This window comes from Sporomusa aerivorans (assembly GCF_041428895.1).
GTDB lineage: Bacteria > Bacillota > Negativicutes > Sporomusales > Sporomusaceae > Sporomusa > Sporomusa aerivorans.
Genome location: NZ_CP156926.1, coordinates 5,161,883 through 5,219,553, shown reverse-complemented (window position 1 = coordinate 5,219,553; position 57,671 = coordinate 5,161,883). Strand labels below are relative to the sequence as shown.

The 57,671-nt window shown below is 48.1% G+C and carries 53 protein-coding genes, 1 pseudogene and 1 riboswitch (2 of these 55 running past the window's edge); of the genes and pseudogenes, 42 read left to right on the top strand and 12 right to left on the bottom strand.

Annotated features, from left to right (window positions below):
• The 4 genes from SATMO3_RS24995 to SATMO3_RS24980 all read left to right on the top strand — a co-directional run.
• Positions 1-82 carry the 3' portion of a condensation domain-containing protein gene (locus SATMO3_RS24995; protein ID WP_371372781.1) on the top strand. 1,196 nt of this gene lie to the left of the window's left edge, so only the last 82 of its 1,278 coding nucleotides appear in the window; its start codon lies beyond the left edge, outside the window; its stop codon occupies positions 80-82.
• 253 nt (positions 83-335) lie between these two features.
• Positions 336-1,490, top strand: a complete 1,155-nt coding sequence (locus SATMO3_RS24990) for a metallophosphoesterase (protein ID WP_371372779.1) — start codon at positions 336-338, stop codon at positions 1,488-1,490.
• Between the two features lie 464 nt (positions 1,491-1,954).
• A riboswitch (cyclic di-GMP riboswitch) is annotated at positions 1,955-2,040 on the top strand.
• 137 nt (positions 2,041-2,177) lie between these two features.
• A complete protein-coding gene (locus SATMO3_RS24985) occupies positions 2,178-4,211 on the top strand; it encodes a methyl-accepting chemotaxis protein (RefSeq protein ID WP_371372777.1) in 2,034 nt (677 codons plus the stop codon).
• Between the two features lie 287 nt (positions 4,212-4,498).
• Positions 4,499-4,993: a hypothetical protein gene (locus SATMO3_RS24980; protein ID WP_371372775.1), complete on the top strand. Its 495-nt coding sequence runs from the start codon at positions 4,499-4,501 to the stop codon at positions 4,991-4,993.
• Positions 4,994-5,297: 304 nt separating this feature from the next.
• On the opposite strand, the gene mutT is transcribed toward SATMO3_RS24980, so the two are convergent.
• The 7 genes from mutT to SATMO3_RS24945 all read right to left on the bottom strand — a co-directional run bounded on the left by mutT (position 5,298) and on the right by SATMO3_RS24945 (position 9,417).
• The gene (gene mutT, locus SATMO3_RS24975) at positions 5,298-5,684 is read right to left on the bottom strand and encodes an 8-oxo-dGTP diphosphatase MutT (RefSeq protein WP_371372773.1); all 387 of its coding nucleotides are present in this window, start codon (positions 5,682-5,684) and stop codon (positions 5,298-5,300) included.
• A 174-nt stretch (positions 5,685-5,858) separates the two neighbouring features.
• Entirely contained in the window at positions 5,859-6,011 is a 153-nt protein-coding gene (locus SATMO3_RS24970) for a hypothetical protein (RefSeq protein ID WP_371372771.1), read from the bottom strand.
• 98 nt (positions 6,012-6,109) lie between these two features.
• Positions 6,110-6,376: a hypothetical protein gene (locus SATMO3_RS24965; protein ID WP_371372769.1), complete on the bottom strand. Its 267-nt coding sequence runs from the start codon at positions 6,374-6,376 to the stop codon at positions 6,110-6,112.
• Positions 6,377-6,505: 129 nt separating this feature from the next.
• A complete protein-coding gene (locus SATMO3_RS24960) occupies positions 6,506-6,688 on the bottom strand; it encodes a hypothetical protein (protein WP_371372767.1) in 183 nt (60 codons plus the stop codon).
• 40 nt (positions 6,689-6,728) lie between these two features.
• On the bottom strand, positions 6,729-7,361 hold the full coding sequence (locus SATMO3_RS24955) for a class I SAM-dependent methyltransferase (protein ID WP_371372765.1): 633 nt from the start codon (positions 7,359-7,361) through the stop codon (positions 6,729-6,731).
• Between the two features lie 61 nt (positions 7,362-7,422).
• A complete protein-coding gene (locus SATMO3_RS24950) occupies positions 7,423-7,893 on the bottom strand; it encodes a GNAT family N-acetyltransferase (protein ID WP_371372763.1) in 471 nt (156 codons plus the stop codon).
• A gap of 213 nt (positions 7,894-8,106) precedes the next feature.
• Positions 8,107-9,417, bottom strand: a complete 1,311-nt coding sequence (locus SATMO3_RS24945) for a Na+/H+ antiporter NhaC family protein (protein WP_371372761.1) — start codon at positions 9,415-9,417, stop codon at positions 8,107-8,109.
• Positions 9,418-9,889: 472 nt separating this feature from the next.
• Here SATMO3_RS24945 and SATMO3_RS24940 point away from each other — a divergent pair, with 472 nt between their 5' ends.
• The 19 genes and pseudogenes from SATMO3_RS24940 (at position 9,890) to SATMO3_RS24850 (ending at position 29,728) form a co-directional block, all read left to right on the top strand.
• Positions 9,890-10,783: a LysR family transcriptional regulator gene (locus tag SATMO3_RS24940; RefSeq protein ID WP_371372759.1), complete on the top strand. Its 894-nt coding sequence runs from the start codon at positions 9,890-9,892 to the stop codon at positions 10,781-10,783.
• 17 nt (positions 10,784-10,800) lie between these two features.
• Entirely contained in the window at positions 10,801-11,985 is a 1,185-nt protein-coding gene (locus SATMO3_RS24935) for an MFS transporter (protein ID WP_371372757.1), read from the top strand.
• 325 nt (positions 11,986-12,310) lie between these two features.
• Positions 12,311-12,895 (top strand): nitroreductase family protein, encoded by a 585-nt coding sequence (locus SATMO3_RS24930; protein ID WP_371372755.1) that lies wholly within the window; start codon positions 12,311-12,313, stop codon positions 12,893-12,895.
• Positions 12,896-13,007: 112 nt separating this feature from the next.
• Entirely contained in the window at positions 13,008-13,547 is a 540-nt protein-coding gene (locus tag SATMO3_RS24925; RefSeq protein ID WP_371372753.1) for a nitroreductase family protein, read from the top strand.
• 108 nt (positions 13,548-13,655) lie between these two features.
• Positions 13,656-13,793: a hypothetical protein gene (locus SATMO3_RS24920; protein WP_371372751.1), complete on the top strand. Its 138-nt coding sequence runs from the start codon at positions 13,656-13,658 to the stop codon at positions 13,791-13,793.
• A 601-nt stretch (positions 13,794-14,394) separates the two neighbouring features.
• On the top strand, positions 14,395-14,787 hold the full coding sequence (locus SATMO3_RS24915; RefSeq protein WP_371372749.1) for a hypothetical protein: 393 nt from the start codon (positions 14,395-14,397) through the stop codon (positions 14,785-14,787).
• Positions 14,788-14,861: 74 nt separating this feature from the next.
• The gene (locus SATMO3_RS24910; protein WP_371372747.1) at positions 14,862-15,233 is read left to right on the top strand and encodes a hypothetical protein; all 372 of its coding nucleotides are present in this window, start codon (positions 14,862-14,864) and stop codon (positions 15,231-15,233) included.
• Positions 15,234-15,376: 143 nt separating this feature from the next.
• Positions 15,377-16,501, top strand: a complete 1,125-nt coding sequence (locus SATMO3_RS24905; RefSeq protein ID WP_371372745.1) for a DUF362 domain-containing protein — start codon at positions 15,377-15,379, stop codon at positions 16,499-16,501.
• Between the two features lie 601 nt (positions 16,502-17,102).
• Positions 17,103-18,791 (top strand): methyl-accepting chemotaxis protein, encoded by a 1,689-nt coding sequence (locus SATMO3_RS24900; RefSeq protein ID WP_371372743.1) that lies wholly within the window; start codon positions 17,103-17,105, stop codon positions 18,789-18,791.
• A gap of 201 nt (positions 18,792-18,992) precedes the next feature.
• Complete coding sequence (locus tag SATMO3_RS24895) at positions 18,993-19,289, top strand: ArsR/SmtB family transcription factor (RefSeq protein ID WP_371381793.1); 297 nt, start codon at positions 18,993-18,995, stop codon at positions 19,287-19,289.
• Positions 19,290-19,321: 32 nt separating this feature from the next.
• A pseudogene (locus tag SATMO3_RS24890) lies at positions 19,322-21,727 on the top strand (heavy metal translocating P-type ATPase); the annotation flags it as partial.
• 285 nt (positions 21,728-22,012) lie between these two features.
• Positions 22,013-22,960, top strand: coding sequence for a nickel ABC transporter permease (gene nikB / locus SATMO3_RS24885; protein WP_371372741.1), 948 nt, complete (start codon positions 22,013-22,015; stop codon positions 22,958-22,960).
• Positions 22,957-23,811: a nickel transporter permease gene (gene nikC, locus SATMO3_RS24880; RefSeq protein WP_371372739.1), complete on the top strand. Its 855-nt coding sequence runs from the start codon at positions 22,957-22,959 to the stop codon at positions 23,809-23,811. Before nikB (SATMO3_RS24885) ends, nikC (SATMO3_RS24880) begins: the two co-directional genes overlap by 4 nt.
• A 20-nt stretch (positions 23,812-23,831) precedes the next feature.
• On the top strand, positions 23,832-24,602 hold the full coding sequence (locus tag SATMO3_RS24875; RefSeq protein WP_371372737.1) for an ABC transporter ATP-binding protein: 771 nt from the start codon (positions 23,832-23,834) through the stop codon (positions 24,600-24,602).
• A 30-nt stretch (positions 24,603-24,632) separates the two neighbouring features.
• The gene (locus tag SATMO3_RS24870; RefSeq protein ID WP_371372735.1) at positions 24,633-25,604 is read left to right on the top strand and encodes an ABC transporter ATP-binding protein; all 972 of its coding nucleotides are present in this window, start codon (positions 24,633-24,635) and stop codon (positions 25,602-25,604) included.
• Between the two features lie 23 nt (positions 25,605-25,627).
• Positions 25,628-27,151, top strand: a complete 1,524-nt coding sequence (locus SATMO3_RS24865; RefSeq protein WP_371372733.1) for an ABC transporter substrate-binding protein — start codon at positions 25,628-25,630, stop codon at positions 27,149-27,151.
• 33 nt (positions 27,152-27,184) lie between these two features.
• Entirely contained in the window at positions 27,185-27,877 is a 693-nt protein-coding gene (locus tag SATMO3_RS24860) for a class I SAM-dependent methyltransferase (protein WP_371372731.1), read from the top strand.
• A 2-nt stretch (positions 27,878-27,879) separates the two neighbouring features.
• Positions 27,880-28,839: a hypothetical protein gene (locus tag SATMO3_RS24855; RefSeq protein ID WP_371372729.1), complete on the top strand. Its 960-nt coding sequence runs from the start codon at positions 27,880-27,882 to the stop codon at positions 28,837-28,839.
• A gap of 151 nt (positions 28,840-28,990) precedes the next feature.
• Positions 28,991-29,728: a class I SAM-dependent methyltransferase gene (locus tag SATMO3_RS24850; protein ID WP_371372727.1), complete on the top strand. Its 738-nt coding sequence runs from the start codon at positions 28,991-28,993 to the stop codon at positions 29,726-29,728.
• A 357-nt stretch (positions 29,729-30,085) separates the two neighbouring features.
• On the opposite strand, the gene SATMO3_RS24845 is transcribed toward SATMO3_RS24850, so the two are convergent.
• The 3 genes from SATMO3_RS24845 to SATMO3_RS24835 all read right to left on the bottom strand — a co-directional run bounded on the left by SATMO3_RS24845 (position 30,086) and on the right by SATMO3_RS24835 (position 34,563).
• Entirely contained in the window at positions 30,086-31,660 is a 1,575-nt protein-coding gene (locus SATMO3_RS24845; RefSeq protein ID WP_371372725.1) for an AbgT family transporter, read from the bottom strand.
• A 37-nt stretch (positions 31,661-31,697) separates the two neighbouring features.
• Positions 31,698-32,909, bottom strand: a complete 1,212-nt coding sequence (locus SATMO3_RS24840; RefSeq protein ID WP_371372723.1) for a M20 family metallopeptidase — start codon at positions 32,907-32,909, stop codon at positions 31,698-31,700.
• Between the two features lie 331 nt (positions 32,910-33,240).
• Complete coding sequence (locus SATMO3_RS24835; protein ID WP_371372721.1) at positions 33,241-34,563, bottom strand: GTP cyclohydrolase; 1,323 nt, start codon at positions 34,561-34,563, stop codon at positions 33,241-33,243.
• 650 nt (positions 34,564-35,213) lie between these two features.
• Between SATMO3_RS24835 and nikA the strand changes: the two genes are divergently transcribed.
• The 16 genes from nikA to SATMO3_RS24755 all read left to right on the top strand — a co-directional run bounded on the left by nikA (position 35,214) and on the right by SATMO3_RS24755 (position 51,850).
• On the top strand, positions 35,214-36,827 hold the full coding sequence (gene nikA / locus SATMO3_RS24830; RefSeq protein ID WP_371381792.1) for a nickel ABC transporter substrate-binding protein: 1,614 nt from the start codon (positions 35,214-35,216) through the stop codon (positions 36,825-36,827).
• A 26-nt stretch (positions 36,828-36,853) separates the two neighbouring features.
• A complete protein-coding gene (nikB, locus tag SATMO3_RS24825) occupies positions 36,854-37,795 on the top strand; it encodes a nickel ABC transporter permease subunit NikB (RefSeq protein WP_371372719.1) in 942 nt (313 codons plus the stop codon).
• Positions 37,792-38,637: a nickel ABC transporter permease subunit NikC gene (gene nikC / locus SATMO3_RS24820; RefSeq protein WP_371372717.1), complete on the top strand. Its 846-nt coding sequence runs from the start codon at positions 37,792-37,794 to the stop codon at positions 38,635-38,637. Before nikB (SATMO3_RS24825) ends, nikC (SATMO3_RS24820) begins: the two co-directional genes overlap by 4 nt.
• A gap of 21 nt (positions 38,638-38,658) precedes the next feature.
• Positions 38,659-39,498 (top strand): ABC transporter ATP-binding protein, encoded by an 840-nt coding sequence (locus tag SATMO3_RS24815; RefSeq protein ID WP_371372715.1) that lies wholly within the window; start codon positions 38,659-38,661, stop codon positions 39,496-39,498.
• Complete coding sequence (locus SATMO3_RS24810; protein WP_371372713.1) at positions 39,473-40,330, top strand: ATP-binding cassette domain-containing protein; 858 nt, start codon at positions 39,473-39,475, stop codon at positions 40,328-40,330. The genes SATMO3_RS24815 and SATMO3_RS24810 overlap by 26 nt, the downstream gene beginning before the upstream one ends.
• A gap of 72 nt (positions 40,331-40,402) precedes the next feature.
• A complete protein-coding gene (locus SATMO3_RS24805) occupies positions 40,403-40,957 on the top strand; it encodes a GNAT family N-acetyltransferase (protein WP_371372711.1) in 555 nt (184 codons plus the stop codon).
• A 103-nt stretch (positions 40,958-41,060) separates the two neighbouring features.
• Entirely contained in the window at positions 41,061-42,212 is a 1,152-nt protein-coding gene (gene nagA / locus SATMO3_RS24800; RefSeq protein WP_371381791.1) for an N-acetylglucosamine-6-phosphate deacetylase, read from the top strand.
• A gap of 131 nt (positions 42,213-42,343) precedes the next feature.
• Positions 42,344-43,408: an HD-GYP domain-containing protein gene (locus SATMO3_RS24795; protein ID WP_371372709.1), complete on the top strand. Its 1,065-nt coding sequence runs from the start codon at positions 42,344-42,346 to the stop codon at positions 43,406-43,408.
• A gap of 548 nt (positions 43,409-43,956) precedes the next feature.
• Positions 43,957-45,318: an MATE family efflux transporter gene (locus SATMO3_RS24790; protein WP_371372707.1), complete on the top strand. Its 1,362-nt coding sequence runs from the start codon at positions 43,957-43,959 to the stop codon at positions 45,316-45,318.
• Positions 45,315-46,232, top strand: a complete 918-nt coding sequence (locus SATMO3_RS24785; RefSeq protein ID WP_371372705.1) for a DMT family transporter — start codon at positions 45,315-45,317, stop codon at positions 46,230-46,232. Before SATMO3_RS24790 ends, SATMO3_RS24785 begins: the two co-directional genes overlap by 4 nt.
• 39 nt (positions 46,233-46,271) lie before the next feature.
• Complete coding sequence (locus tag SATMO3_RS24780; RefSeq protein WP_371372703.1) at positions 46,272-47,057, top strand: AraC family transcriptional regulator; 786 nt, start codon at positions 46,272-46,274, stop codon at positions 47,055-47,057.
• 76 nt (positions 47,058-47,133) lie between these two features.
• Positions 47,134-48,066, top strand: a complete 933-nt coding sequence (locus SATMO3_RS24775; protein WP_371372701.1) for a DMT family transporter — start codon at positions 47,134-47,136, stop codon at positions 48,064-48,066.
• 203 nt (positions 48,067-48,269) lie between these two features.
• A complete protein-coding gene (locus SATMO3_RS24770) occupies positions 48,270-49,514 on the top strand; it encodes a Zn-dependent hydrolase (RefSeq protein WP_371372699.1) in 1,245 nt (414 codons plus the stop codon).
• 156 nt (positions 49,515-49,670) lie between these two features.
• Positions 49,671-50,537, top strand: a complete 867-nt coding sequence (locus SATMO3_RS24765) for a pyridoxamine kinase (protein WP_371372697.1) — start codon at positions 49,671-49,673, stop codon at positions 50,535-50,537.
• Positions 50,538-50,557: 20 nt separating this feature from the next.
• Positions 50,558-51,088: an ECF transporter S component gene (locus SATMO3_RS24760; protein WP_371372695.1), complete on the top strand. Its 531-nt coding sequence runs from the start codon at positions 50,558-50,560 to the stop codon at positions 51,086-51,088.
• A 270-nt stretch (positions 51,089-51,358) separates the two neighbouring features.
• Positions 51,359-51,850 (top strand): DUF134 domain-containing protein, encoded by a 492-nt coding sequence (locus tag SATMO3_RS24755; protein WP_371372692.1) that lies wholly within the window; start codon positions 51,359-51,361, stop codon positions 51,848-51,850.
• 120 nt (positions 51,851-51,970) lie between these two features.
• Here the strand turns inward: SATMO3_RS24755 and SATMO3_RS24750 are convergent, their stop codons facing one another.
• Positions 51,971-52,855, bottom strand: a complete 885-nt coding sequence (locus SATMO3_RS24750; RefSeq protein WP_371372690.1) for a helix-turn-helix domain-containing protein — start codon at positions 52,853-52,855, stop codon at positions 51,971-51,973.
• Between the two features lie 170 nt (positions 52,856-53,025).
• On the opposite strand from SATMO3_RS24750, the gene SATMO3_RS24745 reads away from it, so the two are divergent.
• The 3 genes from SATMO3_RS24745 (at position 53,026) to SATMO3_RS24735 (ending at position 56,404) form a co-directional block, all read left to right on the top strand.
• On the top strand, positions 53,026-53,346 hold the full coding sequence (locus SATMO3_RS24745) for a cupin domain-containing protein (protein ID WP_371372688.1): 321 nt from the start codon (positions 53,026-53,028) through the stop codon (positions 53,344-53,346).
• A gap of 321 nt (positions 53,347-53,667) precedes the next feature.
• Positions 53,668-54,972 (top strand): amidohydrolase, encoded by a 1,305-nt coding sequence (locus SATMO3_RS24740; protein WP_371372686.1) that lies wholly within the window; start codon positions 53,668-53,670, stop codon positions 54,970-54,972.
• Between the two features lie 199 nt (positions 54,973-55,171).
• Complete coding sequence (locus tag SATMO3_RS24735; RefSeq protein ID WP_371372684.1) at positions 55,172-56,404, top strand: aminopeptidase; 1,233 nt, start codon at positions 55,172-55,174, stop codon at positions 56,402-56,404.
• A gap of 99 nt (positions 56,405-56,503) precedes the next feature.
• Here SATMO3_RS24735 and SATMO3_RS24730 read toward each other — a convergent pair whose 3' ends face one another.
• On the bottom strand, positions 56,504-57,671 hold the 3' portion of the coding sequence (locus SATMO3_RS24730; RefSeq protein ID WP_371372682.1) for a DEAD/DEAH box helicase. The gene runs 257 nt beyond the window's last position; 1,168 of the gene's 1,425 nt are visible here — the last part of the coding sequence; the start codon falls outside the window, past its right edge; its stop codon occupies positions 56,504-56,506.

Genomic DNA, 57,671 nt, shown 5'->3' with positions numbered 1-57,671 from the left:
TATGGCCTTTTACGAGCCGGCGATACCCAGACGGCAGGCGCGAGACTTTTTGCAGCTGATGATTGAGGAAATACCGGTATAGTATGAGGTCTGAACCCGCGTGCGGGTTCAGACCTTCGTTTCTGCGACATGCTTCATGCAGATGCCTGCTTTTACTTCCCGGCCTTAGCGGGAGTTAGTCTCCCTTATCCAGGGACTTAGCCACTCGCCTGTGCCCGTAAGGATATATCTCCACTTGTAGGAGTGGGAGTCTTAGCGCGGGTTAGTCGGCGGATAAAGGGAAATAATACAGGTATAGAGAAGTTTGATAAAAAGACACTGACAGGGAGCTATTTATGAGTTCATTTTTCATTGGTATTTTGAGCCTGTTCTTTTTGCTGTATTCGGCCGCCAATTACTATGTGGGCCTGCGGTTTTTCCAGTCCTTCCGCGGTGTTATGGACCACCATGCCTTATTATACTGGTCTTTTTATGTACTGGTGGCTGTTTCCCCATTTGTCGCGAGACTGGGCAGAACCTACTTCCCCGGTTTTTTCAATGAATGGATTACCGTGCTTGGCAACTATTGGCTGGCGGCACTGTATTACCTGCTGCTTTGCTGGGCCGTTGTTGATATCCTGCGGTTAATGCTGCAGGTGTTCCTGGTTATGCCTGTTTCTTTAAAACAGCCTCCCGCCATTATGGGCTTCGGGGTGCTGTTCGCCGTAATCGGTTTGCTGGCCTATGGGGTCTGGAATGCGAATAATCCCCGCGTTCATCACTATGATGTAGCTATCAGCAAAGCCGTACCGGGTATGTCAGGTCTGCATGCCGTAATGGTATCCGACATCCACCTGGGTGTGATTGTCGATAACAAGCGCCTCGAAGATCTGGTAAACCGGATCAATGCGCTGGAGCCTGATATCGTGTTTTTGGCCGGCGATACCATTGACGAAGATGTCAGCCTGTTTGTGGAGCAAAAGATGCCGGAAGTCCTGGGCAAGCTGCGGACAAAGTACGGTGTATATGCTGTTATGGGAAATCATGAATATCTTGGCGGCAACGGCCAGCTGGCTGTGGAATACCTGCAGCAGGCCGGCGTCAAGGTGCTGCGGGACAGGTATGAAAAAGTAAATGACCAGTTCTATGTGGTGGGGCGGGATGACCGCATGCTGGAAAGGCTGGACGGCAAAGGCCGGCTGGCGCTGGCAGAGGTTATGAACGGGGTGGAGCGGAATAGCCCCGTAATTTTACTGGACCATCAGCCGTTTAACCTGGGTGAGGGGCAGCAGAACGGGGTTGACTTGCAATTGTCAGGCCATACGCACCATGGCCAGTTTTTTCCCAACAATCTAGTCACCGAGCGGCTGTTTGAAGTCGACTGGGGCTATTTGCAAAAAGGCAGCTACCAGGCCATCGTTTCCTGCGGTTACGGCACCTGGGGACCACCCATCCGGATAGGAAACTACCCGGAGCTTGTGGATATAGCTATTACTTTTGAAGCTAAATAACTTTACTGCTGCGTCTAAGCTTTAGCGTAGACCGCAGCAGCGGATTATGCCGCTAAACCGCTGTCATGCCGAAGGCGGATAGCGGTTTACTTATTCTTACAAGTAAAAGTTATATTCCGCAAATAACATATCTGATTATTACTAAGATCCATTATAAAGGGGATTTGTATTAAAACGGAGAAATAATTAATAGATAAAAAATATTTTTTCGCTGGCAGCATGAGCAACAGTCAGACAGCTGGGAGAAGCAGGCTAATGATAAGAATAGCAAAGCATAGCCGGCAATAATTATTATAGAGAGGAGGAGCAATGGCAGCTTGGGACGTGTTTCGCAGTGAGGGAAAATGAGTATTCAAAAGCAAATGGATGTTAGCGGTAACAACAGCTATTGGGAGTGTGGCTAAGGGCTGTTACTATCGGTAATACACTATTTGGATGCAAGTGGTCCGGGAGATTTTAGCCCTGCCAATATTGGGCAAACTTACCGAAAGATAAGGACGCAAAGCCATGGGTCTAAAGAGACAGTATCTATGATTGCCAGGCTGCTGATCGGGAATAAACTAAATTTGTCAGCCGTAGGTGGCAGTCATCAGGCTGGCACTTTTTTATTGGGTTAATCACATTTTTTGAACGTAAACAACTAAAATCGTAGCAACAATCGTAACAACATATGAAGGAGTCAACGTGATGAAAATCAAAAGAATTCAAACCAGGTTACTTATTGTGTTATTACCGCTTATAATAGCCATTTTGGGAACCTTGTCAGGGGTAAGTTACTATTTGGCGACAGAAGCTTTGAGTAAGAGTGTGGATGAAAATGCCAGGTCCGTAGGTACCGACTATGCAAACCGTGTTCAGGCCGATATGGAAAATATGCTGGGACAGCTGGCTGACCTGGCTAGTACGCCGGCAGTCCGAACCGGTGCGGACAAGGGGCAAATTGTTCAAGCCTTGGCCGAAACACAAAATCGGCTGAATACGTTTGATGTTATGATTTTTGTTTCACTAGATGGCGCCGGCATTTCTCATAAAGGTGCTGCCGCCAGTTATGCTGAGCGGGATTATTTTAAAAAAGTTATAGCAACCAAGAAGCCGTTAGTTTCCGATCCGCTGGTTTCGAAAGCTACCGGTAAACTGGCGGTGGTTTTGGCAGTGCCGGTCATGGACCAGGGGCAGCTAAACGGAGTGCTGGTCGGGACTTTTTCCATGGAACGACTGACAGAAAAAATGAAAGAACTAAAATTCCTGGAGACCGGTTACGGTCAGTTGGCTGATAACGGTGGTTTAATCATTGCCCATCCCAAACGACCGGAATTTGCCGGGAAGCTGAACTTATTGGAAAAAACCATCAATCCCGAACTTAATTTGCCGCAGCCGGAAATGGACAGCCGGCTTATTGGTATTTTTAAAAAGGCGGCACAGGATGGACAGCAGGCCAGAGGCCTCTATACGTTTGTGGATGGTGTGACCAGAATCGCCGTAACTACGCCGCTTGAACTGCCAGGCGATAAGCGCTGGGTCATGACGGTGGCCGCGCCGGAGCAAGAAGCCACCCGGGCAACCGATACCCTTGCGCATACCATGCTTATTCTGGCGGTCGTCTGCTTAATCCTGGCGGTTGTGGCCATCGTGTTCGTTGCCCGCCATATCGCCAAACCGATTGGCGTTATTCTCGACGAGTGCCAGTTGCTGGCGCAAGGTGATTTGCGAGAGCGGGCGGCCAAAGTTGCGTCAGAGGATGAAATTGGACAGTTAGCCCAAGGATTCCGGCAAATGCGGACACAACTTAGAGAATTGATCGGTAAAGTACATAACCAAGCTGAACAATTGGCGGCCTCCAGTGAAGAACTGACTGCCAGCGCCGAACAGTCAGCCCAGGCGGCAACCCAGGTGGCGGTTGCCATTACCGAAGTGGCCACAGGCGCCGGTGGTCAAATGGCGAATGCACATGAAGCTACCGGCGTGGTCGAAGAGATGTCGGCCGGTATTCAGCAGGTGGCGGCTACAACCAATGCAGTGGCCGGCCAGTCAGCGCAGGCTGCTGCCAAAGCACAAGAGGGCAGTGAAGCGGTGCATAAAGCGGTATCGCAGATGGCGAATATTGAAAGCACGGTCAACAGCTCAGCCAAGGTAGTCGCGGAATTAGGCGAACGTTCCCAAGAAATCGGTCAAATAGTGGGTACTATTGCCGGTATAGCCGGCCAGACCAACCTGCTGGCTCTTAACGCAGCCATTGAAGCAGCCCGGGCGGGCGAGCAGGGACGCGGTTTTGCCGTAGTGGCCGAGGAAGTTCGCAAGCTGGCTGAGCAGTCGCAGGCAGCGACAGAGCAGATTGCCGCGCTGATTAGCGGTATCCAGGGCGATACCGAAAAAGCCGTACAGGCCATGGATGCCGGCACGCGTGAAGTGAAGGTCGGAGCCGAAGTGGTTACGACTGCCGGCCAGGCTTTTCAGGAAATCGTGGGATTGGTCTCGCAGGTATCTGAGCAGGTTCAGGAGATTTCTAAGGCGATTGACCGTATGGCTGTCGGCAGCCAGCAAATTGTCGGCTCGGTCAACCGGATTGATGAGCTGAGCAAACAGGCAGCCGGCGAAGCTGAGACTGTATCGGCAGCAACTGAAGAGCAGTCGGCTTCCATGGAAGAAATCGCGGCGTCCAGCCAGGGACTGGCTAAGCTGGCAGCCGAATTGCAAGCAGTAGTAGGCAGATTCCGGTTATAGAAATCCCTTAAAATATAGAGCTTTTTTCAGGAAGAAATAGACGAGTATAAAGGTATTCGCTCAACAAAAAGATGATGCTTATGAACGCCGATGAAGCAAGTTTCCATAAATTAGATTTGTAGGTTCGATCAAGCATTTGTTATAATAAAGTTGATTCTAAGAAAAATCTAAAGAAAATCATGTAAACTAATTTAAAATTAGTTTACATGGGTAAAGTACTTACCTAAAAGCTTCATCAAGTTGAAGAAGGTTATGGTGGAGCTGTTACAATTTGAGGAGGGTTTTCAATGAAAAAGAGTTTACTTATTTTGGGGGCTTTTATTACTATGAGCACGGCCACATGTTTTGCCGCTCCGCTCAACAATCTGGATAACGAGCAAACGGCAGTAGGCTTAAGCGGTGACACCTTTTATATTGAACATAAATTTGGTGATCGCTTTACGCTTGGCTATCAATCCATTGATCGTGATTATTATGGTGATATGAAAGACATTTACGGGCAGTATCAGTTTACTAATAATCTAAGAGGGATAGTTGGTAACCGGGATTTTGATTATAGTGATTCATCCGTGTACCTTGGTCTTGGTTTGAATGGGTCATTGGCGCCGCAGCTTGATGGCTATGCATCGTTCCTTGCCGGCGATGAATTCAAAGAATTGCAAGTGGGGGCCGGCTATAAATTAGCCAGAAATTTAGATCTCAATGTTACATATAGCAATTTTATGCCTGATCACGGCAAAGACAAAGATGAATTTGCCGTCGGCGCAACCTTTAAGTTTTAAACTATTGTAATCAAGCTTTGCCAATATATATAAAATCCGCCTTATTCCACATTCGCCGGAATTAAGGCGGATTTTTATCTTTCTATTACACTTGCAGTCGAGTTGAACGTGTTCAGGCTTACTCTTCTATCCTGTGATTAACCCGCTCTAAGACTCCCCCTTCTGTAAGTGGGAGTAAGAGTGGATAAGTCCCGGGATAAGGGCAACTAACCTTCAGATGGGGTTGGGTTAAAACCCCACCTGAAGCTAGGTTTACTTTATCGAGTTTATTTATTCTTTTAAGCTGAAGGATAAGCAACTATTGCTAATAGCTATTACCTTGCAGTTTATTAATGAACGGAATATCTGCCGGGGCAAAATCGAATTTCTTAAGATCCTCAATATTAACCCATTCAACAGTATCGTGGGAGCGAAGCTCGATTTCGCCGGATAGCCAGGCAGACCAGAAGGCGTATAGGCGTATAGTTTTAGCGGGGTAATTATAGATGCTTTCCGCAAAGAAATCACCAACTACTATGCCGATACTCAGCTCTTCTTTTATTTCGCGGCGCAGGCATTCCTCGGGTGTTTCTCCCGGTTCAATTTTACCGCCGGGAAATTCCCATTTGCCGGCCAAGGGATCTCCCGGCGGACGGCGGGCAATGAGAATATTCTCTTTATGCTGGATTATGGCAGCTGTAACTTCTATCATGATATTCACCTGGCTTTGATAATAGTTTGCTGTAAATCTCAATGCTTCTAGCTATTCGCAGGGTACCGAAGCTCCATAAACTTTTGATCATAGATTTTAAATGCGGCATCGCAATAAACCTCCGGAGTTCGGGTAAATAGCGTTATTCTCCTTAACTTTACTAGCTCGGGATGGCTAACTACGACCTGAATTATCAATCGCCCGCTGCGTTGCTTCCCGGCTGCGGCCTATACCCCAGTAGGATTCACCGGTTATGAATTTGTGAATTGTATCGAGATCAAGTAAAGTTTTGTCTGTTGATATTATATAGTCATCTTTCTGCCACATAAGATGTTTCCCCCTAAGTCTAAGTTTGCCGCAACTCAATATCCTCCATACTTCCCGGCGCCTGTAAACTCTAAAGAGGGCAGTAGGATAAGGAGCAGCTAATCTTTGAATTTAACAAACACCACATAGTAAGCAATGGAACAAGCGATGATAGTTGTGACTAAAGCGGGCAACCAAGTGACCAGATTAACCGCTAAACTGATAATGCTTATAATAGCAAAGGAAATAACTATTCCCCAACGTGATGAATTCCGCCGGGAGGCGATAATTTCATGACGCCTTTGGACATAAAGCGGTAGATAAAGAAGCAGACTGGCAATAATCAGACCATAATAAATATACTCGTAAAAAGATAAATGGTACATATATAATCCCCCTTAGGTTATGTCTGGCATTGTAATAAATAGTATGTGTATTGGTAAAAAACGGTTTCATCAGTTTGCCGGGATTTACTGCCCTATGACTGAATATTTGCAATGAAAGTAGCTTTTGGCTTATCTGCCACCCATAACTATGTAAAGCATAAGTACAAAACCTATGACAATAATCACATCTTTAACCCAAGTAAGTTTAGGCTGACGTTTACGGTTACGTTCAGCCTCAATTCGTTCTCTGGCTCGAATACGTTCTCGTTCTTCTTCATAAATTCTTCTTTTTTGTTCTTTCGTTAATGCCATAGGATCACCTCCAGGGCAAAATATTGGCAGGATAACATGGTTATAGACCACGTTTTACGAAATCTATCCGTAAAAAATCTTTACCGTTAGGGAGATGATAAATTTGCTGCTTGCTGCATACAAATCCATGGTTGCTAAATAAGGCTGTCAAGCTGTTGCTATCAATATCTCTATGTAAAGAGGCTATGGGCTCAAAATGGGATGCAAGTGTAGATTGGCTCACAAAAGCCGTACTATTATTCTTCTGGATAACGCAGGAGACAGTCTCTGTTTTATTTTTGTTTCTAGCGATGGTTGTGACAAATTCACGCTCACCGGTATATTCAATAATTAAATTGCAAATTAACAAGCTTGTATAGGGCAGCTCTGTTTTTGCGGCAGCCAGATCGCAGTTGAGAAGTTCTAGAGAATCTCCTAGATATCCATATCTTTGTCTACATTTTTCCAAGTATGTTTTATTTATATCGATAGCATAGACTCGCTTTGTTTTGGCAGGGTCTATTTTGTCAAGCCCGTTGCCGCCGGCGACTCCCAGGATGCCAACGATTTCACAGTTGTTTTCTGATAGCTGCTCTTGTGTGATTAAATTTAAGGTTTGCAATTGGTAAACTTCATCAGAAGACATATGCTTCTCGTATATCTCTAAATCTATTAATTCCCAGGGGTTATCCATTGCTATCACTCCAATCTGTCATAAGGCATTAAGGCGGTTAAAATTCTTAATTCCTGTATAATTATTTTAGTGTCCTAATCATGGGCGTAAAACGTAAGCCATTAAGTACTTGTTCGGGCTCACTGCAACTAAAGCCCAGTTTCTCGTAGATAGGAACGGCATAAGGGGAAGCCTTAACTGTAATACTTTTGAGTTCTTTATTTTTCTGAAGACATTTATCAATTGCTGTTCTTATAAGAGTCCTTGCAACCCCGTTGCCATGATAAGCCTCTGCCGTAAATAACAAGGATATATGGGAATAGTCGCGGATTTCGGCTACGCCAATTATTTCATTTTCCGTACGTGCAGCCAACATAAATGATTTAGTGATTAAACGGCTAATTATTGCTTCCAAGGTTATAAATTCATAAAAATGCCGTATTCCCTCAGGAGAGTAACCGGGTGCAATATACTTGTCAAAAACGGATTTAATAAGTGTTTGGGCTTTATCAATTTCGTTAAGTTTGATGTTGCCTACTACAAACCCGGCCATAAGAACCTCTTTTTTTATATTTATAGTATTTGCCAGAAGTGATGCAAAAGGGCTCTAACTATAATTCTATAGCTTTACAAGCGAATAGCGGCTAAAGGCTATAAAGCGATAATATATATTACTGTTTCTAGAAATTAACATATATTCCTTCAAATACTAAATATGACATGGTGTACTCCTTTAAATTTATGTGAGTTGTGATTTTTGAAATATTCAAGAGAGCTTATTATTATGGGTGAATAGATTAGTTAGGGGAACGAGATAAAGATAAAATGCATAGAGTATGAAGCCTGCATCCGCCGATAATGCCGCCGCCGGAAAAGCTCCCGCAATATTCCACGGAATTAAAGCGGAGATTAAAATTACAGTATTCGCCAGGTCAACCGCCAGCCTATGGCTGCTTAAGTGTCTTATTTCATAGCTCTGATTAGCAAATTGGTGGGTAAGCATAACTGCTAAGGTTTGATTGCAGCTAAAGGCTGCTGCTGCTATACTAGACAGAATTAGAGTAGGGTATACATTTATTTTTCTGCTAAGCTTATCAAAAAGCTCTTCAATATCATTCAATAAACCCGTACCCTTAAAAATGCCTGAATAGGAGGAGGAAATCAACACAATAAGAGAAACTTTCAACATGGAGATTAGTCCGCCGCCTTGTATTATATCGGCAAAGAAGCTGCTTTTATCCATACTGTAGCCTATGATTATATATTTCAGCATTTGCAAAAAAGAAATACCCTGAACAAAGTATCCAATTAAAATACCGGATATAATGCTTGTGGCCATTGATAATTTAACATCAACTCGGAAAAGGGCTAAAAGAAGTATAATGATGGCGGGAAACAATACAATAATGTCCAAACTAAAATAGGTCAATATTTCTTTTGCAATTTCATTATCGTAAAAGGTGAGGGAATTAAAACGAGACAGGAAAATATAGCCGATCACTGATAGTACAAAGGGTAATAATGTTGTTTTTATCATATTTTTTACATTTACGTACAGATCGGTAGTAGTTAAGGCGGCAATAAGGTTGGCGCTTGAGGACATAGGAGAACATCTATCGCCGAAATAAGCGCCTGCAATGATTGCTCCTGCAGTCATATTGACGTCAACATTGCCGCTTTTCGCCAGGACTATAAGCACAATACCTATAGTTCCCACTGTACCGAAGGCTGTTCCCAGCAGGAATGAAATTAGGCAGCACAACAGAAAAGCAGATAGTATAAAGTACTTTGCACTCATAAAGGCTACTCCATAATAAACTATGAATGAAATTGTTCCACAGGCCCTCCAGACGGCGGTAATTGCACCAATCAGTACAAAAATTTTGATTACAATTAAGGATTTTATTGAGCCGTCCAGCATCATGCGTAGCAAATTGGTTATCGTATAGTCTCTGCGTAGAGATATCAGAATGAAGCAGATAAGCCCCAAGAGAAGAGGATAAAGTATAGATATTCCTTTATAAACGCTAAAGAGCAGGGAAGTAAAGAAAAGTATAAATACTGCTATTATGTCCACAATAATCAGCTCTTTCCTGATAGATATCATTTCCTAAGTTAGTCAGCATATCGCCTCATACTTGTAGGCCTCAGGCAGCAGTCAGAGTTAGTGCCTATAAACTATGATAGCACTGAAAGCAGATCGCTGTACATTAAGAGATGAAGACATTGGTCAAATAATTGACTAATGTCTTAGTATTGTTTATTGGCCTGTTACGAAGTAAACTTACGAGGCAGCAATACTGAAATAAAAAATTGGTTTTAAAGGATACACAGTGACATGTTCTAGAGCTAACTGCTTAAACAGTAAGCAACAAAAATGCAAGGTTGCTAATAAAAAAATATTATTAAGTCAATCAGAATATTTAATTTCATTTTTCATAGCAAGAAAGGTAGAATGAAAGCAAAAATGGGATGTGAGATCTATTCGATTGTCAGGCAGAAAATAATATCCTACAATTAAGAAAAGTAATTGTAGGATGTGTTACAATATGGATTTGCGTTTAGTAAAAACATTTCTTTCCGTTGCAAAAACAGAAAACATTACACAAGCTGCAGAAGAAATGAAATTCAGCCAGCCGGCTATAACAGCTCAAATCAAAGCTTTGGAAGAACATTTTGGAGTATTGCTTTTTGAACGGGTAGGCAAAAAATTGTATATAACAGAAGCGGGCAAGGGTTTGATTGGCTATGCAGAAAGATTGCTAATAATTCATCGCGAAGCCCAAGCGACATTGCAAGAACATTCATATGATAAAACTATCAAAATCGGTCTTGGTACGGCGGTGGCAGCACATACACTTTCGCCTATTCTTCAGGAGTTTCAGAAAGCAATGCCTAATGTTGTTATAAGTATTGAACATTGTTTCAATCTGCCGATCACAGTTAAAGGCATATTGGATAATGGCTTTGATTTTGCAATGGTTCATGATGAAATTTCACACAATAGAATCCTGCAGTTTAATGTTGCGGTGCAAAAGCTGGTATGGGTAGCGCGGCCATGCCTTGTTGAAAAATATGGAAACGATGTTTGGCAGCACCCGTTCATTGTATTAAAGCAAGGCAGTATCTATCGAAAAATATATGATGGAGTACTTCGGGAAAAGAATATAAGGCCAGTTTTGGAATACAGTGATTCAGAAGCAATCAGGCAAGCTGCGCTAAATGGATTGGGAGTCGGCATATTGCCGGAAATATTAGTTAGAGACAGCCTGAATGACGGTATGCTGATCGAGTTTACGCAGGTGCCAAAACTTGAAAGTATATTTTCGGTTATTTTCCATAAAGAAAAAATATTCACAAAGCCGACACATGCACTGTTAACAATGCTTGCGACGCGTGCAAATCTGAAAAGTTCGTTTTTAGATTATTTACAGTCGCTATAAGACAGGGGATAGGTCTGATGGATAAGCTTTTCGCCGGCACCAGGAAAATATATAGTAAAACTCTATTAATTGGAGGCTTGGCTCATTTTATTCATGATGGCTTTACTGATATGCTATACGTCTTTTTTCCAATCTGGCAAGCGCAGTTTTCGTTGACGTTCACGGAAATTGGTTTTTTGAAAACCTTGTTTTCAGGCACTATGGCAGGTCTTCAAGTACCGTCAAGTTATCTTGCCTATCGAATAGGCGAAATTCGACTGCTATTACTCGGAACAGTACTTACCAGCCTTACCGTATGCCTGTATGGGTGGGCGACAGCGCCGCTAGTTCTAGGCTGTTTGCTTATTGCCGGAGGCGTAGGCTCAAGTGTACAGCATCCGTTATCTTCGTCGCTGATTGCCAACGTTTATACTGACACCGGTACGCGACGTGCTGCGCTGAGTATGTTTAATGTAGCCGGTGATATAGGTAAACTGTTTTTGCCGGCTGGAGCTTCCTTGCTAATAAGTCAGTATAGCTGGCAGGCTGCTAGTCAGGCAGTTGGTATCATAGGTATTGGGATAGCAATTATTCTCTTTAAAAACAGTAAGAAAATAAGCAGGAATGTTCAGCAAGAACACGCAAAATGCGCAAGTAAGCTAGTGGAATGGAAAGCTGGCAAAGGATTCTGGGCTTTGTTAATGATAGGCGTTATTGACAGCAGCACGAGAATGGGTTTCTTGACTTTTTTCCCTTTTATACTGCAGGAAAACGGGGCAGGGGTGACGACAATCGGTTTAGTGCTTTCGCTTGTATTTGCGGGGGGCGCTATGGGGAAATTTATTTGCGGGACACTAGCTGCAAAAGTTGGTATACTTCGATCAGTAATTATTACGGAAGTATTCACAGCTCTTTGTATTTTGGGTATGCTTGCTTTTTCATTACATATTGAAATAATGTTGTCTCTGCTGCTTGGAGTGGCTCTGAACGGTACCTCATCCATACTTTATGGGAGCGTTCCTGACTTAGTGACTGAGGAAAACAGAAAACAGGCTTTTGCAATATTTTATACAGCAACGATTGCTGCCGGAGCAGTTTCACCGTGGGTGTACGGAGCCGCAAGCGATGTTATTGGCATCAAAACTTCTGTAATTCTGGTAGCTTTAGTTGTATTGTTGGTTATTCCATTAACAATACCCATTAGGGGAAAACTTACCTGTTGATTATTCGTTTAGACCAAGAGATTTTGCGGACATCAAAATAATATGATCAGAAGCATTTTGATCATCATTATCACTCTATGATAATTCGGTTTTTTGGAAAGTAATTATTCAGGGGCCGTTACTTTTCTCGCCTGGGTATCTTATGACCTAAGATTAAAGGGAGGATAAGCTATGACCTATTATGATTCCTGCTATATTTTGAAATATGGCAGGAATTTTATGTTTCAACAGGCAAATTTAGTTATTAAGTTATAAATATTAGGGGAAACAATGTAGAGACAACTCTATTGAGAGTCAAAAAATAACAGATGGGAGTGCATTCATAATGAATGAAACAATCAAAACAATTCTAACACGAAAAAGTATACGTTCTTACAAGGAAGATCAGATTTTGGATTCAGACCTGGAATTGCTTATTGATGCGGCGATTCATGCACCTACTGGAGGAAATTCGCAGAGTTGGAATTTTGCAGTTATACAAAACAGGGAAAAGCTTTTGGAACTTAATAGCCTGGTAAAAGAGTCATTTGCGAATTTATGCGTGGATGAGAATACCTATCGATCCAAGCGAAAAGGTAAAATCTCAGCTCAGCAAGAGACGTACAACTTTTATTTTAATGCCCCTACATTAATCATTGTGTCCAATACGAGAGAGTACCCAAATGCCATGGCGGATTGTTCGGCTGCAATTGAAAACATACTGCTGGCTGCTAAGTCATTAGGGCTGGCTTCCTGCTGGATCAACCAGTTAACTTGGTTTTGTGATGAAGAGAAAATGAGGAAAACACTAACCGATTATGGCATTCCTGAAACTTATATAGTCTGCGGTGCGGTTGCTCTTGGCTATAGTGCGTCCAATGATGATAAACTAGTGCCACGAAAGAAAGCGGATGTAAATATTATACGGTGAGGCGAGCGTAACGGAAATTCCTCAATCGTGACGGGGTTTAGATGTTTTGTCTATAACAAAATTGCCCGCCTGCTTAGGCGGGTAAAAATGCCTACATGAAGGGAGAATGGGTATGCTAAAATCAATTGAAATGCGGAGAAGTATTAGAAAATATAAAGATGAAGCCGTATCGGATGAAGATATTCTTCGGCTGATTGAGAGTGCAAGGCTGGCACCATCGGGGAGCAATACCCAGCCTTGGCACTTTATTGTTGTAAAAGATAAGTTTATAAAACAAAGAATATCGGAAGTATCTCATAATCAAAAATGGATGGTAACTGCTCCGGTTTTTATTGTATGCATTGCAGACATTCGTTCAAGAATAAAAGAAGAAATTAAGTTTATCTTGGATGAAAATAGCTCGGAAGAAGAGGTTAAGCAAATTATAAGAGACACTTCGATTGCGACAGAACATATTCTACTCACTGCTAATAGTTTAGGATTAGGTTCTTGTTGGGTTGCTTGGTTTACGCAAAATGCAATTAGGCCAGTCCTAAACATTCCTTCAGATAAATACGTAGTTGGTATCATTACACTTGGCTATGCGGATGAGCAACCAAAGCCCCGCCTTCGTAAAAGGATGGAAGAGATATTACATTATGAACAGTGGTAAACGATAGCCAAGAGGGTTAAGCGTTGGTGATAAATGAGGTGACCCTGTCATGACAAAAGTAGCAGCCAGCAAAGCGGATTCTATGATCTACAAATAGTCGAGCAAGCCATGACAGAACTGCTTGACGAGTCGGGCGGCATATCCCGGTTTACTCAGCCTGGCGATAGAGTATTGGTGAAGCCCAATATGCTCGAAGGGGTGGACAAAGGTAAAGCGGTAACCACCCAGCGGCTGGTAGTTCTTTAGATACCTTTCCAGATGCTTGGAATGCTTATTCTAGCTGGCTTTTCGGATGAAACTTAACTACATGATACTGGTGCCAAATTCGCAAATGCAAGTAGACGTCAGCAAGTAAACGGGACGTCTATTCTTCTTTTAGAAAGGAGGAAATAGTTATGGTCTTTCCTAATTCTCATAATAACAAATACCTTGATAAAACATGATTTCCGGCTTAAAGGGCATCATTCGATTACTATAAGTAAGTGACCTTGGTCAGTAAATGTTGCATATTGAGCAATATTTATTGTCAATAGTGATAATTTTTTTCCAATGATGAAAAGTTGAAAGGTTGATTGTTGAATCTATTGCTGAGAATTGTATGTTATACTAGTAATGATTTTGTTCTAAAATTTAACAGTTTTCAAAAGAAGAGGTGTCAGGTTATGAATTGCCCTAATTGCGGACAAAAGTTAAATAGAAATTATAAGTTTTGCCATAATTGTGGTATTGAAAATAGCCAGATAAATGATTCAGAGCAAAATATTTCCCCCAATATAAATCCCTTATTATATAAATTAGGGAATGCTTTTTTGTCATTGGGTGAAACCAAAGGAGCAATTTTATTAGTATGCACTGCACTCTTGATCATTTTTTTACATTATACGCCCTTTTAAATTATTACTATCCTTCCAATGTTGCCTATACTATGAAGGCGTCAGAGTTAGCCTATGAATGTCAAATTGATAGTGAAGCTGCGGACACAAAATTTAGGAATAAGATAATAAAGCTAAATGGTAATGTTAGAGGAACGGGGCAATACCCAGGATCAAATAGAATATGTGTTTTTTTTCAACCTGAAGAAGCTATTTCTATCCTAGTTACCTTTCCAGAGGAGAAATGGAGTAAACTTAGAAAGATAAAAGAAGGTGACTTTATTGAACTACAAGCCAGGTATAGAGGAATGCCTAGACCAGATAAGGAAAATATCTTAATCATTCAATTAGATGCTATTAATGAATAAACAATCTCTTTATATAGGAATTTATATGTACTTCATCAGCTTGGAAATAGTCACATAGCTTGGAGGGAATCATAATGAAAGAATTAACTCCTAAGGAAATAAAAATATTGCGATTAGCACTAAAGTTCGCTGGCTGTACCTTTATTTTGGGGTTGGTTGTTCTCATTTCTTTTAATGGAGCCACTAGTGCTTACATCGCTTTATCGTTGGGAGCTTGTAGTCTCATTGTGTTTATACTTGCGTTATGCTATGGAGTGGTAGCAGATTATTTTAATGACTCCAGGAAAAAAACTTTTCTTATAGGTTGTGCGGCGGTCGCTACTGTATTTTACCAAATTTTTCTTAGCATGTCCCCAAACGATTTTGTTGCAATTATCCTTACCGTTTGTTTTATAAGTTTGCTTGTTTATGTATTTAAATATAAAGACAAAGAAGAAGAGGAATGATAATTGATAAGCGATTTTGGATAGTTTATCCCTGCCTGGGCTGCAAAGGTATTTGAGCGAACCTTGTATATGCTGTACCAAGTCTCAAGTAAGAGCGGCTTTGGGTCAGGCAGCCCACAGCATTGGAAAAGAGGATATTCCCTGTGACAAAAGTAGCAGTAGTAAAAACCGATTCCTATGATACACATATAGTCGAACAAGCCATGACAGAACTGCTTGACGAGTTGGGCGGCATATCCCGGTTTATTCAGCCTGGCGATAGGGTATTGTTGAAGCCCAATATGCTTGAAGGGGTGGACAAAGATAAAGCGGTAACCACACATCCTGAAGTGCTCAGAGCCGTAATTAGACAAGTGAAAGCCGCCGGCGGTGCAGCGTTTGTCGGTGATTCACCGGCGCTGGGCAATATCAGGAAGGTAGCTGAAATAACAGGTATTGCAGAAGTATGCTTACAGGAGAAAGCAGAGCTATTGGCTTTTGAAAAATCAGCTGTCACGTATCATTCGGACGGGCTGTTTATTAAAAAATTTGAGTTAGCTCAGGAATTGCAGCAAGTCGACAAAGTGATTTCGCTGGCAAAAATGAAGACCCACTCCCTGATGGGCATAACCGGCGGGGTAAAGAATCTTTTCGGGTTTATTGTCGGGCCTTATAAAGCCCAATTCCATCTGCGCATGCAAAAGCAGCGCGACTTTGCCGCAATGCTGGCAGACCTGAATGAAGCGGTAAAACCCGTACTTCATATTATAGACGGCATAGTCGGCATGGAAGGAAACGGCCCGCGCAACGGAACGCCAATCAAAACCGGGGTTCTCCTTGCCGGGACCAACGGTTTTGCCGTTGATATGGTTATGGCCAACATTATGGGGTTCAATGCAGAAAAACTGCCGGTATCAGCCTGGGCATTGAGTCAAAAGCTAGCCCCCAAACTGACGGCAATTGACATTGCCGGTTCTGCCCAAGCAACCGTCGTACCCTATGCTCCCGCGAAAAATCTTGTTGCTTTACGGGCCGCAATACCGTATTGGCTGGCTGATCTTGGGCAGAATCAGCTAACGGCCAAGCCTGTTATCAATGATAAATGTGTCGGCTGCGGCCGCTGTGCTGCACATTGCCCGCCCAAAACCATAGTCATAGCCAAGGGGCGGGCTCAACTGGATCTGAAAAACTGCATTCGCTGTTACTGTTGTCAGGAGCTTTGTCCTCATGATGCCGTAGATCTTAAAGAAGGGATATGGCTAAAATTCGTCCAACGCCTGACGAAGTGATATTGGTACGAACACTTTCCGATCTCTTCACAGCGAAAAAAAGGAATCGAGAATCCGCCTGCTAGCTCTATTGGCAACGGCGGATTTTTGCATTTTCAAAATGCTAAATAATATTAACGAGTTACTCTTGCCAATAAAGTAATTGACGAAAATGTAAAAGTTAGTGAGAAAAGTTACATATATGTCAAATTTATTGATCTCAGCTAATACAGCCGGATAGTTAGCTACAGAAGTTCACAACAAATAATGAAGGGAGATTTTTATAGTATTTTAGTCTTTTATGCTGAATTTTCAGTAAAATTGTCGAAATTCTCTGCTTTGGTATGATTCATGCGTAATTATCCAATGACTAGTACGCGCGGTAGTCAATGGGGAAAATATAGATAGGAAAGTGGTGAGCAAGAGGTTGAGTATAAACACACTGATCCCTATTGGCGTACCGAAAAAAGATTACGGATTTTTTGTTTGCTGCGCTTGCAGGCCTAAAAGGAGGAATCAGGTTATTTGAAACAGCAAGTTGTCGCTTCAGAGCTGTAACTGTTAATAACTATTTTAATCGCATGGTCTATTTCTAGTTAGTAAAGATGTAGAGGTGGAAAAAATGAAGCTAACAGTCGGTAGGAAGATTACGGGGGGGTTTTTGCTCGTTATTGTTATGGTGGCAATAATGAGTATATTTACATATTTGGAGATTGGGGAACTAAACGCAGCTTACGAAAGTTTACTGGCGACAAGTTTGCGAAAAATGGAATTGACGCAAAGTTTTGCCACCGACTTGGCCAATGAGGCTGTTGCCATGCGCCGCTTTAATTTTACCGGCGATCCGGCGGATATAGTTGCATTTAATGATTACCGAAAAAAATCAGACCAAGAAATGATCCAGCTTAACGATATAATGCAAACCGAGAAAGGTAAAAACCTGCTGCAAGTAATGCGCAAAGAGAAAGCCGAATATGAGGCTATCGCGGAAAAGTCTATCGAAGCTAAAAAAGCAAATAATCTGGAGAAGGTCAGTTTGTATATGCAAGAGGCGGGAAGGCCCTATAAGGCGGCTATTGCAGCCTCTGACGAATTGGTACAAACCGTGAAGGCGGTAGTTCAGGATGAACAAAAGAGTCAAAAGGAAAGAGCGGCAGAGGTCAAATTAATGCTGCTGGTTGTGAATGTTCTTGTGACTTTCGTGGCGATTGGTATTGGCTTATTTATCAGCCGGAGCATTTCCAGGCCCATAGGCCAGATTACCTGTAGTGCCAATGAGCTTGCTAAAGGTAATCTGCTAGAGGAAGATATTATCCAGAAATCATCAGATGAAATCGGACAGTTAGCTGCCGCTTTCAATATCATGAAGCATAATTTGCATCAATTAATCAAGCAGGTGATCGTCACAACCGAGCAAGTGGCTGCATCATCGGAAGAATTAACGGCAAGTGCGGAACAATCCGCCCGTGTTACTGTACAAGTTGCCGAAACAATTGGCGATGTTGCGCAAGGTGCGGAAAACCAAGCCAACGAGATTAATGCCACCTCGGAAATTCTTGAAAAGTTGTCAACGGGAATACAGCAAGTTGCTGTAAATATTGACACCGTTTCCGGTATGGCTGACAAGACGGCTGGCACTGCAAGTCAAGGAAACAAAGCAGTAGACGCTGCTATGGATCAGATGCAGAGTATTGAGAAATCCGTATCCGATTCGGCGCGGGTAGTTATGAACCTGGGCGAACGTTCAAAAGAGATTGGCCAAATCGTCGACACAATATCGGGGATCGCCGGGCAGACCAATTTACTGGCGCTGAATGCGGCTATTGAAGCGGCACGGGCAGGTGAACAAGGCAGAGGTTTTGCGGTAGTTGCCGAGGAGGTACGCAAACTGGCTGAGCAATCCCAACACGCCGCGAAAGAAATTGCCGGCCTGATTGCCCAGATCCAGGCCGAGACTGACAGCGCAGTTGTTGCTATGACTAGCGGCACAGAGGAGGTAAAGGTAGGATCTGAAGTTGTAAATACTGCGGGACTGGCATTTAAGGAAATTGTCTCGCTTATTGCCGAGGTTTCCACTGAAATCAAGGAGGTATCAGAAACCATTAAAGAGATGGCTGCCGGAAGTCAGCAAATCGTGACAGCAGTGCGTGATATTGATCAAATCAGCAAGGAAGCCGCAGGGCAAACGCAGACGGTTGCCGCTGCAACCGAGGAACAGTCTGCGTCTATGGAAGAAATAGCCGCCTCCAGTCAGGCTTTGGCTAAGATTGCTGAAGAATTGCAAGACGCTGTCAGTATATTCAAGGTGTAGAAGCTGAGCCTTAGCTAAGTAAAGTTAAAATCACTGCGCGAAGCAGTGATTTTTTTATTGACACAAAACGAAAATGAGAATAGAATAACATATGAACATATAATCACATGATGTGAGGTGGATGCCATGAAGGCGTTAGATAAAGATCTTTGTGAAGAGCGCTGTTTTCATCCCCAGACAATTTGTCTGGCCAAAGCCGCCATGCTGGATGACCGCAGGGTACGGGAGCTGGCGGAGATGTTTAAAATATTGGGCGATCCAACCAGGATAAAGATTCTGCACGCGTTGTCCAGACAGGAAATGTGTGTATGCGATATTGCCGAGACACTGGGAATGAACCAGTCGGCTGTGTCGCATCAATTACGCACACTCCGGGCTGCCAGGCTGGTAAAGTTCCGCAAGGACGGTAAAGAAGCCTGGTATTCGCTGGATGATGATCATGTAATTTCCTTAATGTGTCAGGGGTTGGAACATATTTCTCATACAGACGGGAGGTAACTATTATGCATAAACTGGAGCATAACGGCTGCAGCTGTTCCTGCTGTGGCGGCGAAGTGGCGATGGCGGTCCATGAGTGTGGCGCCGTAGTTGAGGCTGCCCGGCTAGAGAGTGCTTCTTTTGAGGTCGGCGGACTGGATTGCGCCGATTGTGCCGCCAAAGTGGAGAAGGCTGTCCGGCGGCTTAACGGGGTGGCTGAGGCGCGGCTGAATTTTGCCGTCGCCAAGCTGAAAGTGAATTATGACAGCGCCGTTCTTAGCACAGAGGATATTCTCAGGGTTATTACCGGTTTTGGCTATAGTGCGGCGCTTGTTACTAAAGTAAGCGAGAATCCGGGATTACGGAAAACGGTATTTCGTTTGTCTGGCCTCGACTGCGCCGACTGTGCGGCTAAACTGGAAAAGCGAATTGCCGCCCTGGCAGGCGTCCAGGCAGTAACACTGAATTTCGGCGCCGGAAAAATGACGGTGGAACACAGTATTAAGGATGAGGATATTATCGCCGCAGTTGAGCAGGCCGGCTATCAGGCGGTTACTGACAGCGAGGCCGGTAAGGCAACTCTGCAGGCAGTTGTTTGGTGGCGCAAGCCGCGGATGCTGGCGACAATTGTATCCGGCCTGCTGGTCACGCTGGCGATGGTATTGGAGTGGACCGGAACGGGGCAACTGAGTGTTCCCTGTTATGTCCTGGCTATGCTTACCGGCGGTTACCATGTGGCTAAAAGCGGCTTATACAGTCTTAGAAGCCTGACGCTGGACACCAATTTTCTCATGGTAATCGCCGTTATCGGCGCGGCTGCCATCGGTGAGTGGAGCGAAGGCGCCACCGTTGTCTTTCTCTTTTCCTTAGGCAACGCTTTGCAGGCTTATACACTGGATAAAACCCGCACTTCCATCCGGGCATTGATGGAACTGGCGCCGCGCGAAGCGTTGGTTCGGCGTAATGGTGAGGAACTGCGGCTGCCGGTTGAGGAAATCGTCGTCGGTGATGTCATACTGGTCAAACCCGGGGAACGGATTGCCATGGACGGCACTGTGCAAAGCGGCAGCTCGACAGTCAATCAGGCCGCCATTACCGGAGAGTCCATGCCGGTGGAAAAACAGACGGGAGACTTGGTATATGCCGGCACCGTCAACGAGCAAGGCGCTTTAACCATTGTTGTTACCAAGCTGGCTGCCGATTCGACCTTGGCTAAGATCATGCACATGGTGGAAGAGGCCCAGGCCGAAAAAGCGCCTTTGCAACAGGTGGTTGACGTTTTTGCCAAATACTATACCCCGGCGGTTATTCTGGCCGCTGTGGGACTGACAATCATACCGCCATTCTTTTTCCAGCAACCCTTTGAACTTTGGTTTTACCGGGCCTTGGTGCTCTTAGTCATCTCCTGCCCGTGCGCGCTGGTTATTTCCACGCCGGTCTCCATTGTTTCAGCTATTGGGAATGCTTCACGCCGCGGTGTGCTCATTAAGGGCGGGGCGTATCTTGAGCAGATGGGGAAAATTCGCGCCATGGCTTTCGACAAGACCGGTACGCTGACGGTTGGCAAACCCAGGGTTACTGAGATTATCAGATGGGTGGACACTATGCAGGACGAGGATGTACTGACCATGGCCGCCGCAGTGGAAAAATGGTCTGAACACCCGCTGGCCGAGGCTGTAGTAGCGCAGGCAGGCGATAGAAAGCTGCCGCCGGTAGCCAATTTTAAAGCGCTTGTCGGCAGAGGGGCGCAAGCCGATCTGGCGGGCCAGACTATCTATGTGGGAAATGTACGGCTGTTTGAGGAATTAGGCTTTGCGCTTGCTGCCAGGGAAAGCCATTTGTCGCAACTCGAACAGCAGGGGAAAACTGTCATGCTGGTAGGCTCCGGGCAAGAAATCTACGGAGTCATTGCCGTAGCCGACACGGTGCGGGCTGACAGCGCTGCGGCAGTGGCTGCACTTAAGGCGACAGGAATAGAGCAGATTGTTATGCTGACCGGGGATAACAACCGGGTAGCTGCAGCCATTGCGCAAAAAACCGGTGTAGACGCCTTCTATGCTGAACTCTTGCCAGCCGACAAAGTTGCGACTTTGCAGCAGATGATTGGCCAGTACGGCATGGTGGCCATGGTTGGGGACGGCGTCAATGACGCGCCGGCGCTGGCGACGGCGAGTGTGGGTGTTGCCATGGGCGTAGCCGGTTCGGATACCGCCCTGGAAACGGCGGATATTGCCCTTATGGCGGATGATCTGGGCAAGCTTGCCTATGTGATGCGGCTCAGCCGCAAAACAGTGGCCGTCATCAAACAAAATATAACGTTTTCCCTGTTGCTGAAATTGCTGTTTGTAATTGGTACTTTTGTCGGTTTTGTCAATCTCTGGCTGGCAGTACTGGCCGATACAGGAGCAGCTTTGCTGGTAACGCTGAACGGCATGCGGCTGGTGCGTGAACTCAAATAGAGAATTCTGTTTGAACTGAAAAAACAGGGATTTTTTGCAAGATAGCTTGCATAGCTGAACGGAATACGTTATAATTTTAACAAACACTGGCCTGAAGGCTGGTACAGTAAACTCCGAAGTTATAGCGAAATCTGAATAATAGAAGAATTATCCACGAAGGGTAACAGGACTCTAAGAGTTCTGCCTTCGTGGTTTTTTTTATTTCTCAGGGGGGGCCGATATATAACCCGGAATCAGGAGTTGCCTCTGCCGCTTTTTCAAGGCAGTAAGGAAGGGGACGGGCTTGTGCCGGTAAATTTTTTTATCCATCGCGGTATTTCGTTTATCATTTTATTGTTTGGCATTTCATTAGTAGCCTTTGGTCTCATGTCTCTGGTACCGGGGGATACCCCGGAAATGATACTGGCGTCAACCGGCGTCGAAGCGCCGCCGGAGGCGGTGGAAGCGCTCAGACAGCAGCTACAGCTACACGAGCCGGCTTATATCCAGTATGGACGCTGGTTGACGCGGGTCGTCCAGCTTGATTTAGGCATTTCCTACCGGACAGGTTTGCCGGTGGTATATGAGCTTAGCCACAGACTGGCGGCCACGGTCGAGCTGACGTTGGCTTCCCTGGGCTTTGCGATCTTATTTGCTGGGCCTCTGGGCATTCTTACGGCCCTTTATCCCCGGACCTGGCTTGATTTTTTTGGGAGAATGGCCGTACTGGCAGGCTCATCCATTCCTAACTTTTGGCTGGGTCTGATCCTTGCCTATCTATTTAGTGTAAGGCTGCAATGGCTGCCGATTGCCAGCGCCGGGAGGCTTGAGGGGCTTATTCTGCCGGCGGCCACTCTCGGCTTTGGGATGGCCGCCGCTTATACCCGGCTCTTGCGCGGCAGCATGCTGGATGCCTTATCCCAGGGCTTTATCCGGGTAGCAAGAGCAAAAGGACTGAAAGAACGGTGGCTGCTTGGCCGGCACGCTCTCCGCTACGCCTTACTGCCGGTACTGACCTGGTTTGGTATCAGTATCGGGCATCTGTTAGGCGGCAGTGTCGTTGTGGAAACCATCTTTTCCTGGCCGGGACTGGGAAGGTTTGCCGTGGAGAGCATTCAGGGACGCGATTACCCGGTCATTCAGGGCTATGTTCTCTTCTCGGCCCTGGTGGTTGTGACGATAAACCTGGCAGTTGACTGCCTGTATTCATATCTTGACCCGCGCATCCGTTTAGGAGGTGGCTTGAAAGAGTGAAGCAAAACGTCTGGAGTTTGTACTGGCAGCGGCTAAAGCGCGATAAGGCCGGTATGTGCGGTCTCTCTATGCTGCTGATATTTGCCTGTATTGCCTTGGCAGCCCCCTATCTGGCCCTGCATGATCCGCAAGCCGTACAACTTGCGGCAAAATTGCAGGGACCCGGCAGAGAGTATCCCTTTGGCACCGATCATCTTGGACGCTGTATTTTTAGCCGGGTACTTTATGGTGCGCAGGTTTCGCTGGCGGCCGCTGGTCTGGTGCTTGTCAGCGTACTGGCCGTCAGTCTGCCGCTGGGGATGCTGGCCGGCTATACCGGGGGAATGGTGGATCAAATTTTCATGCGGCTGGTAGACACCATCCTGGCTTTCCCCATGCTGATTTTAGCGTTAGCCATTGCCGGCTTTCTCGGATCCGGTCTGGGGAACGTCATGCTGGCGCTGGCAGCGGTGTGGTGGGTCAGCTACGCCCGGATCGTGCGCGGCCTGACGCTGGCAGCAAGAGAAAAAGAGTTCGTAATGGCGGCCAGAGCAGCGGGTACCCGAACACTGCCGATTCTATACCAGCATATTTTGCCGCAGGTCTTAGGCGCTGTCATAGTGCTGGCAACGCTGGACATGGGAAAACTCATTATGGCGATGGCCGGACTGTCTTTTCTGGGACTGGGGGCTCAGCCGCCAACACCGGAATGGGGCAGCATGCTGAATGACGGCCGGCCGTATTTTCAGTCGGCGCCGCATGTCATGTTGTTCCCGGGGCTGGCCATTGCCAACGTGGTCTTAGCCTGCAATCTTTTTGGCGATGCGTTAAGAGATGCGCTTAATCCGCAGGGTATGTCGCTGTCAGAATAAAGTAAGAAAGGGATCAGCTTATGGCACTGGTTGTTGAGGATTTACGCACCTATTATTTTCAGCCGTCAAAAACTGTTCAGGCCGTCGATGGGGTCAGCTTTTCCCTACTGCCGGAAAAGACCTTATGTCTGGTGGGTGAAAGCGGCTGCGGCAAATCGGCAGTTGCTTTGTCCCTGCTCGGTCTGATTGAACCGCCGGGAAAAATCATAACAGGCCGGGTCAGTCTGGACGGGCGCGAACTGCTGGCCATGCCGCCGCCAGAATTGCGGCAATTGCGCGGACAAGACCTGGCGATTATTTTTCAAAATTCGCGGTACTCGTTACATCCGTCCCTGACCATCGGTATTCAGCTTGTGGAAACCGTGTTGTCCCATAGCGGGGTAACTGTTTCAGCCGCCAGGGAAATGGCGGTGGATGCGCTGCGGCGTGTTCGCCTGCCGGACCCGGTAAAGATTTTTAACCGGTATCCCTTTGAACTCAGTGGCGGTATGCGACAGAGGGTCATGATCGCCATGGCCCTCCTGTTAAAGCCACGCTTCCTGATAGCCGATGAGCCCACCTCTTCGCTGGATATCACTACCCAAACCCATATTCTTGATGAATTAATGGAACTAAAAGAGCAATTCGGCGCCGGTATGCTGTTCATAACCCATGACCTGGCGGTAGTGGCTGAGATTGCCGACGAAGTGGCTGTTATGCGGCAGGGCAAAATTGTCGAGCATGGCCCGGTCCGTGAAGTTTTTCAAAATCCCGTACATCCCTATACCGAACAGTTATTACAGTCCCTGTAACGTATCGGGGCGATTGCAGGAGGGTGAGTTATGAAGCAGCCGTTATTGTCGGTAGCTAATCTAAAGAAACATTATATAGACAGGGACACTTTTTTTGCCAGGAAAAAAGTCCTGCCGGCGATAGAAAACGTTTCCCTGCATGTTGACCGCCAGGAAACGCTGGGGATTGTTGGCGAGAGCGGCTGCGGCAAAAGTACCCTGGCGCGTTGCCTCATGGGTCTGGAACAACCGACGAGCGGGCAAGTTCAGTTTGACGGGATAGAGATAACTGCTGCGGGACCGGAACTGCTGCGTCAGTTGCGGCGGAAGCTGCAAATTGTCTTTCAGGACCCGTATGCGGCCCTGAACCCGTTTAAAACAGTGGGTGACAGTATTGCCGAGCCGCTCATCAATTACAACTTGGGCAACTATCATGAACGGCAGGGAAAGATTGATCAACTGCTTATCGCGGTAGGGCTTAAGTCCGAATACAAGACCCGCTATCCTCATCAGTTTAGCGGTGGCCAGCTGCAGCGCATTAACATTGCCCGCGCTCTGGCGCTAAATCCGGCTCTGGTGGTGTGCGACGAGGCGGTTTCCAATCTGGACGGCATTGTCAAAGCACAAATTGTGGATTTGCTAAGGCGGCTTCAGGCCGAACACCACATTTCCTATATATTTATTTCCCATGACTTAAACGTGGTTAAGCGGATAGCCGACCGCGTTGCTGTCATGCTGGGCGGAAAAATAGTCGAAATATTACCGGCCCAGGACTTAGAGAATGCCAGACACCCTTATACCCGCTATTTGCTGTCTGCCGCTCTTACCGGTGATCCTGCCAGACGGCGGCAGCGAAACAAAAGCGCCGCTCTCAATGAGGCGGAACATGGTTACCCGGATATTCTGACAGGGTGTGCTCTGAAACACCGTTGTCCTGAGTTTTGTGAGCAATGCCGGGTTGAGGAGCCGCTACTAAAGACCATTGGTTCGATACATCAGGTTGCTTGTCATTTGATTGGGTAAAGAGAGGAGTGATTTTGTCCACTATGACATGGAAGAAGTTTTGGATATTGCTACTGCTGATATTGGCAGTAGCCGCTCTGGCAGGCTGTGGCGGCAAGCCGGCCACTGCGCCGGCCAATACCACCCTGAAGGTAGGCTGGGATTTTGAGATGCCCATAGCCGATCCGGTCAAATCCGGTTACTTTCTTGCCCGGAGCGGTATTATGGAAACGCTGGTTGATGTTGATTTCGACGGCAAGCTTGTGCCGGGACTGGCGCTGGAGTGGCAGGCGGTTGACCCTACGGCCTGGAAGTTCAAACTGCGGCCCAATGTGAAATTTCATGACGGTACGCCGCTGACAGCCCAGAGTGTAAAACTGGCTGTGGAACGGTTTGCCGAAACGGCAAGAACAATTCCGCTCGACACCATTGAGGTTGTATCCGACCAGGAACTTATTATCAAAACCAGGATGCCGGCTGTGGCGTTGCCCGCTTATCTGGCTACACCGGAATCGGCAATCTATGGCGAAAAGTCCATGGTAGACGGTAAATTTGCCAATCTGATCGGCACCGGCCCGTATAAGTTTGTGCAGGTAGCCCAGGACAAGAGCGTTATTACCGAGGGGTTTGCCGACTACTGGCAAGGAGCGCCGAAGATCAAGCAGGTTATTAACCGTCAGTATCCGGATGCACAGACCCGGTTTATGGCTCTACAATCCGGTGAAGTTGATTTAATTCGCAATGTCATGCCGTCTAATGCCAAATTACTCCAGGGAAATGCCGGCTATAAGGTGGATGTCAATCCTGTAGGCCGGGTACGGGTAATCTATTTTAACACCGAACGGGACGGCCTGGCCGACCGTTCGGTTCGCCAGGCGATAAACTATGCGCTGGATAAGGACGCTATTGTCAAGGATGTCCTGGAAGGCTACAGCAAACCGGCAGTAGGCATGTTTCCCGCCAATCTGCCCTGGGGCAATCCGGCCATCAAAGCCAGTGAGCATTCGGTAGCCAAAGCGAAGGAACTTTTGGATAAGGCCGGCTGGATGGACGATGGCAGCGGTGTGCGGGAAAAGCAGGGCAAGAAGCTGGAATATACCCTGCTTACCTATAGCACCCGTGCCGAGCTGCCTAATGTGGCGCAGGTCATCCAGGCAGAACTGGCGGCTGTTGGTATCAAGCTTAATATTCAGGTAGCCGATACCGGCGTTTTGGAAAAAGGCATGGTATCCAAAAATTTTGATATGACACTGGTGGCCCGCGGACTGGCCTTTACGGCCGATCCTGCCATTGCCTTTGAAGACTTCCGTTCTACCAGCAAGTCGAAATACCGGCCGAATTATGAGAATAAAGAAATGGATACCTTGCTGACAGGCGCTATGACAGAGCCTGATCAGACAAAACGCCAGCAAGCTTATTACCGGGTACAGGAAATTATCGACCAGGAAATTCCTGCTGTTTTCTTGAACTATTATGTACAGGTGGATGCTTACAAGCAGAACCTGCAGAACTTCCGTATCCATCCTACCGAACTCCATGTACTGACAAGCGATTTGCAATGGCAATAAATAAATGATGATACATAAATGGGGGAGAAAAACATGGTACAAACAGACAAGCTTTATGATGTATGGTGGCAAAACCGCGCCGAAGGCGAGCAGCAAATGGAAAATAGTCACTTAAGCGGCTGGCAGGAGGTGATTGGCTTAATTCAGGAACAGGATCTTACCAACATGGCTGTACTGGACTTTGGCTGCAATCAGGGAGGGTTTTTACGGCACTTATATAAAGTGAAGCCGTTTAAAGAAGGTATGGGTATTGACCTGGCGCAGGAATCCATTGCGGTTGCCAATGCCCGCAAAGGGGACCTGCCGCTGACTTATCTGGCAACCACAACGCCGGAGCAGTTTGCCAGCCGGTTTGACCTGGTTATCAGCCAGGCCGTCATTTATTTGATTAAAGACCTGCAAACCCACGCCTGGAAAGTAAAACAACTGTTAAAACCGGGCGGCGTGTATTATGCCACTTACACGGACATGAACGGCAATCCCAGCCTGGCGCATTTTACCGAGTGGATTAACCGGAACAGTCTGGTAGAGTCCAATGCCCATACGCTGGACTTCATTGCTGAAACGTTTGCGGCCGAAGGCTTCAAGGTTGAGATTCAGCGCCGCCGCCGCCAGGGGTTTATTGATCTGTCCCGCGAGGAGGACGGCTTCTTGTGCATTGCCGACAGGCTGAAGGCAACCTATGAAGAGGCTTATATCTTCCGGTTTGTGCTGACGGAGAGATAAGTGTGAACCTGTCATTAGCCTTAAACGATGTTTTGACCATGTGGAAGATAGCCTTGCCGGCCATGTTTATCGGCTGCTACTGCGGGGTTGTGCTGCGAACCGGCAAATTTTTCACCTTTTTCAGCAAAGTCACGCGGCCCTTTACCGCGTTAGGCAAATTGCCGGACTCATTAGGGCCCTTTTTTATCCTGTGCCTGTTAAACCGGTTTGCGGCCAATGCCATGCTGGCCGAATTCGGCAAAAGCGGCGCTGTCGGCAAAAATACACTGCTGGCTGTATATCTGATGGGATCGCTGCCGACAGGTATTTACTTTACTGCTTTTTACTTCAGTCCGATTTTAATTTCCTCGCTGGGATGGTGGCTGGGGGCGGCGTTTATTGCCATTAATGTCGGCTTAAGCACTCTGGTTACCGTCATCGGCTTTGTCTTAAACCGGCTGCTTGCGCCGCAGGCGGACAGCAGTTGGGAGGAGGATTCAGTAAAAATATGCAAAACAACGGCCGAGAAAACAGACCTAGTGGCGGCAGGAAAGAAAGCCTGTAAACAGTTCTGGGACATTGCCGTCGTTTTTATACCGGTTACGCTGGTCTTCGCCGTCCTGCTGCGTACCGATCTTATGAAGGAAATCATCGCCGGTCTTGATCCTTTCCTGCGCTGGTTTAATCTTACGGCCGCCGGGGTGCTGGTCATCGTTGCCGGTATTCCTACACTGATTGCCGCCATTGGCGTTGCCGGCACGCTCTTACATAGCGGTGCGCTGGCGCAGCAGGAGGTCATCTTTGTTTTGTTGTTAGCTTCGTTTTTTCATAACATTTACTACGGTTTTTCTCAGGTCATGCCTGCCAATCTGTCTATTTTCGGCGCTAAGACGGGTTTTGCCGTTACCGCTGCGGGGACCGGCATTTATCTGGCCATGGTGGCCGCAGGGGCCGGTATTGCGCTCTATCTGCGTGGCAGCTGACAAATGAGAAGACAGAATGTTTGTTTATACATAATTTAGAAAAATATCAGGCCAGGCAAACCGGAGGCTTCCCTGGCAGCGGTGCAGAGAGCGGCTAAGGCGGCCTATATCTACGAATTATTGCCGGGCTGCCGGGAGGCTAGGAGAAATTTTGCAAAAACTAGAAGCAATTAGAGATTACTGGACTTTGCGGGCTGACGGATTTTCGGCCGGCAACCAGGATGAATTAAATGGTGAGGCAAGAATTGCCTGGCGGGATGTTCTGCGAAAAAATGTTCCGGCCGGTGAAAACTTAAAATGTCTGGATATAGGCTGCGGTCCTGGTTTTCTGTCCATTCTTCTGGCAGAGTGCGGGTATGAGGTAACCGCAGTGGATTACACCGAAAAAATGCTGGAACGTGCCCGGGAGAATGCGGCGGCGGAAGGGGCTGCTATCCGCTTTCTGCGTATGGATGCCCAAAGTATGGACTTTCCCGATAACAGTTTTGATTTTATCGTCTCCAGAAATCTGGTATGGAATTTAGAAGAGCCGGAGAGAGCATATCTGGAATGGCTGCGGATTCTAAAACCTGAAGGAAGACTGGTAATCTTTGACGGGAACCATTATTTATATCAGTTTAATCAGGATTACCTGGAAGAAAGACGGGCAGAAGGTTATCAAGACGGTCATAAGGCGGAGTATATACAAGGAGTCAGTACGGCTATCATGGGTGAGATAGCGAGAGAACTGCCCCTGAGCAGGCTGGAGCGGCCACAGTGGGATTTGAATTTTTTAATCGGAGCAGGCGTTAAAAGGGTGTGCGCCGATCTCGTTCGCAAAGAATTTCTTACCTCAGAAAAAGTAAAGAAATCCATTGTCAAGTCCTTTACCATATGTGCTGATAAATAATCGGTGAAATAATAAAAAAACTGACAGCAATGACTGAAGTTGACCGGCAGGAGATTCAGGTGACTTTACCGTTACCGGCGAATAGGTAGAAAACAATCATGACAAATTGCCGTCAGGCGCTCAAAAACATGGCTACTGGGGCCGGGTGCAATGGACAGGCATCACCCGGGCACCTTGATAATCTCCGGCGGTAATGGCTCTGGCGACTACAAGCCATTCTATCATTTGGTTACCAACATTAGATTTTAGCAGAAAACAGAGACCGTTCCGGTGGCGATCCCGGAACTATATCATTACGCGGAATGCCCTGTCAGTAAAAGTAACTGTCAGGGCATTCCGCGTAATTCAAGTGTCAGCCTATTTGATAAAAATGCTTGCGCCAGGACCCAGCGGCAAATCAAGGAACATAAACACCAACAGCCAGAGAGTCCAAACGACCAGGAACGAGAATGCATAAGGAATTTGTGTCGCCATGAGCGTTCCCATACCCGCGTCGGCATTTTTTGTATACTTGGCCATAATCCCCAAAATCACCGGCATATAATAGTTCAACGGTGAAATGCCATTAAGACAGCTTTCGCCAACGCGATACGCCGCCTGCGTCAAAGCCGGCTGGAAACCCAGTAGTCCAAACATCGGTACAAAGATGGGCGCCATAAACAGCCATTTGGCCGAACCGCTCATCATAAACAAGTCGACGAAGGCACATACGGCAATGAAAGCAATAATTAGCGGAATACCGGTGAAATGAATATCCTGCAGCAGGCCGGCTCCTTTTACGGCAATTACGGTAGCCAGATTGGTTTTGTTAAACCAGGCGATAAACTGTGCGGCGGCAAAGGCGGTAACAATAAAGCTCATAGCGCCGTTCAGGCCCTGCAGTAAGTATTTGGGAATATCATCGCTGGTACGGATAAGTCCTTTGCCGATCCCAAACGCGGTGCCGGTGGAAACGAAAAAGAAGAAGAGCAGGGGAATCATCCCGGACAGCAACGGCGAATTCGGTACGAGCGCCCGCGTAGTCGGATTGCGCAGCAAGCCGGTTTCCGGTACAGTCAGCGCCAGTACCAGCCCAAAATAAACAAGCGCCGTACAGCCGGCATATTTCAAACCTTTTAGCTCTGCCGGCGTCAAAGCGTTTTCATCGTCCGATTTGCTTGCCGACAAGTCAATGCTCATATCAGCTAAGCGCGGCGCTATTACTTTTTCGGCGACAATGGTACCGACGATCGTCAGAATGACAGCTGAGGAACTCATGAAATAATAATTAATCAATAAATGGGTGGGGGAAGACGCGGTTTGCGGTATATTGCCGATGGCGGTGGCTGTAATACCGGAGAGCAGGGCATCTGTGCCTGTCGGTACAAAATTGGCGCTGAAGCCCGCGGCTGTAGCCGCAAAAGCAACGGACATTCCCAAAATGGGATTTCGGCCCATGCTGGCAAAAATAGCGGCGGCCGTCGCCGGCATAATAACCATGGCCGCGTCTGAAGCAAGGTGGGCCATAATCGACATGAAGAAAACCGCTGCCGTAACCGCCCAGGAAGGAACCCCCAGCAGAACCTTGCGAACTACAGCGCCAATTAAGCCGGTGGCTTCCGCCAGACCCATCGCCAGCATCATGGTGACAACCAGACCTAAAGGGGGAAAGTTAACAAAGTTTTTTACAATATTTTCGAGTATATACCGAAATCCTTCGGCATTCACCAGGCTGATCACTGTGACCGGTACAGATTTACCGGTTTTGTCGATAATCGATACGGCAGTGCCCTCAAGAACTACGGAAAAGATGAGAACGAGTACCGACAGCATTGCAAACAGAATAAACGGGGCCGGGAATTTGTTACCAACGATTTCAACCATATCCAGAAACCGCTGGAAATAACTGCGTTTTTCTTTAATTGGTAAGCTTGGTTGCGTTCCGGCTGACATGCAAATACCTCCTGCTTAATATTTTTATAATAGCGAATTACTTCGCATTATTTTCCTCACGCCGCCGGCTTACCATCGTCAAAGCCGACAAGGCCGTTTCCTCCAGGATTTGCGCCCCGATAAGCAACGCCCGCTCATCCATATCAAAGCTGCCATTGTGCAGATACTTTAACTCGCTGTCTTTAATGCCACAACCCAACATAAAATACGCGCCGGGGATCTGCTGCGTATAATAGGCGAAATCTTCCGCCCCCAGATTGGGTTTGATGTCCAGCAGAATGTGCTCACTTTTAAGCAGGCGGCTGGCGGTCATAATGACCACACTTGCTTCATCCGCACTATTGTGCAGGCACGGATAGCCGAATTGGTAATCGAGCTGGAAGGTACCGCCATAGCCCGAGCAAACGCCGGTAATCATCTGCCGCATTTTTTCGGGAATTGTTCGCCTTATTTCTTCATTCAGCGTGCGAACAGTGCCCTCCAGCGTCACCTCCTTTGCAATGACGTTGTAGCGCTCGCCGCCGTGAACAGTACCGACAGATATGGTGGCCGTCTCCCGGGGATCCAGCTGACGGTGGATAATCCGGCTCAGCGCATTTAAAATGTCGGCGGTCATTGCGATGGCGTCATTGCCTTCATGCGGCGACGCCGCATGGGCTCCTGCGCCGAAAATCCGAAGGGTAAACCGGTCGGAGGAGGCCATGATCGCGCCCCGGCGGATACCGATAACACCGCAGGGAAGCTCCGGCCACATGTGAAGGCCGAAAATGGCGTCAACTGCCGGAGTTTCCAGCACACCATCCTTAATCATAGAAGGCGCGCCGCCGTGCGGAGCTGCTTCTTCCGCCGGCTGGAAAAAAAGTTTAATTGTCCCGGACCATTTGTCGCGGCCTTGCTGCAAAGCCTCAGCCGTTCCCAGCAACACGGCCATGTGTCCGTCATGCCCGCAGGCATGCATGACGCCTGGCTTGGTGGATTTATAAGCGACGTCATTTATTTCCTGGATTGGCAAAGCATCCATGTCCGCTCTCAGAGCGATGACACCGCCCTGAGAGCGCCCCTCAATCGTGCCTAAGACACCGGCATGAGAGGAGAATGTACGGGTATGGATTCCCATTTCCCGGAGTTGCTTCACCACAAACTCCCTGGTTTGATATTCGTCGCCGCTCAGTTCCGGATAGGCATGAAAGTGGCGGCGCCATTCAATCATCCTGGTTAATGGATAGGGCAATAAAGATTGATTTACCACAGGGTCACCTCGCCCGGATTTTTAAATATAATGCAAACTTTAGCACTTGAATTAACATAACTTTTTCCCGGAGGAATTTCTGACAACATCGTAACATATTTAATTTCGGTCCTAAATTTGAAAAATGAGATAAACACGAGATGGGATTTTATGCACTGTAATAATCATTATCATTAAGCTTTTGTGGGTTTTGCTCCCCAAAAGAAATAACCGTCGTCACTGCTGCTCAGAACTATGAGCAGCGGTGGCGGCGGTTATTAACATTCGTATATCACGTATAAATATTTAAGGCTACCCGGTATTAATATGTTACGGACATAAAAAATTCCTTTTATTTCAAGATGCGGTCACCGACAAAACAATAAATTTTGCGTGGCCGCCCCCGTTCAGAAGCTTCTTCGCCGCAGTATTGAACCAATCCCGCACTTTGCATTGTATTTATAATCCGGCGGGCACTGCGGGAAGTAATGTCCAAATAAGCGGCAAGTTCGTCCACTCTGATCGCCGAAGATGCCACTTTTTCCATAAAGTCCGCCAAACGGTCAAGCGTTATAGGGCTGATCTGCAGCAACTTAGTCCAGGTTTTGCGCTTGGCTTTGCCTTCACCCACCGGATACCTCAGATAGGCAACTGTATTGAGCGGTCCAATTGCCACGTGTTCGTCGGTGATGATCATCCATTGGCCGGCTCCTTGCCGGCGTGCCAGACCGTGCGCCAAATGCGCATTCTCTTCCGCTTGATAGGCAGTGGCGCCAAACCCGATACCGCCACTGACGTGCACACGTAATTTTTGCATTATTACATCCAAAACAGGCAATACCGTAAAATCTCTCGTTAATTCGGCGATTCGTCCCCTGGTGGTAAATACGATGTATTGCCCGCCGCCTTGCGAAATTATCGAGCCGCCGATCTGTTGGGCGAAATCGATAAGAATTTCATACAGTCGGACCTCTATACGATTTACGTCATAGCTGGAGTTAGCCCCCCGCACCAAATTCCCGTAGCCGTCAATGGCAACATGGGCAACTGCAATCTGAGCTTCCAGAAAACGTATGCTTTCCGCTACCCGTGCCGCCGCATCCAATGAGGCCCGAATGCTGTCCCTTGTCGGCCAGATGCGAAAAGCGGGAATGCCCAGGGCGTTCAATTCTTCACTAGTTTGATGAAAGCAGGTTACGGCAGCCTGTATTTGTCCTTTATTCCATAGATCACAGTGAAACGAGGTCAATTCAGAGGCGGAAATGACGCCCTCGTAGTGTTTAATATAAACGGGCGGCATAGGCTGACCGATATCACGGAAAGTCTCCTCAATTTCCCAAAGGCTGAACGTGTCGAAACTGATATGTTCCAAAGATTTGCCGGTCTGATGAGTAATTTGCACAAAAATACGGTAAAGGCTTGAGCCTGTGTGGGGAATATGCAGCAGCGGCTTTGTCCAGCGGGGAACGCTCAAGGCATAGTTATAAGGAACTATCCCGGAAAAAAGAAAAATATCGGCGTCTTTGGCCCTTTGGCTCAAAATGATTGGTACTTCCGCCGCCTCCCGATAGATAATCGGCACTAAAACAAATATTTCTTCTTTTTGCCGTGCCACAGACAGAATCAACTCTACGGAGTCAGCCGGTCCAATAATAGCTAACCGTTGTCGCGTCATAATCGCTCCTATAGCATATTGAGAGTAGCCAATAAAGATTTACACGCCGATAGCGAGGTAAGCCCATAGTTGAGTGTCGGCGTCGGAGCGTTACTCACTGCCTCAGATAAAATCTTTATTGAATTTCATAGTTCTATTTCGCATCCTACTTTAAAATTCCTTTCGCATTTTACATGAATTGTCACATGTTGTAAATGTTTGTGAAATGTATATGGAGTAATATCTGTACTGGGAGTACTTGGTGCTTATTAATTTGCCAGGCAAAGATAGATAAATTTTTCACTATTTACAAAACGAGGATAACATTGTACAATTATTCTGAAATGGAGTTAAGAAAACTCCTTGTGAGCGTAATTTAAAATATTATTAGAATAAAAGAACGATAAACAGGCATGAAGCCGCTCAGGACGTGAAGTCCCCGTGGTTTTTCATGCCTTTTTTTGTTGTAAAAATAGAAAAGGCAGGCTGGCTGTAGTAGTCAATGCCTTGGCCGGATTGGATATCAGGTTAGATGGCGTAGATTTTTTTCAATGCAAGGCGATGACAACGACGCAGTGCGGAAAAATGCGCTAGCTAGGCCAAAAGGTTAGTCCGGTCAAGACACTGGGTTTGGCATAAATAAAAATAATAAGGAGTGGTAGCAGTTGGCAGTGGCAGCAAAACAGTTTCATAAGTTTAAAAAGTATGCAGTATTATTCATTTCTCTGGTTCTCATAGTTAGTATGGCAGCTGGCTGTGGTTCGCAGTCAAGTCAGTCGCCGGCTAAAGAAAAGATCCTGAATTTTTCCTGGGCCAAAGACATTGGCCCTTTAAATCCGCATCTGTATAATCCCAACCAAATGTTTGCGCAGGCCTTGGTTTACGAAGCGCTGGTACAGTACAGCGCCGACGGCAAGATTATCCCCTGGCTGGCCGAGAGCTGGACAATCTCGCCTGACGGCAAGGAATATATATTTAAGCTGCGCAAGGATGTAAAGTTTTCCGACGGCACTCCCTTCAACGCCGCCGCCGTCAAAAAGAATTTTGACGCCGTGCTGGCCAACAGCAAGCGCCATGACTGGCTGGCGTTTATCAGGCAAATCAAAGAAACCCAGGTTATTGACGACACCACCTTCAAACTGGTGCTAAAAGAAGCCTACTATCCTGTACTCCAGGAATTGGCCCTCATCCGGCCTATCCGTTTCCTGGCGCCTTCCCAGTTTCCGGATAGCGGCAATACCGGCGAAGGCATCAAAAAGCCAGTGGGTACCGGCCCCTGGGTATTAAGCGAGTATAAGCAGGGCGAAGTGGCTGTATTTGTCCGCAATGAGCATTACTGGGGGCCCAAGCCCAAGGTCGACAAGCTGATCGTAAAAATCATTCCTGACAGCGAATCCCGGGTAGTCGCCTTTGAAAAGAAAGAACTTAATCTGATCTACGGCAACGGCAGCATCAGCCTGGATGCCTTCAAACAACTGCAGCAATCCGGTAAATATGAAACCAAATTATCTGAGCCGCTGGCAACCCGGGTGATGGCTATCAATTCCAATAAAGGCGCGACTAAGGATCTTAAAGTCCGCCAGGCAATTCAGCATGCCTTTAACAAAGACGCCTTTGTTAAAGGGATACTCTTCGGTACCGAGTTAAAGGCCGATACCTTGCTGGCCCCGAACTTCCCGTATTGCAATCTGGGCTTAAAACCTTACGAGTATAGCGAAACCCAGGCCAAAGCCCTGCTGGAAGAGGCCGGCTGGAAAGAAGTGCCGGGTAAGGAGTTTAGGGAAAAAGACGGTCAGGTGCTTGAACTGGAAGCCTGTTTTGTAAGCACCGACGCTATCCAGAAATCGGTTGGTGAAGTCCTGCAGGGAGACTTAAAGAAGATCGGTATCAAAGTTAAACTCACCGGCGAGGAAGAGGGAGCCATTGGCGAACGCCAGAAGAGCGGCAATTTTAATCTGATTTACAGCGATACCTGGGGGGCTCCCTATGATCCGCATTCGCTGGTTGGGTCGATGCGCGAACCGGCCCATGCCGATTACCAGGCTCAGGTGGGCCTTCCCATGAAAGCAGACATCGACCGGCTGGCTTCCGAAGTTCTCGTAAGCACCGACGAAGCCAAACGGCAGGAAATGTACCGGCAAATCTTTACGACGCTGCACGAACAGGCCGTATATCTGCCGCTGTCCTACCTGACAACCATTGCCGTATATCCGAAGAATGTTACCGGTGTTACCTTTATGGGCAGTCAGTATGAGATTCCGTTTGCCGGTATGGATGTCCAGTAATTTTTAGAATAGAAGAGGTAGGCTGTATGGTTAGTTATGTTGTCAAACGCCTGCTTAGCCTGATACCTGTACTTGTCGGCATATCGTTTATTACCTTTCTCATTTTACGCCTTACGCCGGGTGACCCGGCGGAGGCGTATTTGAGATTATCACAGATCCCGCCGACGGAAAGCGCAGTGACGGCAGTCCGGGCCGAACTCGGCCTGGACCGCCCTCTGCCGGTTCAGTACTGGGATTGGCTGGTAAAGGCGCTAACGCTCGATTTCGGCAAATCTTATGCGACCCATAGGCCGGTGTGGGATGAAATGCTGCTGTTATTGCCGGCCACGGTGGAACTGGCAGGTGCTTCACTGGTAATTACCCTGGCGCTCAGTATTCCCATGGGTATCTTTTCCGCCCTCTATAAAGACGGCTGGTTTGATAATTTCTGCCGCCTGCTGGCCTTTACCAGTGCGGCTACGCCTAACTTCTGGCTGGGATTTATGCTGATGTATTTTTTTGCGTTGAAACTGGACCTGTTACCCACCTTGGGGCGGGGTTCCTGGGAACACTTTATCTTGCCGGCGCTCACCTTGTCCTTCAGCTATATTGCCACTTATATACGCTTGCTAAGAACCAGTATGCTGGAGAATCTCGACCAGCCGTTTGTGCTGTATGCCAGAGCAAGAGGCCTGGCCGAAAGCCGGATTATCGGCCGGCATGTCCTCAAAAATGCCCTGCTGCCGGTGGTGACGGCATTGGGTATGAGTATCGGGCATTTGTTGTCCGGGTCGGTGATTGTGGAGAGTGTGTTTTCCTGGCCGGGGATTGGCCGGTTTTGCGTATCGGCTATTTTGAACCGGGATTATCCGGTAGTACAGTGTTTTGTGCTCTTAATGGCAGTAGTGTTTGTTGTCGCCAATTTGCTGGTGGATATTGCCTATGCGTGGCTTGATCCGCGGATTCGCCTGAAAGGGGAATCTTCATGAGGAGTATGGCCATAGCTTTTTTTCGGAAGTTTGCGATCAGACGTACTCTGGTGGCGGTTGGTCTAACAATTATAATGTTTAATATTGTATTGGCCGTTTTTGCACCGGTTTTGGCGCCGCATGATCCCAACGAGGTTTCTTTGGTACGAAAATTAATGCCGCCTGATAGCAGCTACCCTTTGGGAACAGATCATCTTGGCCGCTGTATTTTGTCCCGGCTCATGTACGGGGCGAGAGTTTCCCTGGGAGCAGCCTTCGCCGTTATGTCGGTAACGCTGGCCATCAGTACCGTGGTCGGCGCTGTTGCCGGCTTTGCCGGCGGCAGGGTGGATGCGCTTATTATGCGGATCTGTGATATATTTCTAGCTTTCCCGAGTCTCATTCTGGCGTTGGCTTTAGTGGGATTTATGGGTCCGGGCCTGCCGAATGTGGTCCTGGCTATGGCTTTGTCCCAGTGGGCCTGGTATGCCCGGATGATCCGGGGCATGGTGCTCAGTCTGAAGGAAAGAAATTATGTTCTGGCGGCCAAAGTGGCCGGAACCGGGCCAGCCGCCATTATTGCCAGACACATTTTACCTAACATTCTGCCGCAGATTGCCGTGCTGGCAACACTGGATGTCGGCTGGGTTATCCTCCATATTGCCGGGATGTCCTTCTTAGGGCTTGGAATTCAGCCGCCTACGCCCGAGTGGGGCGCCATGATTAATGACGGCCGGCAGTTTCTGCGGGGTTATCCGTCGCTGATGGCTTACCCGGGAATGATGATTCTGAGTGTTGTGATGGCCTTTAATTTACTGGGTGATGCCTTGCGGGACATGGTTGACCCCAAGCGAAACGGCTAGTGAGAAAGGGTGGAGGTTATAATGAAGCAGCCGCTGCTTGCGGTGGAGAATCTGGAGGTTGCTGTGAGAAAGCAGGATCGGTTGCTGCCTATCGTACGCAAGCTTACCTTTCAGATAGCTAAAGGCGAAATATTTGGACTGGTCGGCGAGAGTGGCTGCGGCAAAACCATGACCTGTATGGCCATCCTCAATCTTTTGCCGGCCGGTATGATAAGGACAGGCGGACAGATCCACTTAGCCGGTAAAAGTCTTGACAACCTTACATCCGGCCAGTGGCGGGAGCTGCGGGGGGACAGGATGGCGCTCATTATGCAGAATCCCATGAGCGCCCTGGATGCCATCCGGACGATTGGCGACCATTTTGTGGAGACTTTACTGGCTCACGGCAAAACAGACATCCGGGCAGCCAGAATTATGGCTGAGGAGTACCTGACAAGAGTAGGCCTGCCGGATGCCGGGTTACTGCTCTCTCAATATCCGTTTGAATTAAGCGGCGGCATGTTGCAGCGGATTACGGTGGCCATTGCCCTGGCCCAACAACCCGATCTGATTATTGCCGATGAGCCGACTACGGCCCTGGATGCCACATCGCAGGTTCAGATTCTTGATTTACTGGCTGAGGTGCGGCGGGAATTTGGCACCAGTATTCTGCTTATCTCCCATGATCTTGGGGTAATTGCCCGTTTGGCGGATTCGGTGGCTGTCATGCAGGGCGGTCAAATTGTGGAACAGGCGCCGGCTGCCGAACTGTTTGCCCGGCCGCGGCATGCGTATACTGAGCTCTTGCTGAATGCGCGCCGCAGTATCAATTTACCACACAAACGGAGGGGCGCCGATGGCAGCAGCACAAATGCTTCTTGAACTACGGGGCGTAAATAAGCATTTTCATGGCGGCGGTATTTTCAAGCAGGGCAGGAAAGTACAGGCCACCCGGGACGTATCCCTGTCGCTGGCGGCCGGGGAGTGCCTTGGCCTTGTCGGCGAAAGCGGTTCAGGCAAGAGTACTCTGGGCCGGATTATTCTTGGCATTGAAAAGCCGGAAGCCGGCGAGGTTCTTTTTCAGGGCGTCAATTTGTACGGTAAGGATAAAGCGGCTGTCCGGAACGTCCGGCGTGATTTGCAGGTGGTGTTTCAGGACTGCTTCAGCTCGGTGAATCCCCGTCTGACAGCCGGCGAGAGCATTGCCGAGCCGCTAAAAAATTTTACCGGCTTAAGCTACCGGAAACAGCTGCGGTCAGTTGGCGAACTTCTGGAGCTTGTGGGGCTTAGCGCCGAAGATGCCGCCAAGTATCCGCATCAGTTCAGCGGCGGCCAGTTGCAGCGGGTATGTATCGCCCGGGCTATTGCCTTGAGACCCAAGCTGATTGTGCTGGACGAAGCGGTCAGCAGTCTGGACGTACTGGTACAGTCTCAGATCTTGGCATTGCTGTCCGGTTTACGGCAAGAGCTTAACATGTCCTATGTTTTTATCTCCCACGATCTGGCAGCCGTGGCCCATCTGGCTGACCGCCTGGCCGTTATGCACGCCGGCGGAATTGTGGAAAGACTGGATACTATGGCAGATATTCATAGCCTTAGCCATCCGGTGTCCAGGGCTCTGCTAGCCGCGGTGCTGCCGCCTGAGCCGGCAGGCTGTACCCGGAAGCAGGAGTTGGCGGCGGAAAACCTGGCGGCGGCCGCGCAGACCAAATAATTTCAGCCAGCGGTCAGAAATTTTCTGAAGTTGCCATGGCATGTAAGTTAGCGAGCCGCGAAGGTATGTTAAATGAAGCTAAGCAATATGCAGAAGGAGCGGTTGTCAATGGAACTTATCCATAAAAGCTGGACCATTCGCAAGCTAACGGCCGATGATGTTTCCCAGGCGCTTGCTTTCATAATTCCGATGCTACATGAAGTCTATCCGAATATCCCCGATGTTGCCGTCCGCTGGGATCTGTCCCATATGGCGGAGGCGTATACCCAGGAGGCCAGGTCGACCATGTTTGCCGCCTTTGACCAGGACGGAAGCGTTGTCGGGACAATAGCCATCCGGCCATATGATGATAGAATTGAACATGTCAAAGGCTGCTATGATGTAGACAGGACGGCAGAGCTGTCCCGCTGCTATGTCGCTGGCTCTTTGCGCCGGCAGGGTATCGCCGGCACGCTCGTTGCGGCCATTGAGGATTATAGCCGGCAGGTGGGCTATACCGCCATTTGCCTGCACACCCACCGGTTTTTACCGGGAGGATATCCTTTCTGGTTAAGCCGGCAGTATAATAACAGAGTAATCGGCCAGGACGACTTAGACACTGTATATATGGACAAAGCACTGGGGTAGTACTCTATGAAGGCCAATCATACCGCCTGACTGCGAAAATTGTGAATCCTGCCGGAGTAGCTTGGCAGGGCTTCTTTTTTCCGGGGCGAATGTTATACAAGAGGTGCTGCTGTTGAAAGCCATATATAATGCAAAAATCGTTACAGCATCAGGTGTGCTCGAAAAACATGCTGTTGTCTATGAAGATAAAATAATTGACATTGTACCGGAAGCCAGACTGGCGGCCTATGCGCCGGCCGAAAAAATGGATGCCGGCGGCCATTACCTGGCCCCGGGATTTATTGACCTGCACATTCACGGCTGTGCCGGCGCCGATACCATGGATGAAGAGGAAGATGCGCTGGCGGTGATGAGTAAGGCTTTGCCGGCAACCGGAGTGACCGCGTTCTTGCCGACTACTATGACTATGCCGTTTGTATCGGTTGCCGCCGCTTTAAGCCGAATCAGGGCCAGCATGGGCTCAGGTCAGGGGGCCAAGATTCTGGGATGCCATCTTGAAGGCCCGTTCATCAGTGCAGAGTACCGCGGTGCACAGGATGCCCGCCATATTTTAAAGCCGTCTTACCGTAAGATTGCCGATTTTGCCGATGTAATAAAAATTGTCACGATAGCTCCCGAACTGCCTGCCAGTCTGAGTTTTATCCGGCAGGCGGCAAAAGCAAATATTGTTGTTGCCATTGGCCACAGTGCGGCCGGTTATGAGGAGTTGCTGGCCGCCATTGAAGCCGGTGCATCCCATATTACCCACACCTTTAATGCGCTGGCAGTCCCCAACCACCGCCAGCCGGGAATTTTAGGAGCGGTTACCGACAGTCTGGCTACCTGTGAGCTGATTGCAGACAACATCCACGTGCATCCGGCCATGCAGCGCCTGCTGGTCAAGCTGGCAGGCGGTGAACGGCTGGTTCTAATTACCGACGCGATGCGGGCCGCGCTCATGCCTGACGGCAATTACGATTTAGGCGGGCAACAAGTCAGGGTGGCAAACGGGACAGCCCGGCTGGAGAGTGGTGTTATTGCCGGCAGCGTGTTAACCCTTAACCGGGCGGTAGCTAACTTCTGGCAAACATCGGGCCTGCCGCTGCATGAAGTACTTGCCATGGCAACGCGTAATCCGGCCCGGAAACTTGGGCTGGAAAGGGAAAGAGGCAGTATTGCCCCCGGGCTGGCGGCGGATATGGTGGTGTTTGACAACGACATTACTCCTATTGAGACTGTTATAAAGGGAAAAACGGTGTACCGGCGGCTGCTTTAATCTAAGATTAGTCAGAATTATACTGAAAAACCGGCAAAAAGGTAAAGCAACGAGGAATATGAACTGTTTTGTAGAATGTAAATAGTAGGAAAAGACTTTTTCTTTATTAACCAAGTTAGGGGCTGGATTTTGTGAGCCGACGTCGGGTGCAAACCAAGGAACTTCATGCAGGCATGGTTGTTGCCCAGCCAATCATATCCGATTCTGGACAAATTCTGCTTGATCAGGGTTTGCCGCTTACGGAGAACCTTGTGAAAAAGCTCCGGGAGCTGCCAGTTGCTGGTGTTGAAGTAGTATTTCCTGATGAAAAATACAGTCAGAAGCCTTCGTTTTTTAGTAGCTATAGAGAAACACTGGACATGGTAGAGACAACCTTTGAACGGGTCAGGCTGTTTAAAGAGGTGCCGATTGCTGAATGCCGGGAAATTGTCGATAACTACATCGAACTGATGATTAATGTCGTTGATGTGATGGATAGCATTTTTCGCATGAAAAGTCACAACGAGAATGCATTCCGCCATTCGCTCAATGTAGCCATTATCGCCGGTATCCTCGGCAAATGGCTGGGCTTTGCCGGACAACAGCTAAAAGACATAATTCTGGCAGGACTCCTGCACGATATTGGCAAAAGTTTAATCCCCCGGCGTATCCTTGATAAACCGGGCAGTCTTACTAATGAGGAAATGGAAATTGTCAAGAAGCACCCGCAGCAGGGGTACCGGTTTGTACTCGATTGCCAAGAACTTTCCCGGAATGTTAAGCTGGGAATTATGCAGCACCATGAACGGGAAGACGGCACTGGCTATCCTTTTGGCTTACATTCCGGCGAGATCCATGTTGCCGCCAAAATTGTCGCCATTGCCGATATGTACGAGGCGATGACCACGTCAAGTGTATATCATGAAAAAATGTCGCCCTTCGCTGCGCTGGGAGTTATTCTTGAACAAATGTATGAGAAGCTGGATACTAAAATCTGCTATACCTTTATAACCAACCTGAGTAGAACTATGATCGGCAATACTGTATTGCTAAGCGATGGCAAGCGGGCTAAAATAGTATTATTTCATGATCCGCTGAGTCTGAGACCGCTTGTGCAGCTTGAACACGGCGCTATGCTGGACCTGGAGCAAAACGGGGAGTTGACTATAGCCGCTGTCCTGGAAGATACTAAGGCGGAAGGGCGGGCTAATCTCTAAATTGGTGGAGAATTTATGTAAAGTGTCAGAGTGATGTTATCGCGCTGGCATTTTTTATTATCCCAAAGTATATTCCGTAAACTGCCCCCTAGTGACAAAATAGCTGGATTGCGTGCGAAGTTTAGGGGAAGGTTAGGGAAAAAAGGTGACTGGGAGCAGCAGCCTGAAGATATACCATGATATTAAAGCGTGTGTTTATTCCGATCTGGGGCTATATACCGTTGAACTGATTAACAGCAGCCAGGAAGTATGAAACCGCGCACAAGAAAACTATGCTTTAGCTGCCGGTCAGTGGAAAAGAGAGAAATTGCTTCCTGGAGCGGGACTAACTGGACGTGATGCTGAATTGATGTTAATATAATGTTGTAGGAAAGGGCCTGCTCCAGGGGACACAATCCTAGACACGTCCAGTGGGGCTTGGCGCAAACCAAGTCTTTTCTTATCCTGATGTAAAATATCGATTTCTTTTAAGATTAGGGCAACATCGGCTTACGCTTCGCCCAAGGCATGGCGTAAGCCGTGTTTTCTTTACTTTCTGAGGTGAACGGGTGGAACAAACATATTCGCTGCGGTCTAAAACGCGGCAATTTCTGATAATTTTTTTCCCAATATTTATTACGCAACTTTCTATGGCGGCAACCAGCTTTTTTGATACGGTGATGTCTGGCCAGATAAGTCACTATGATTTGGCAGGGGTCGCCATTGGCTCCAATCTGTGGTTGCCAATATTCACCGGCGTCGGCGGTGTGTTAGGGGGAATTACACCGATTCTGGCCCAGCTTCATGGCGCCGGCCGCAAACAGGAGATGCCGTTTCTCGTTGTTCAGGGCCTGTATTTATCGCTCTTTTTTGGATTTATCGTAATTGGCGCTGGCGCGGCTTTGCTGGCGCCGATTTTAAATACGATGAATTTAGAGCCGGCTGTGCACCGGATTGCCTATCACTTTCTGGCGGCGTTAGCCTTGGGCGTCTGTCCTTTATTTCTGGCCGCTGTGCTCAGAAATTTCATCGATTCACTGGGATATACCCGGGTTACTATGCTGATAACCCTGTGTGCCGTGCCTATCAATATCGCTCTCAATTATTTGTTAATTCCGGGTAATTACGGTTTTCCACGATTGGGCGGGGTGGGGGCGGGGTATGCTTCCGCCCTGACATACTGGTGCCTTGTTATCATTAGCATTGGTGTTATTCATTTTATGGAACCGTTCCGCGGCTACCGGATTTTTAGCAGGTTTTCCCGTATTTCTCTCACTGCCTGGCGGGAACTGCTGACGGTCGGACTGCCCATTGGCCTCTCAATTTTTTTTGAGGTCAGTGTTTTTGGTGCGGTAGCCCTACTCATGGCCGAATATGGAACTGCTGTTATTGCCGCCCATCAGGCTGCGATAAATTTTGCCGGCCTGGTCTATATGGTGCCGTTAAGTATTGGTATAACACTGACAATTGTTGTGGGCTTTGAGGTCGGCGCCCGGCGGTATTCTGACGCCAAGGCGTACAGCTATCTGGGGATACAACTGGCCGTTGTTATTGCCGGTCTGGTTGCCGTTGGCCTGTATACTTTTAATAACGGCATTGCCAGCCTGTATACCGAAGAACCCCATGTACATGAACTGATAAGAAACTTTTTGGTTTATGCCATCTTTTTTCAGTTGTCCGACGCCATTGCCGCGCCCATACAGGGAGCGCTGCGTGGTTATAAAGACGTTCGGATTACCATGATAACGGCTGTGATGTCCTATTGGGTGATCGGGATGCCGGTAGGCTATCTGCTGGCAAAGTATACAATACTTCAGGCCTACGGATATTGGGTCGGGTTTATTGCCGGACTGGCGGTTGGCGCAGTAGTACTGCTGCTGAGGTTATTTGGCCTGCATACAAAGCATAAAAATGAAGGAGTATTAACATGAGTTCAGTGAAATCAAACTTACTGCTGTTAGTAGCGGCAGCCATATGGGGCCTGGCTTTTGTTGCCCAGCGGGTAGGCATGGAGCATGTGGGACCCTTCACTTTTAACGGTGTCAGATTTGCTCTGGGCAGTCTGTCGCTGTTGCCGCTGCTCTTTTTCTACCGCAACAAACCCCGTCAAACTGGCGGACAAAATCCGCAAAACGTGGCGCTTGCCGGCCTCATTGCCGGACTTATTCTTTTTACCGCGGCTTCGCTGCAGCAAATCGGGCTTTTGTATACTACGGCCGGTAAGGCAGCCTTTATTACCTGCCTGTATATAGTGCTTGTACCTATTCTGGGCATATTTTTAAAGCAGCGTGTCAGTAACAGTACCTGGCTTAGCTGCGGCCTGGCGGTGGTGGGTTTATACCTGTTATGTGTAAAAGAAAGTTTCACGATTTCGTATGGCGACTTCTTGCAAATGGTTGGCGCTATGTTCTGGGCCATGCACATTTTACTTATTGATTACTATGCCGGCCGGGTAGACGTGTTGAAACTGTCGTTTTATCAGTTTATTACCTGTTCGGTTCTGAGTATGGTAACGGCCCTTTGGTCGGAAAGCATAACCCTGGCAGGTTTAAGCGGGGCCGTGATACCTCTATTGTACGGGGGAGTTTTCTCAGTCGGCGTAGCCTATACTTTACAGGTAATCGGCCAGAAATACTCACCCCCGGCGCATGCAGCCATAATTTTGAGTATGGAAACAGTTTTTGCCACTCTGGGCGGCTTCCTGCTGCTTGACGAACGCTTGGGCTTGCAGGAATTGACCGGCTGTGGTCTGATGCTGACGGGCATGCTTCTAACCCAGTTACAGAGTGTTCCGTCTGGGGCGGCGGCGGAAACGGCTGAAGGAGCAGGCGGAAAAATGGGCTGACAAATAACCGTTTTTTTGTGAATGCGGAGGTGTAGTTCGATGGGGGTTGAGTTTTACCGGGATGCAGACGTGCCTTTTTATGAATTGAAGCTGTGTGATGTTGGCGGCCTTGCCTATAAAAAGCATACGCATGAAGAGTATTCTATCGGCGTGGTGGACAGCGGGAAAAGCTCTTTTTGGTGCGAGGGCAAAACCCTGGAGGTAAATCCGCGGACAATTGTTATGATACCCCCGGGGTTGGTGCATTCCTGCAATCCCGATCTTAAAAGCCGCTGGAAATATAAAATGCTTTTTGTTGAGGAGAATTGGCTGCGGCTATTCTTGGCCAACCGGAAAATAGCCGCTTTTCATCGGCCGCTTGTCAGTGACCGATCAGATTATCCGGTGTTGCACGGTCTCCTAAAGCAGTTGACGGCGCCGGCAAGCCCGTTGGAAAAGGAAGCCGGTATCCTGGAATTTTTTGAGCAGGCCTTGCAAGGCCTGGAAAGTGCCGGAACGCGCGGCGGGACAGAACTGCCGAAGTTGAGGCTGATCAAAGAGTATCTACATGGTAATTATCAGAAGAAAATCACGTTGGCTGAACTGGAACAGGTGTCAGGGCTCAATAAATTTAATATTATTCGGTCCTTTAAAGAAGAGTTTAGTATACCGCCCCATACCTATCAAACTTTACTAAGAATCAATCTGGCAAAAAAATTACTGCGGCAGGAGCGGCAGATTGTGGAAGTGGTATGTGAAACCGGTTTTTATGATCAGAGTCATTTCAATAAAGTGTTTAAGAGTCACACCGGGGTAACTCCCGAAAAATACCGGAAGCTGAAATAGAATCAATTTTTTACAAGACACCCGGTGGCTTTGCTGGTACTATAGCAGTAGTACAGGTAAGAAACAGGAGGGTGTTATGCAGGAAAGTGCATTGGAAACAAAACACAGTGTAAGCCTACGGGACAGACATTACTTACTTGCCAATATAGCTATGCTTGTGACAATTTTCTTCTGGGGCGTATCCTTCATCAGTATTAAAATTACAGTGGCTGAAGTACCGCCTGTCACTATGGCGCTTATCCGGTTTGCCATTGCCTCGGCGATGCTTGGGCTTTTGCTTAGAAAGTTTGAGCCTGGGGCCCGGCTGGAGAAAGCCGATATACCGCGAATGGCGTTAGCCGGCTGCTTGGGCATTACACTGTATTTCTACTTTGAAAATATCGGTGTCAAGTTGACCACGGCTGTCAATGCTTCCTTGATTGTCACCATTATCCCCATTCTGGCGATTGGTCTCGATATCTTGTTTTTTGGGGCCAGACTGTCGGTTGTCAAATTTGCTAGTATAGCGGTTGCCATTGTTGGCACCTATTTTTCGGTAACAGCCAACGGCCAGTTGGATTTAAACTCAGATAATTTTGTCGGTAATCTGTTTGTCATTGGGGCGATGTTGTCCTGGACCTTTTATACACTGGTGAATAAATCACTGCAAAACAAATACACGGGCATGAGCATGACCACCTATCAGACAATCATCGGGACAGTTTTTTTGCTGCCGTTGGCGCTTACTGAAATAAGCGAGTGGCAGATATTTTCGCTGACCGCGTTCTTACATATGCTGTTTCTGGCGGTTTTCTGCTCGGTGGCTTGTTATTTGCTATATATGTACGTCTTAAAACACTTGGATGTTGCTATTACTACCCTGTATCTTAATTTAGTTCCTGTTGTCGGCGTTGTCAGCGGGTACTTCATTTTAGGTGAAAGTGTGCTGCCAATCCAGCTTATTGGCGGAGCCGTAACTTTATTAGCCATTGTAATTATGAATTTTGAGCGGTCGGGTAAAACGGACTGATGACAGAGCCAACAGGGAAAAAATCGCAGCCGGGTGTAGTGTACACTTTGGCTGCGATTTGTTATTATTAAACATATGCAGCAACGTTTCTGCGTATTGCTGGGGATATCCCGTTAATCCAGTGTTGTGATGGAGTACTGATGTTTGTACTCGATGTTCGCCTGTTAATCTCTATTGGATACTATAATAAAAGGAGAAAAATCATGATATCTACTGAACGACTCACCAAGAATTTTGCAAGCATGGCAGCTATCGGGGCGCAGGACGGCGGTGTTACCCGGCTTGCATTTAGCGACGCCGACTGGCAAGCCCGTGATTTTATCCTGGAACTGATGAAAGAAGCTGGTTTGTCTGTCCGGTTAGATGCCTTTGGCAATCTTATCGGCAGGCGGGAAGGCTATCTTCCGGACGCACCGTCTGTGTTGATGGGGTCGCATATCGACAGTGTGCCGAATGGCGGCAACTATGACGGTGTGGCCGGCGTACTGGCCGCAATAGAGGTTGCCCGGTGTCTGCAGGCAGACGGGATAAAGCACGCCCATGGCATTGAACTGGTTGTTTTTATGGCGGAAGAGTCCAGCCGCTTCGGTATGGCCACCCTGGGCAGTAAGGCTTTTTGCGGTAAGCTGTCCGGAGCGCAACTGGAGCAATATCAGGACAAACAAGGCGTATCCTTGGCAGCCGCCATGCGGCAGCGGGGTCTGGCGCCTGAAAAAATTGACCAGGCCAGATACCATGGTGCTATCAAAGCATTTCTGGAACTACATATTGAACAGGGAAAAGTATTGGAAACCACGGGTAAACAAATCGGCATAGTCACCGGTATCGCGGCGCCTACCCGGTTGCGTGTAACTGTGACAGGACAGGCCGATCATTCCGGCGCTACTCCTATGCATATGCGTCAGGACGCGCTGACGGCTGCCGCTGAAATTATTTTATTAATTGAAAAGCTGGCCGGAGAAGAAGGGCCTAACGGCACTGTGGGCACAACCGGGGTAATTAAGGCTGAGCCGGGCGTCATGAATGTTATTCCCGGACGTGTCGAATTAGGCGTAGATATTCGCGGTATTTCCGCAAACAGCAAAAAAAGGGTGGTTGAACAGTTCAAAGCCGGTTTGGACGAGATACAGCGCCGACGGGAGATTGCTACCGAATTTGTTACACTTACCGACGAGAAACCTGTGGAGATTTCCCGGGAAATAGTCGAATTTCTGGATAAAATAGCAATAGACTCAGGCTATGATACTCTGCGGCTGCCAAGCGGCGCAGGCCATGATGCCATGCACCTGGCCGATATAGCCCCAACCGGCATGCTGTTTGTGCCGTGTAAAGGCGGTATCAGTCATAATCCGGCAGAATCGGCGGACATAGAGGATATTGCTGCGGCGGCCCAAGTGCTGCTGATGGCGGTTATCAGGTTAACGCAGCCGGATTTTGTCATAAAGTAGACAGCTTCAGGTGGGATTTTAATCCCGTCTGAAGTTAGTCGCTCTTATCTAGGTACTTAGGCGCTGTTAACTCCCGCTTGGAGAAGGGGGAGTTAACAGCGGGTTAGTTATCGGATAAAATAGTAGGAGGAAGAGTAAAGGTAAGGGAGAAATGCAATGAAACCAATAGTTCCACGGGTGGCAGCCGTTCATGATATTTCCTGTTTTGGAAGATGCTCCTTAACTGTTATTATGCCGATTTTAGCCTGTATGGGAATTCAGGTGTGCCCGCTGCCTACCGCCTTACTGAGTACCCATTTAGGCGGTTTCAAGAATATTGCTTTTTATGATTTTACCGAACGAATGGCGGAGTTCTACCGGCACTGGCAGCAGGAGCAAATTGATTTCAACTGCATCTACAGCGGTTTTCTGGCCTCAACAGAGCAGATTGACACGGTGACGCAGTTTATCGATGCCTTCTCCGCCAATAAACCGCTGGTGTTGGTAGATCCGGTAATGGGTGATGAAGGTAAACTATATTCTGTATATACGGCCGAGATGCAAATACACATGAAACGGCTGGTAAGTAAGGCGGATGTGATCACCCCTAACTTTACCGAAGCCTGTTTTTTATTAGGCGAATGTTATCAGGAGCAAGTACTGGACCCGGCGATGCTTAGGGACTGGCTTGTCCGGCTGGCTGGTTTTGGCCCGGGTATTGTCGTTATGACAGGCATCCCGCTGACCGGCCGGCAAATTATGAATATTGGCTATGAGCGAAGCACCGGCCGGTTTTGGCAGGTGGTTAGCGAACAAATTCCGGCAAGATATCCGGGTACCGGCGATATTTTTGCAAGTATCCTGGCCGGGGCGCTGCTAAATAAAGAGAGCGTGCCGCAGGCTATTGAGCTGGCGGCAGACTTTGTGGCCCTGGCCATTAAGGCTACCTATGCGGCCGGTTCCCCCACGCGGGAAGGCGTTCTGCTGGAATGCGCGCTGCCCTGGCTGGTGGAACGACGGGCTGCGGCCAGAGGCAATGTGTAGTACGGGGAGGAGGCGAGAGTATGTTTAAAAAGCGTAGTTTAGCAGTACGGGACATTGTTTTTAGCGGGGTATTGGCGGCGATGTGCGCTATTGCCACTTCGTTTAAAATTCCATTTGGCGTCGGCGCTATGGTGCATTTGGGAACAGCCTTCCTTTACACTGTCGGTATTTGTTTTGGCGGCGTATACGCCGGCTTGGCCGGTGCGATTGGCTCGGCTTTTTATGATCTTATTATGGGTTTTTCTCCTTATACGCTGTGGTCTTTTGTCATTAAGGGAATTGCCGGTCTGATTGTCGGCGTCGTGGCCAAGGGGATGTGGCCGGCTCCTGTCAGACCCGGCGAAGGCCGCAACTGGATATGGCGGGCTGTTCTGGGCTGCGTACTGGCGGCCGCCTGGACTCTGGGCGGTTATATTGTGGCCTGGTGGCAGGTGACAGGCAGTCTGGCAATTGCTTTTGCCAACATGCCCGGTTCGCTGCTGACCTCCGGTGTTGGCCTGATCATTGCCATGATATTATCGCCAAAACTGCGCAAAAATGTGAATCAATAAAAGTGGAATGGCCTAAACCTGTAAAAGTAGGTTTAGGCCGTTTTTTTTTACTATATCAGAAATTATAAGTTTGGCGAGGCAGCAAGCCCTTATAAAACAAGGGGTGCCAAGTTCAATGCCCGGCGCAGGCGACCATCATACACCGCTTCGCCGCTGGCAATAGAACGACTCTTCTTAACCCGGATTGTGTTATTGAATACATGTTGACTTTTTACTTAATCTGGAATATAATTAAATTGAGCATATGCCCAAATGAAAGGCGGGTTACCAGTGGCGAGGCGACGTTGTTGTGGTTTGGTTGACGAAGAACCGGTATGCCGTAAGTTTATTCCCGACAGGGAGAGTGAAGAAGGACAGCCTGTTGTGGTGCAGGTAGAAGAGCTGGAAGCTCTTCGCCTGAAAGATGTTAAAGGCTATGAGCAGGCTACCTGTGCTGCCATCATGGGATTGTCCAGACCCACATTTCAGAGAATTCTGCTGTCTGCCAGGAGTAAGGTGGCCATGGCTTTGGTAGAAGGGCGAGTCATTACAATTGAAGGAGGAAACTATATCATGAAAAACAGAGTGTTCGAGTGTGTGGATTGTCATCATGTCTGGGAGGAAGTGCCTTGTACCGAGGGGGGCAAGCACGGTTATGAGATTGCCTGTCCGCAGTGTGGCAGTATGAAAAAGATGAAACTGGAAAGCGGTGTCAAGCATGCCTGCGGCGGACAGCCTGATCATCAGCATGGTCAGGGGAGCGGCTGCTGCTGCGGACACTAAAAGTTTAAAAGATGCCTGACCGGAAATACCGGTCAGGCATCTTTGCGCTTATAAGCCCTTTGCTGACAAGGCGGCTGTAGTCTGGCCGCTAAGCTAAGGAACTGTTGGATTGCACCACCTTTAGACCGGCTGGACTGTCCGGTTGCGGTACTGGGCCGGTGTCAGACCGTATTTGCTTTTGAACAGGCGGCAAAAATAAGAAAAGTTGGCAATCCCGACCGAATGGCTGATTTCCTGCACGGATAATTTAGTAGAAGCCAACAGCACACAGGCTTCCCGTAACCGGCGGGAAATCAGATAATCGGTAATTGTGCCGCCGGTGGCTTTCTTAAATAAATGGGAGATATGACAAGCGGATAGATGCAGTTCTGCCGTCAGTAAGTTTAAATTGAATTCCTGACGAAAATTAGCATGCAGCCAACGCATAATGGTTTCGGCATAATGGATATGGCGGAGCTTAGTCTGGCCGGCGGGTATAGGCTCCGGTTGCTTTTGCCAGCCGTGTTTTACCAGACGCAAAAAAATGCCGGCAAATAATGAGAAGTCCTCCAGACTGCTGACGCTGGCCGAAGCTTCCGGTCGGGGCGTCAAGGTAAACAAAGCCTCAAACTCGGCAGTGCGATCAGTTAAGCCCAGGACCTGGCAGGGAAGCTGCTCCTCCCATAAATGGTGAAAAAAGTGCTGCAAGGAGCTAAAGGAGCCCAGAAAGGGATAGATCAGCGCTGGATCAAATAATAGCTTGGAGCGGACATAATAACCGCTGCTGAGTTCGGTTTTAACCCGATGCAGCTGAAAAGGCTGAAAATACATCAGTGTGCCTGGCTGGAAGGGGAATATTTTCTGATCGATTATCACCAAGCCCCGTCCCTGATGCACATAAATAAATTCCATACCCGGATGGGCATGATATTTGTCCCATTCTTCAGCAGCCGTAGTGCAATGCCGGTGAATAAGCTGGTACGGGTGCCTGATAAGATCAAAACTAAAGTCAGCAGTTGCAAACATGATTTTTTCTTCTCCTGCATAAAAGCCATTACAGCATTTTACAATAGCAATTCAGTACTATTTTAGCACAATTGGTGAGCATGACAAATGGATTATTTTCTTTTAAAATAGTAATAAAATTACCGGTAAGCAAGGGAAAAGCCTAAAATGAGAATAGGAGGAATCATAAAATGAGTAACACGAATTTGCCATATAAACAGCTTGATGAAAAAACTACCCGCCGGGTGCTAAGCTATGGCCAGGATCTGATGCTTGTGGAATTTGTCTTCAAGCAAGGCGGTGTCGGTACACCGCACAAGCACGAAGAGCATGAGCAGATTGGCTATGTGGCGCAAGGCAGTTTTGAACTGATGGTCGGCGAGGAGAAAAGTATTATTAAGCGCGGCGATACCTATTACGCTCCCCGGAATACACTGCACGGCGTTGTGGCTTTGGAGGATGATTCCATTCTTATCGACGCATTTACACCCATCAGGGCCGACTTTCTCTAAAAAAGGTTTTCTCTAGAAAAGCCAACAAAGATTTTCTTAAAGAGGTAGTAAATTGTAAACCTTTATTGGTTACGGGCTATATGCTGTTTGTTATGAAATTATAGACAAACAGCTTTTGGTTTTCCCGGCAGGAGAAAATTGCAGCTTAGGAATTGCCATTACCCGGGTCAATGGTCAGGAGATTTTCCGGTAATTTTTTTGCCGGAATGGGCATTGCCTTCGGCAGTGCGGTAGGAATTATCGTTGCGGGTGCCGTATTTAATAAAAGTATGGGTAACCATGCTGATGTTAATGTAGGGAGCTTTTTTGGGGGGCGACATTATGGTAATGAACTTTGTAGAACAAGCGGAAAAGCTGCAGGAAAAAACAATTGCCAGACGTCGGGATTTTCATAAACATCCCGAGGCGGCCTGGACCGAATTCCGTACGGCAGCCATAGTTGCCGATACTCTGGCCGGTCTGGGTTATGAAGTTTTGGCCGGTGCGGAGGTAGTTGACGAGCAGTCCATGATGGGTGTGCCTAAAACTGCTGAACTTGAGCGTCATGCCGAGAGGGCGTTGGCGCAAGGCGCCAATCCCGTCTGGGTTGAAAAAATGCGGGGCGGTAAAACCGGTGTTGTCGGTGTGCTGCGATGCGCCAGGCCTGGGCCGGTCATCGGTCTTAGGTTTGACATGGATGCCAACGATGCGGTGGAAACTGAAGAAATAACTCACCGGCCGGTGCGGGACGGCTTTGCGTCTGTCAACCGGGGAGCTATGCACGCCTGCGGTCATGACGGCCACACCGCCATTGGTCTGGCGGTAGCCGAGATACTGGCTTCGCTGAAAAATGAACTATGCGGTACTGTAAAGCTTATTTTCCAGCCGGCCGAGGAAGGGGTACGCGGTGCGCGGGCCATGTCCGTCAAGGGTGTAGCCGACGATGTCGACTATTTTCTGGGACTTCACATTGGCTTTAATACTAAGGAAACCGGCCATTTGGCCTGCCGTATTGAGGGCTTTCTGGCAACGACCAAACTAGATGCTGTGTTTACCGGTATTGCAGCTCATGCCGGCGCTGCGCCGGAAGCCGGTCGCAATGCCCTGTTAGCTGCTGCTGCTGCTGCGCTTAATCTGCATGCTATTGCGCGCCACAGCCAGGGACCGTCCCGGATTAATGTCGGACAGCTTGAGGCCGGCACCGGGCGCAATGTCGTTCCGGCCAATGCCGTTATTAAACTGGAAACCCGCGGTACGACAACGGCTATTAATGAATATATGTGCTCGGAAGCTATGCGGATTATCAAAGCCGCTGCCGATATGTACGGTGTACAGGTGGCAATTAGCGAGATGGGCGGGGCCGCCGGCGCGGAAAATGATCTCTGCCTGGTGGAGAGAGTGGAAAAGGTTGCCGAACGGCTAAAAATCTTTAAGGAAATATGGCCTAGTTGCTACTTTGGCGCCAGTGAAGATTGCACATATTTTATGGAGCGGGTGCAGCAGCATGGCGGTAAAGCCGCCTATATCATGATCGGCGCGAATTTGGCTGCCGGACATCATGATTTCCGGTTTGACTTTGATGAAGCAGCGCTTACGCAGGCGGTAGCCCTGGTAAGCGCTGTAGCGGCCGATTTGCTGAAGGCTTAAGCGAAACTCCGGCCGGACCTGAACCTTGGCAAAGGTTCAGGTCTTTGCATTTATCCGATAGAAAGGTAAACTTTCGCCAGGATAAATGCAACAATCAATTCTACTTCCGCCAAAGGCTCGGCGCAAGTCGTGTTTTCTTCATAAATTGAATAGTATATGCTAAGAATAAAAAAGATGGGTTGATAAGAAAGGAGTCAATATGGATAAAAAAGTATTGGAAAAATATGCAAGGCTGGTGGTTAAAACCGGTGTCAACCTGCAAAGAGCCCAAACGCTGGTTATAACTTCTCCGCTGGAATGCGCGGATTTTGCCAGGGTTATCACCGAAACGGCTTATCAGGCCGGTGCTCGTGAGGTCGTAATGAACTGGAAAGATGAATTGTCGTCCAAGATCCGGTTTATGCAGGCGCCGGAAGAAATTTTTGATGAGTTTCCTGAGTGGCAAAAGGAATTTTATTTGTCCTATGTAAGGAAAGGTGCGGCTTTTGTCAGCATTGCCGCCTCTGATCCGGAGCTTTTAAAGGAAGTCAATCCGGACAGGGTAGTTAGAGCGCAGAAAGCCAGCAATACTGCGCTCCGGGAGTACCGGGAACGGATGATGAGCAATCAGAATGCCTGGAACATCGTATCCATTCCTACCGCAGCCTGGGCCCAAAAGGTATTTCCGGGAATCTCCGGGGAAGAGGCGGTTGAGAAGTTATGGACGGCCATTCTGCAGGCTGTCCGGGTTGATACACAAGATCCGGTGGCTGCCTGGCAGGAACACAGCCGGGCCCTAAAACAAAGTGTAAAATATATGAATGAGCACAAATTCAAACAGCTGCATTACAAAAATTCGCTGGGTACCGATCTTAAGGTTGAACTGCCTGACGGCCATATCTGGCTTGGCGGGCCGGAACACACTACCGGCGGTATTGAGTTTGTCGCCAATATGCCGACCGAAGAAGTATTTTCCTTACCCAAGAAAACAGGAGTCAATGGCAAGGTAGTCAGTGCCAAACCGCTCAACTACAACGGTACGCTGATCGATAAATTCTCACTGACGTTTAAAGACGGACGAATCGTTGACTCTCAGGCCGAACAGGGAAATGAGGTTCTCAAAAAGCTGGTGGAGACCGACGAAGGCTCCCATTATCTGGGCGAGGTGGCGCTTGTTCCTCATAACTCGCCTATCTCTAACTCGAATATTCTCTTTTACAATACGCTGTTTGATGAAAATGCTTCCTGTCACTTTGCCATTGGCAAAGCCTATCCGGTTTGCATTGAAAACGGCGTAAATATGAGTAAAGACCAGCTGGAGCAAGCCGGTGTCAATGATTCCATCGTCCACGTGGACTTTATGATTGGCACTGCCGATCTTGAGATTACCGGCATTACGGCCATCGGTGAGAACATACCTGTATTTAAAAAGGGTAACTTCGTATTTAAGTAAAATAAAAGACGGGATTGCTGCCCATCTGCTGACAATGACGCCGGAAGTTTCCGGGTCATTGCGCCGTAGCGCAGCAATCTCGTCTTGCTTTATGGGCAATTATTTTTTGAAGCCGCCTGATTTATAGCGGGGTTTGCCGGTGGGCGCGCCCTTTCTGGCATCAGGGGCAGGCGGTTTTCGTCTGCCGCCGCCGTAGGAGCGCGAGCGTAAAGGCGCTTCTTCGGTAATCTTGATGGGCGTGGTATCAGGTTCTTTGGTTAGCAGTTTTAAAGCGGCCGATACCAGCGCAACAGAATCGGTCTCGGTCAGCAAGTCTTCGGCGCGGCCGCGGTACTGCTCCAGGTTGCCTTCTTCAATTTGGTTAAGCAGCTTCTCCACAGCCAGGCGCTGCTGCCCTTCGATAGCTTCGGTAAGAGTGGGCACCGGCATGCGCACAATCTTCCGCTTGGTGGTCCGTTCAATCGAGCGCAAGTGTTCGAGTTCACGCGGAATGACAAAGGTCATGGCCAGACCTGTTTGTCCGGCCCGGCCGGTACGGCCGACCCGGTGCACATAACTTTCCGGATCTTGCGGAATGTCAAAGTTATATACATGCGTTACTCCGCTGACGTCAAGACCCCGGGCGGCTACGTCGGTGGCCACCAGGATTTCTATGGTGCTTTCGCGGAATTGTCTGATGACGGCATCCCGCTTGGCCTGAGTGAGGTCGCCGTGGATTCCTTCGGCAGAGTAGCCGCGTTTCTTTAAGGCTTCAGACAACTCATCAACCCGGCGTTTGGTTCTGCCGAAAACGATGGCCAGTTCGGGGGACTGAATGTCCAGCAGGCGGCAGAGGACATCAAATTTCTGTCTGTCCTGCAGTTCCATGTAATGCTGTTCGATTAGCGGCACCGTGACTTCCTTGGATTTAATGCTAATGAGCTCCGGGTCTTTGAGGAAGCGCTGCGCCAGGTTTTGAATCTGCCGGGGCATGGTGGCGGAAAACAGCAGCGTCTGCCTGGATTCAGGCATGGCGGCAAGAATCTTCTCAATGTCTTCGATAAAGCCCATATTAAGCATTTCGTCCGCTTCATCCAGAACTACCATTTTGATATCGGCCAGCTTGATGGTGCGGCGCTCCATATGGTCCATCAGGCGGCCGGGAGTGGCGACAATAATCCGCGGTCTTCTCTGTAAGGCTTTAATCTGACGGTAAATATCCTGACCGCCATAAATGGGAAGGGTGTGAACGCCGGCGTGCTGCCCGAGCTTATTAAGTTCTTCGGCG

Coding starts and splice junctions, on each gene's coding strand:
- SATMO3_RS24925 (WP_371372753.1), top strand. CDS start 13,008: ATGCTAAAATCAATTGAAATGCGGAGAAGTATTAGAAAATATAAAGAT.
- SATMO3_RS24860 (WP_371372731.1), top strand. CDS start 27,185: ATGGTACAAACAGACAAGCTTTATGATGTATGGTGGCAAAACCGCGCC.
- SATMO3_RS24870 (WP_371372735.1), top strand. CDS start 24,633: ATGAAGCAGCCGTTATTGTCGGTAGCTAATCTAAAGAAACATTATATA.
- SATMO3_RS24955 (WP_371372765.1), bottom strand. CDS start 7,361: ATGGATAACCCCTGGGAATTAATAGATTTAGAGATATACGAGAAGCAT.
- mutT (WP_371372773.1), bottom strand. CDS start 5,684: ATGATAGAAGTTACAGCTGCCATAATCCAGCATAAAGAGAATATTCTC.
- SATMO3_RS24970 (WP_371372771.1), bottom strand. CDS start 6,011: ATGTGGCAGAAAGATGACTATATAATATCAACAGACAAAACTTTACTT.
- SATMO3_RS24785 (WP_371372705.1), top strand. CDS start 45,315: ATGAGTTCAGTGAAATCAAACTTACTGCTGTTAGTAGCGGCAGCCATA.
- SATMO3_RS24960 (WP_371372767.1), bottom strand. CDS start 6,688: ATGGCATTAACGAAAGAACAAAAAAGAAGAATTTATGAAGAAGAACGA.
- SATMO3_RS24915 (WP_371372749.1), top strand. CDS start 14,395: ATGCACTGCACTCTTGATCATTTTTTTACATTATACGCCCTTTTAAAT.
- SATMO3_RS24835 (WP_371372721.1), bottom strand. CDS start 34,563: ATGACGCGACAACGGTTAGCTATTATTGGACCGGCTGACTCCGTAGAG.
- SATMO3_RS24865 (WP_371372733.1), top strand. CDS start 25,628: ATGACATGGAAGAAGTTTTGGATATTGCTACTGCTGATATTGGCAGTA.
- SATMO3_RS24805 (WP_371372711.1), top strand. CDS start 40,403: ATGAAGCTAAGCAATATGCAGAAGGAGCGGTTGTCAATGGAACTTATC.
- SATMO3_RS24980 (WP_371372775.1), top strand. CDS start 4,499: ATGAAAAAGAGTTTACTTATTTTGGGGGCTTTTATTACTATGAGCACG.
- SATMO3_RS24930 (WP_371372755.1), top strand. CDS start 12,311: ATGAATGAAACAATCAAAACAATTCTAACACGAAAAAGTATACGTTCT.
- SATMO3_RS24895 (WP_371381793.1), top strand. CDS start 18,993: ATGCTGGATGACCGCAGGGTACGGGAGCTGGCGGAGATGTTTAAAATA.
- nikB (WP_371372719.1), top strand. CDS start 36,854: ATGGTTAGTTATGTTGTCAAACGCCTGCTTAGCCTGATACCTGTACTT.
- SATMO3_RS24735 (WP_371372684.1), top strand. CDS start 55,172: ATGGATAAAAAAGTATTGGAAAAATATGCAAGGCTGGTGGTTAAAACC.
- SATMO3_RS24845 (WP_371372725.1), bottom strand. CDS start 31,660: ATGTCAGCCGGAACGCAACCAAGCTTACCAATTAAAGAAAAACGCAGT.
- SATMO3_RS24965 (WP_371372769.1), bottom strand. CDS start 6,376: ATGTACCATTTATCTTTTTACGAGTATATTTATTATGGTCTGATTATT.
- SATMO3_RS24780 (WP_371372703.1), top strand. CDS start 46,272: ATGGGGGTTGAGTTTTACCGGGATGCAGACGTGCCTTTTTATGAATTG.
- nikC (WP_371372717.1), top strand. CDS start 37,792: ATGAGGAGTATGGCCATAGCTTTTTTTCGGAAGTTTGCGATCAGACGT.
- SATMO3_RS24940 (WP_371372759.1), top strand. CDS start 9,890: ATGGATTTGCGTTTAGTAAAAACATTTCTTTCCGTTGCAAAAACAGAA.
- SATMO3_RS24775 (WP_371372701.1), top strand. CDS start 47,134: ATGCAGGAAAGTGCATTGGAAACAAAACACAGTGTAAGCCTACGGGAC.
- SATMO3_RS24765 (WP_371372697.1), top strand. CDS start 49,671: ATGAAACCAATAGTTCCACGGGTGGCAGCCGTTCATGATATTTCCTGT.
- SATMO3_RS24740 (WP_371372686.1), top strand. CDS start 53,668: ATGGTAATGAACTTTGTAGAACAAGCGGAAAAGCTGCAGGAAAAAACA.
- SATMO3_RS24750 (WP_371372690.1), bottom strand. CDS start 52,855: ATGTTTGCAACTGCTGACTTTAGTTTTGATCTTATCAGGCACCCGTAC.
- SATMO3_RS24990 (WP_371372779.1), top strand. CDS start 336: ATGAGTTCATTTTTCATTGGTATTTTGAGCCTGTTCTTTTTGCTGTAT.
- SATMO3_RS24745 (WP_371372688.1), top strand. CDS start 53,026: ATGAGTAACACGAATTTGCCATATAAACAGCTTGATGAAAAAACTACC.
- SATMO3_RS24950 (WP_371372763.1), bottom strand. CDS start 7,893: ATGGCCGGGTTTGTAGTAGGCAACATCAAACTTAACGAAATTGATAAA.
- SATMO3_RS24770 (WP_371372699.1), top strand. CDS start 48,270: ATGATATCTACTGAACGACTCACCAAGAATTTTGCAAGCATGGCAGCT.
- SATMO3_RS24815 (WP_371372715.1), top strand. CDS start 38,659: ATGAAGCAGCCGCTGCTTGCGGTGGAGAATCTGGAGGTTGCTGTGAGA.
- SATMO3_RS24875 (WP_371372737.1), top strand. CDS start 23,832: ATGGCACTGGTTGTTGAGGATTTACGCACCTATTATTTTCAGCCGTCA.
- SATMO3_RS24920 (WP_371372751.1), top strand. CDS start 13,656: ATGACAGAACTGCTTGACGAGTCGGGCGGCATATCCCGGTTTACTCAG.
- SATMO3_RS24760 (WP_371372695.1), top strand. CDS start 50,558: ATGTTTAAAAAGCGTAGTTTAGCAGTACGGGACATTGTTTTTAGCGGG.
- SATMO3_RS24910 (WP_371372747.1), top strand. CDS start 14,862: ATGAAAGAATTAACTCCTAAGGAAATAAAAATATTGCGATTAGCACTA.
- SATMO3_RS24810 (WP_371372713.1), top strand. CDS start 39,473: ATGGCAGCAGCACAAATGCTTCTTGAACTACGGGGCGTAAATAAGCAT.
- SATMO3_RS24900 (WP_371372743.1), top strand. CDS start 17,103: ATGAAGCTAACAGTCGGTAGGAAGATTACGGGGGGGTTTTTGCTCGTT.
- SATMO3_RS24985 (WP_371372777.1), top strand. CDS start 2,178: ATGAAAATCAAAAGAATTCAAACCAGGTTACTTATTGTGTTATTACCG.
- SATMO3_RS24935 (WP_371372757.1), top strand. CDS start 10,801: ATGGATAAGCTTTTCGCCGGCACCAGGAAAATATATAGTAAAACTCTA.